The sequence below is a fragment of the Janthinobacterium sp. NKUCC06_STL genome, from assembly GCF_019345455.1.
Taxonomy (GTDB): domain Bacteria; phylum Pseudomonadota; class Gammaproteobacteria; order Burkholderiales; family Burkholderiaceae_D; genus Janthinobacterium; species Janthinobacterium rivuli.
The window spans coordinates 283,763-341,433 of the sequence record NZ_JAHKQY010000005.1 but is presented as its reverse complement, the minus strand read 5'-3'; the positions used below and the strand labels follow the sequence as shown (position 1 = coordinate 341,433).

The following is a 57,671-nucleotide window of genomic DNA, read 5'->3' as shown; positions in this document are numbered from 1 at the left end:
CATGACCATCGTCCACTCGCGGAACGAAAAGCGTCCCAGGTCCTTGCCCAGCTTGGCCTCCTGCCACGTCTGGCCGCCGTCCACCGATACGCTCACCTCGCTGATGCCCTGGCCGCCGTCAAAAGCGATGCCGCGCAGCGCCAGGTCGCGCCCCGCTTTCACCTGCGCGCCATCTTGCACGCTGGTAATGAACGAGCGCACGTTGAGGCGGCTGATCGGCGTCGTCTTGCCCACGGGCGTGCCCGGTTCGATGAAGCCGGAGCCATTGTCGGGGATGCGGTAGCCCGTGCTCATCCAGAAGCCGTCGAACGGCTTGTCGAGCACGGTGATATCGCTCAGGTGCTTGACCCAGTAAGTGCCGTAATAGCCGGGTACGATCAGGCGCAGCGGATAGCCGTTCAGGAAAGGAATGTCTTCGCCATTCATGGCCCAGGCCAGCATGACGTCGCCGGCCATGATGTGCTCGACGGACAAGGCCTTCTGGAAATCGGGGCCATCACCCACGGGCGGCGTTTCCAGACCATTGAAGGCGACTTGCACGGCGCTGGCCGCGATGCCGGCCTTTTCCAGCACGGTTTTCAGGGGGATGCCCGTCCAGCGGGCATTGCCCATGGCGCCATTGCCCAGCTGTCCGCCGTTCGCGCGCGGGGCAAAAAAGCCGCGGCTATTGCCCGAACATTGCGTCACGGCCACCACCTCGACGGGCGCGGCCAGCTGTTTCAGTTCCGCCAGCGACAATTCCAAAGGCGTTTTCACCAGGCCGGCTATGCGCAGCCGGTAGCTGCTGCCATCAATGCTGGTGGGCAAGCCGCTCCAGTGGTAGCGCACGAAAAACGCGTCATTGGGCGTGATCGCGCCTTCATTGAACACGCTGAACGGCGTTTCCAGCTGGGGTGGACGGCTGGTCAGCAGGATCAGCGGACGCTTTTGCGGGAAGGCCACCAGCTCGCGCTCGCCGTTTTCAAACGGCAAGGTCACTGAGGCGGACTGCGCCAAGGCTGGGCCGGCCACGGCGGCGGCACCCAGGGCGGCCGTCGTGCGCAGGAAGCGACGCCGGCCTGTGGGCAACAAGGTCGTGTCAGACATGTTTGAGCTCCACCTTGGCTTCGTTGTCGCCGTTGCGGTCGTCGTTGACCAGTTTCTTGATGTAGTACATGACGCTCAGGATGACTACGCTCAACAGGCCGAACCAGAACGACACACGCTGCTCCGTATCGGACGACACGCTCATGGCGCCGAGGATCACCAGCATGGCGATGATGGTGAAATACGTCAGGTAAGGGAACAGCCACATGCGCACCTTGATGCGTTCCGGGCATTCGCGTTCCAGCCGGCGACGGAGGCGCAATTGAGATATCGCAATGAGCAGGTAGACGAATAGGATCAGGATACCGTAGGAGTTGACGATGAAGGGGAACACCAGGTCGGCTGACACATACGAGACGGCGATGGCGAAATAGGCGAACAAGGTGCTGAACAGGATGGCGCGAATCGGCACGCCGTTCTTGCTCAGCTTGACCAGGCCCGTGGGGGCGTCGCCGCGGCGCGTCAGCGCAAAGATCATGCGCGACGAAGCGTACAGGCTGGAATTGAGGGCCGACAGCACGGCCGTCAGAATGATGGCGTTCATGATGTGGGCTGCGTACGGGATATTCATGACGGTCAGGGCGCTGACGAAGGGCGTGGCGATGGCCGGCGAATCCCAGGGCACGATACAGACGACAACAAACATGGATCCCACATAAAACATCAGCACGCGCGTGATGACGGAATTGGTGGCGCGGGCGATGGCCTTGGCAGGATCCGACGTTTCGGCGGCGGCGATGGTGACGATCTCGGCGCCCGAATAAAAGGCCGTGGCGGCGACCGCGCCACTGAGCACGGGTCCCCAGCCGTGCGGCATGAAGCCGCCGTTGCTGGTCAAAAAGCCCAGGGTCGGGATGCTGTTGGGCAAGCTGCCCGTGATGAACAGGGCGCCGACGAACAGGAAGACGATGATGGCGACGACCTTGATCGAGGCGAACCAGAATTCGAATTCGCCGAACGCTTTCACGGAGAACAGGTTAAGGATGGTCATCGAGACAAGCAGCACCAGGCTGATCGACCACGATGGCACGTCCGGCAGCCAGAAGTTGACCAGCTTGGCGCCGGCGATGGCTTCCAGCGCCACGACGACAACCCAGAAATACCAGTACATCCAGCCGCTCATGAAGCCGAGGAATTTCGACACCTTCGGCTTGTCGTCGAAAGCCAGGCGCGCATATTCGTAGAAGGAGCCGACCACGGGCAGGGACGAGGCCAGTTCGCCCAGCATGCGCATGATCAGGACGACCAGGCCGCCCGTGAGCAGGAAGGATAGGATGGCGGCCGGGCCGGCGGCCTTGGCGATGACGCCGCTGCCGACAAAGAGGCCGGCGCCGATCACGCCGCCGATGGCGATCATGCTCATGTGGCGTTGCTTGAGCGAGTGCTGCAAGCCCGTGTTGTTGTGGTTGTCGCTAATCATGTTTGTCTCCTAGTAATATCTGAAGCTCGGTGCGCCCTGGCCTGCTGCGGCTTGTTCCTGCCGCGCGGCTTTGTTTTATTTGGGCAACACCGTCAAGCAGCATCGATACATCGTGTGAATCAGTCTGGTTGGCCGCATTCCATAAGTCAATCTGGAAATGCAGCGGCCCGGCGCGGCAGCCAAGGGGCAAGCGCGCTGGAGGTTACGTACAAGTGAGGGTTGCTAAAAAATGGGAGCGGCGGCAACACTTGTGGCGTGCGCGCCACTCCCGGGAACGTCTTACACCTTGCCCTTCCATGGCACGAGGGTACGTTCGAGGTAACGCATCATCAAATCAAACAGGAAAGCGAAGAAGCCGATCACGATGATGCCCATGATCACCACATCGCTGGCCAGGAACTCGGAAGCGCTCAGCACCATGTAGCCGAGGCCGCGCGTGGCCGCCACCATTTCGCCCGCCACCAGGGTAGTCCAGCCCACGCCGATGCCGATGCGCATGCCGGTGAGGATTTCCGGAATCGCGGCACGCAAAATCACGTGCACGATGACCTGGAAACGGGTAGCGCCCATCGAGTACGCCGCGTGGATTTGCTCCAGCGACACGGAGCTGACGCCGGCGCGGGCCGCGATCGCCATCGGCGCGAAGATGGCCAGAAAGATCAGGTAGACCTTCGAAAACTCGCCGATGCCGAACCAGATGATGACCAGTGGCAAGTAAGCGAGCGGCGGCAGCGGACGGTAGAACTCGATCAAGGGATCGAAGATGCCGCGCGCCACGCGGTTGACGCCCATCATCACGCCGATGGGAATGGCGAACAAACAAGCCAGGCCAAAGGCGCCGAACACGCGCACCAGACTGGCGACCGTGTGTTCCCACAGGGTGGCGCCGCCGAAACCTGTGGTGGCCGCCATGATGAACTTTTCATACACGGCTTGCGGCGAAGGTAAAAACAGCGGTTTGACCATGCCGCTGGCCGTCACGCCAAACCACAACAGCAGTACGGCGATGACGGTAACGGTAGCGATGCGGCTGGAATTGCCCTGCCCCGGCGCGCCGAACGCTTCGCCTGGCATGGCGCAGCGGGGAGCGAACAGGCGGCCAAAGAAACCGGCGCGCTTGGCGGTGGTGGGAGGAAATCCCACGGCGGATGGGCTATGCATGGGACACCTCCAGCTCTTTATTGACGGCGCGCTCGTCGCCATAAATGATGTTGAGCACCGTTTCGCGCATCTTGATGAAGTCCGGGCTCGATTTCACGGCGCGCGCATCGCGGCATTCGAGGAAACGCTTGTTGAAATCGAGTTCATACGTATGCGTGATGCGGCCAGGACGGGGCGACATGACGATCAGCCGGTTCGCCAGGAACAGCGCCTCGTCGACGCTGTGGGTAATGAAGAAGAACATGGTGCTGGACTTGGCCCAGATATCGAGCAGCAATTCCTGGATGGTTTCGCGGGTCAGCGCGTCGAGCGCCGCCATCGGTTCATCCATCAGCAGCATGGCGGGATTGCTGGTCAGGGCGCGGGCGATGCCCACCCTTTGCTGCATGCCGCCCGACAATTGATAAATCATATTGTCGTGAAAGTCCTTCAAGCCCACCAGCGCCAGGTTCTTGGCCGCCTGTTCGCGCCGCACGGCTTTGGCCACGCCTTGTAGCTTGAGGCCGAATTCCACGTTTTCCATCACGTTCAGCCATGGCAGCAAGGCATGTTTCTGGAATACGACGCCACGGTCAGCGCCCGGCCCTTCCACCTTGTTGCTGCCCAACATGATCTCGCCCTTGGAGGGGGCGATAAAGCCCGCCATCAGGCTCAGCAAGGTTGTCTTGCCGCAGCCCGAGGCGCCGAGCGCGACGACGAAGTCGCCGCTATTGATGGTGAGATTGATATTATTTAAGGCATGTACGCGTTCACCGGCCGTCTTGCCCGGATAAATCACGCTGACATCCTTGACGTAGAGATTTTCCATCATGTGCCCCGCATAGGTGTAGTCACTTCAGTTCAACGCACTCTGTTCAGTCAGCGTGCCCGCAGGCACGCCATCGCACAACGTTTACTTCAGCAGGCCGGCGGCCTGTGCATACCGGGGTGTCACATACTTGGCGTAATCGGTAGCCAGGGTGTCGATCTTGCCTTCGCCCTTCAAAAATTGCGCCGTGGCCAGCAAGGCTTGCGCCACGCCGCCCTTCGCGCCGCCACCGAGCCAGGCCGGCGACGCTTGCTCCTGCAACGATGGATAGGCGTACAGGGCCACGGAAGCGGCCACATCCTTGGCAGCCGCGCCCGAATGCTTGACGTTGGCTTTGACTTGCGGGGAATCGATGGTCCACGCTTTCGGATTGGCACGGTAGTCGGCGTCGGCAGCGGCCATCACCTTGACGAACTTGGCCATGAAGTCGGCGTTCGCTTCGCCCCAGGCGCGCTCGACGGCCATGCCGTCAAACGTGGCTTTGCCCTTCTTGCTCAATTCGCCGGAGGTGACGAGCACCTTGCCGTTTTGCTTGAGCTTGCTCAAGGCCGGATCCCACACGAAGGCCGCGTCGATGTCGCCGCGCTCCCAGGCCGCGGCGATCTGGTTCGGCTGCATGTTGAGCAATTTCACTTCCATGGGCTTGATGCCCCACGTTTCCAGCGCGAACATGGTGTGGAAGTGCGTGGTGGAAACGAAAGGCACGGCGATTTTCTTGCCGCGCAGGTCGGTCGGCTTGGTGATGCCGGCGCCATTGCGGGCCACCATCGCTTCGGCTTCATTGATATCGTCGATGATCCAGAACAGCTGCAGGTCGACGCCGCGGCTGACGGCCGCCGTCAGGGGGCTGGAACCGATGACGCCGATCTGCACGTCGCCGGACGCCATGCCGGTGGCTACCTTGGCGCCCGAATCGAACTTGCGCCAGTTAATTTTATAGCCGGTGGTTTTTTCCACTTCGCCGCTGGCGATCGCCACCAGGAAGGGACCGTTGATTTCCTGGTAGGCAATCGTCACTTCCTTGCTTTGCGCAAAGGCGGTACCGCTGGAGGCCGCCACTACGCCCAGCACCAGGGTGCCGAGAATGGCGCGGCGCATCGTTGAAAAAACCGTTTTGCTCGGGGTTTTGCTCGTAATCGTGTTCATGTCTCACTCCAAGTTTATTGTTATGTGTGAACGTTCGGGCAATATCTGCTCCTTACGGAACAGGCGCCGCTGGTTGCTCTTTGTCAACCATACGGCGGCTTGGTACGGCTACTGCTATTTAAAACACTTCATCCTTCAAGTGATACCAGCGGTACAGGAAGCGCTGGCCCAGGCGGCGGAACGGGGCGAAGGCTTGCGACTCGACCAGTTCCATCATGTTCGGATACGGCAGTTTGGAATTGAAGATCGGCAAGCCCGTGTCGCTGGCCTTGCCCGCGATGCGCTCGGCCATGCGCCGGCCCGCCTGCGCCGAGTACATGACGCCGTTGCCGCCGTAACCGAGCGAATAGAAGATCGATTGCTTCGGATCCGGTTGCACGATGCGCGGCATCATGTCGTGGCTGACGTCGACCCAGCCCCACCACGAATAATCGATGGCGATACCGGTCAACGCGGGGAACTTGCGGTGCAGATCGTTGATCAAAAACTGTTTGTATTTCTCGTCCGGCGCGTCGGCGCCCGTGATGGCGCTGCGGCTGCCGATCTGTACGCGGTTGTCCGGCATCAAGCGGTAGTAGTGGCGCAGGATGCGCGTATCCGTGATCACCTGGTGGGTACGGAAATTGCACGCCGCGATTTCCGCCGGGGTCAACGGACGCGTGACGAGCGAGTTCGACAGAATCGGCAGCAAGCGGTTTTTCACTTGCGGATGCAGGTGCGGCGAGGTGTAACCGCCTGTGGCCACGGCCACGGAACGGGCACGCACCACGCCGCCCGGCGTTTGCAGATAATGCACGCCGTTGCGCGTTTCCCAGCCCATCACGGGGCTCGATGGATGCACCTTGGCACCCAGCGCGCGCGCCTTGCGCAGGTAACCGAACGCCAGCTTGCCCGCGTGGATGCCGATGCCTTCCGGCTCATGCAGCGCGCCGGCCGCTTCCTTGTCATCGACGAATTCGCGCTTGACGGTATCGGCGTCGAGGATGCGCGCGTCATACTTGAAAATCTCGCGCATGATCTTGGCTTCTTTTTCCAGCGCGGGCATGGCTTTCGCCTTGTGGGCGATGTACAGGTGGCCGCCCGGCTGCGGGTCGCAATCGATGTCGGCCGTGATCTTCTTGAACGTTTCCATCGCGTCGCACACTTCCGTGTGCAGTTTCAGGGCCGTGTCCAGCCCATAGCGGTCTATCCACTGCGAGCGCTTCAGGCGGCCCGTCGTGCATTGCGCCTGGCCGCCATTGCGCGTGCTGCAGCCCCAGCTGACACGGTTCGCTTCCAGCACGGTGGCCTTGATGCCGTGTTCCTGGGCCAGGAAGATGGCGCAGGACAGGCCGGTAAAACCCGAGCCGATGATGGCCACATCGACGTCGATGTCATGCGTGATGGGGCCGTCGTCGGCGGGCGGATCGCCGGCCGTGCCGATCCAGTAGGTGGGCGCGTAGGCATTGCCGTGGCCGGGGCGCTGGGCCACCAGGGGATCGAAGGCGGGATCGTAGGGCGTGCGGGCGGCGGTGCTGTTGCCCAGTACGTCAGATGGGGTGTCGACAGGTTTGTTCATGGTCATTCCTGGTGAACGTACTGGCTCAGGCTTTGGCAGCCGTGACGACCGGTGGGCGATCCTTGCGGAAAGCGTTCTTCACGGCGATCTTGCCATCGCGGAAAGTGAAGACGTCGACCATGCGCGCTTCGATGCGCGTGCCGTCCGCCTTGGTGCCGGCAAACGTCGACTCCGTCACGCCGCGCTCGCCGCTGACGAAGTGCTCGGGGTTAAGCCATGCCGCGTCGGGGAAAGTTTGCCAGGCCAGCTCGAAGCCGGCGCGCACGGCGTCGCGGCCGATAAAACTCTTGCCCAGCAAGTCAGGGCCGGCCACGGCGTGAAATTCGCAATCGTCGGCCATGGCGGCCATCAGGGTCTCGATATCGTGGCGGTTCCAGGCATCGCCGAACGCTTGCAGGAAGTCAGTAGTGACAGCGGTGGTGACGGCGTCGGTAGGTACTCGTGTGTTCATTTTTGTCTCCGTGAGTCGAATTTGGTACTATTCGTTCCGTTTTTTAGTATTTTATTGAATTTAAGCTTAATGCCTGGGCTTGTCAAATCAAATAATCCAAATACCGGGACGCTTTGTATTCTTTATTGAAATAACGATGAAGAAGTGACAATGTGTGAGAATTTCGACACAGCGCTGTGTCGGATTACGCCGGGCTTGCGCCCGGCTAATCCGACCTACGCACATGCAGTGGTGTAGGTTGGATTAGCCTGAAAGGCGTAATCCAACAACACCATCACATCAAACGTAGTCTTTATACTTGTCCAGGTGACGCACAGGTTTGCTCAGCGCATCGCGGCGGAACGGGTCGCCCAATTCACGCGTGCACATGATTTCAATGATGGTGGTCTTGCCTTCATTCATCTGCATGTCGATCGCCTTCTTCAAGGCCGGGCCCACGTCTTCCAGCTTGTCGACCGTGATGCCTTCGGCGCCCATGGCGCGCGCAATCTCGGCGAAACTCTGGTTGTCGAGTTCGCCGGCCACGAAACGGCGGTTGTAGAAATCGACCTGGTTTTTCTTTTCCGCGCCCCACTGGCGGTTGTGGAACACCACGGCCGTCACGGGAATGTTGTGGCGCACGCAGGTCATCGTTTCCATCAAGCTCATGCCCCAGGCGCCGTCGCCCGCATACGACACGGCCGGACGGTGCGGTGCCGCCACTTTCGCGCCGATGATGGTCGGAAACGCATAGCCGCAGTTGCCAAAGCTCATCGCCGCAAAGAAGCTGCGCGGCTTTTCAAAGCGCAGGTAACTATTTGCCACCGAGTTGATGTTGCCGATGTCGGTCGACACCATCACGTCTTCCGGCATGGCTTTTTCCAGCTCGCGCAAGACCTGGCGCGGGTGCAGATAGCTGCCCGGCTCTTTCTTTTGTTCTTCGATCATGTCCAGGCTGTACGCATCTTTTTCATGCGTCCAGTTCGTCAGTTCCTCTTCCCACGCCGCTTTTTCCGCTTGCACGGTGGCGTAGCGCTCGTCGCGCGTCGCGTCGCAGTCGAGCGTCTTGCCGTCCAGGCGAGACAGGATGGCCTTGGCGGCCGCCTTGGCGTCGCCGCAGATGCCGACCGAAATCTTTTTCACCAGGCCCAGCATCTTGTTGTCGGCGTCGATCTGGATGATCTTCGCGTTCTTTGGCCAGTAATCCATGCCGTGCTGCGGCAAGGTGCCGAACGGGCCCAGGCGCGAACCGAGCGCGACGACGACGTCGGCCTGGGCGATCAGTTTCATGGCCGCCTTGGAACCCTGGTAGCCCAGCGGACCGCACCACAGCGGATGGCTGGCGGGGAAGGAATCGTTATGCAGGTAGCTGTTGACGACGGGCGCACCCAGGCGCTCGGCCAGGGCCTTGCACTCCTCGATCGCTTCGCCCATGACCACGCCGCCGCCCGAGATGATGACGGGGAACTTGGCTGTCGCCAGCAGTTCGGCCGCATCGTTGAGGCTTTGTTCGCCACCGGCGCCACGGTCCAGGCGGTTCGGTTTCGGGATCTCGGCCTTGATTTCGCCATAGAAATAGTCGCGCGGGATGTTCAGCTGCGTCGGACCCATTTCCGACATGGCGCGGTCGAAGCAGCGGCCCGTGTATTCGGCCATGCGAGCCGGATGGGTGACGTGGCCTTGATACTTGGTGAATTCCTCGAACATCGGCAGCTGGTTCGCTTCCTGGAAGCCCCCCAGGCCCATGCTCATGGTGCCCGTTTCCGGCGTGATGATGACGACCGGGGTGTGCGCCCAGTAGGCGGCGGCGATGGCGGTGACGCAATTGCTGATGCCGGGGCCGTTCTGGCCGATGACGACGCCATGGCGGCCCGAGACGCGGGCATAGCCGTCAGCCATGTGGCCGGCGCCCTGCTCGTGCACGACGGGAATCAAACGGATGCCGGCCGGGGCAAAGATATCCATCGGGTCCATGAAGGCCGAGCCCATGATGCCGAACATGTCGGTCACGCCATTGGCGGCCAGGGTTTCCACGAACGCTTCGGAAGGCGTCATCTTTTGCGGGCCAACGGGGGTGGCGGCGGTGGCCGCTGCGGCGGCGGCTTTTTGCTCGGTCATGTCATTCATGGGTGTCTCCTGGTCTGTTGTAATGAACTGCAGTGTAGTGATCAACTTATTTATCAAAAATCGGTATATTTTGTTCCGAAATTTGATATACAATTCAATTTAAGCGTTCGACAATCAAAAGTCAAACAGAATTTCAAGGAAACGGTACAATTTGAGTTCGAAAATGAAATAACACTCAGACAGACAACCGAGGCCACCATGGACATGATTTCATCCCCAAAACTTGAGCCGGAAAAACTGGAAGGCGACACGCCCACGATGCGTTTGTTTGCCTTGCTGGAAGTGATTGCCGAAAAAGACCAGTTGCTGTCGCTGCAAGCGCTGGTGGAAGAGACGGGTCTGCCAAAACCCACCCTGCACCGCATGCTGCAACAGCTGGAAAGCGTGGGCGTGCTGCAGCGCGAAAGCGATGGCCGCCACTACAGCACGGGCGTGCGCCTGCGCCGCCTGGCGTCGAACCTCTTGATTAACAACACGTTCCATGGCGCCCGCCGCATGGTCTTGCGCCAGCTGGTCGAGGAAGTGGGCGAAAGCTGCAACCTGACGGCCTTCAGCGGCAGCGAAGTGGTGTACCTGGACCGGGTGGAAACGGCGGCGCCGCTGCGCTTTTACCTGCATCCCGGTTCGCGCGTGCCGGCCCACTGCTCGTCCAGCGGCAAGCTGTTCCTGGCGCAAATGACGCCCGTGCAACGGCGCCGCCTGCTGGGCCACATGGAATTGACGCGCTTTACGGACAAGACGGAAACGGACCCCGTCAAGCTCGAGCGCGAACTGGAACTGGTGCGCCGCAACGGCTATGCGCTGGACGACGAGGAATTCCTGCCCGGCCTGCTGTGCGTGGCCGTGCTGGTGCCGAACCCGAACGGCCGCTCGAACCTGGCCGTGGCCATCCAGGCGCCCATCATCCGTTTGACGCACGACAAGGCTTTACATTTCTTGCCTGCATTGCAGCGCGCCGCGCAAGCCCTGGCCGCCATCGAATCGGAAACCATGCCGACGACGGGCGGGGACGACGACGCATTGCAAACCGGTAATTCCGCAACTCACACATAACCGCCGTAGCGCCCATGCTGCGGTTTCACAGGAGAACAAGGTGCCAGATTCACGCCAACATCCCCCCGCCGCAGCGGCGCAAACCTTGCAGTCCGTGCGCAGCCTGTTCGATATCGACAGCGACCTGCTCGTGCCCGTCTTCACGGAACGCGATCCGCACGTGCCCGACATCGATCCCGCCTACCGCTTCAACAAGGATGTGACCCTGGCGATACTGGCCGGTTTCACCCACAACCGCAGGGTGATGGTGCAGGGCTTGCACGGCACGGGCAAGTCCACGCACATCGAGCAAGTGGCGGCGCGCCTGAACTGGCCTTGCGTGCGGGTCAACCTCGACGGCCACATCAGCCGCCTGGACCTGGTCGGCAAGGACGCCATCGTGCTGCGCGAGCAGCAGCAAGTCACCGAATTCCAGGAAGGCATCGTGCCCTGGTCCTTGCAACGGCCCGTGGCCCTGATCTTCGACGAGTACGATGCGGGCCGCCCCGACGTGATGTTCGTCATCCAGCGCATCCTCGAACGCGATGGCAAGTTTACTTTGCTCGACCAGAACCGGGTCATCACGCCGCATCCCCACTTCCGTTTGTTCGCCACCTCGAACACGGTGGGCCTCGGTAACCTGAACGGGATGTACCACGGCACCCAAGTGCTCAATCACGCGCAGATCGACCGCTGGAACATCGTTGCCACCTTGAACTACTTGCCGCAGGAGGAAGAAACGCAGATCGTCCTGGCCCGAGTCCCCGCCATGAACGACGAGGCGGGCCGCCAGTTGGCCAGCAGCATGGTGGCCGTGGCCAGCCTCACGCGCCACGGCTATGCGGCGGGCGACCTGGCCTGTCTGATGTCGCCGCGCACGGTGATTACCTGGGCGGAAAACTGCCAGATCTTCCGCGACCCGGCCCTGGCCTTCCGCCTGTCCTTCCTCAACAAATGCGACGAGGCCGAGCGGCCCATGGTGGCAGAGTATTACCAGCGCTGTTTCAATGAGGAATTGCTGGCGAGCCAGGCATGAACGCCGAAGCCATCATTCCTGCCGCCTACACGCGCGAGCAGCAGGAAACGGATGAGTTGTGCGCGGGCGCCATCCGCGCCCTCAGCGGTTCTCCCTCGATACGCTACCGGGGCCGCCGCCTGCACGACGGTCACCGCCCCCTGCCCATCCATGCGGCCCATCTGCAGCCCGATGCGGCGCTGCAGGATTTGCCCTCCTTGCGCGGCGCGGCCGACAGCGTGGCCCTGCGGCTGCTGCACACGGATGCCGCCCTGCACAAGTCCCTGTGTCCGCTTGCCCCCGTGGCACGCCTCGTCTTCGAATTGCTGGAGCAGTTACGAGTGGAAACGCTTGCGCCCGATCAACATGCCGGCGTGATCCACAACCTGCGCCACCGGTTTACGGCCTGGTCGCACGCATTTTACGATTCCGGCCTGGCGGAAGGCGCATCGGGCTTGCTCTTGTATACAGTGTTCCAGATGTGCTGGTCGCGCCTGACGGCCAGGCCCGTGCTGGAAAAGACGGAAGATTTTATCGAGGCCACGCGCTGGTCCGTGTCCTCAGCACTGAGCGGCGACCTGGCTGGCTTGCGCCGCCACCGTGCCGACCAGGCGGCCTTTGCGCGGCACGCGCTGGCCATCGCCCACGCCGTCGATGCCATGCTGAAAGACGCGCAAACGGCGCAGGATGGTCAGCAGGACGATGCCGGCGACGCCAAGGCGCAGGCGGCCTTCAAGCTGCTGCTCGATTTCGACAGCGATAATGACCATGTTCCCGATGCGGCTCCCTTGGGCGAAAGCCGCGCCTTCAGCGATGGCGATGGCACCTACCGCGCCTACTCCACGGCATACGACCGCGAAGACAAGGCGGGCGAGCTCGTGCGCCGCGCCCTCCTGCTCGACTACCGCGAACGCATGGATGCGCGCATCGCCAACCTGGGCATCAACACGGCCCGCCTGGCGCGGCGCTTTACGCAATTGCTGGCCGTGCCCCAGCGCGATGGCTGGTCGTTTGGCGAGGAAGAGGGATACATCGATGGCCGGCGTCTGGCGCAGCTGATCAGTTCACCGTCCGAGCGCAGGCTGTTTCGCAAGGAACAATTCCTGCCGCAATCCGATTGCCTGGTGTCCTTTCTCGTCGATTGCTCCGGTTCCATGAAGACGCACGCGGAATCCGTGGCCGTGCTGCTCGACATTCTGCTGCGCGCGCTGGACCAGGCCGGCGTTGCCACCGAGTTGCTGGGCTTTACGACGGGCGCGTGGAACGGAGGACGAGTCAAGCGCGACTGGATGCGCGCCCGCTCGCCCGCCAATCCTGGCCGCTTGAATGAACTCGTGCACATGGTGTTCAAGGATGGCAACACGAGCTGGCGCCGCGCGCGGCCCGACATCGCCGCCCTGCTGAAGGCGGATTTGTACCGCGAAGGCGTCGATGGCGAAGCCGTGGATTGGGCGTGCAGCCGCATGCTGGCGCGTCCGGAACGGCGGCGCATCCTGCTCGTCGTCTCCGACGGTTGCCCGATGGATACGGCCACGAATCTGGCCAACGACGAGTTTTACCTGGCGCAACATCTGAAACAGGTGGTGGCGCGCCGCGAAGCGCAGGGCGCCATCGAGATTTGCGGCCTGGGACTGGGCCTGGACCTGGGCGCCTACTACAGCCGCAGCCTGGCCACCACCCTGCCCGCCTCGCTGAACAATGAGCTGTTCAGCGAGATCGCGCAGTTGCTCGGTGGACGCAAGCGCTAGCGGTTCAACTCACCTCGTAGCGCACCGCATGCGCTTCCATCGGCAGCGGGATTTCCCAGTTCCACAGCATCGCTTGCAGCTTCTTGTTGCTCAGCGATGTGTCGCGCTGGCCGTTGCGCCGCAGTAACTCCTTGCGCGGCTGCTCCAGGTACACAAGCTCCACCTGCGCATGGTATTTGTACAGCAGGTTGAGCGTCTTTTCGCGCATCAGCTTGGACAGATGCGTGGCGTTCCACACGAACGGTTCGCCACGGCGCAACAATTCGCGCGCCCGCTCTTCCGCATAGTCGCCCACCTGCCCTTCGTTCTTTCCGTGCTTCAAGCCCAAGGCCGTCCGCGCATCGTCAAACGACACGACGGGCAGGCGCGGATGGTGCTTGTCCACCCACGTATTCTTGCCCGACGCGGGCAAGCCCGACATGACGATCACGTGTGAACCCGCTTCCTGGAACAGGGGATAGTCGGGATGCGCCTCGGCGCCGCGAAAATATTTGACGCGCGTATGGTCGTCGACAAAGGCGCGCCGCTGTCCATAACAGCCTTCTTCGCGCGCCAGTTCGCGGAACAGCTCGATGGCGTCGAGTATGCGCTGCGGATCGGGACAGATGCGCCCGCGAATATCGGCCTCGGCCAGCATGGCCAGCAGCCGGATATCCACCTGCCACGACAGTTCGCGCACGGTAAATTCCGGCGTGACGCCGCGCCGCGACGTTTCCAGCGCAAAGAACGGCACCTGGTGCACATTGATCAGGCGGCAGATTTCCTCGCGCGCGGCAAACGGCACGTCACAATCCCACAGGGCGATGCGCGCATCGAGGGCGCCCTTGCGCGAGTGGCCCGGCTGGCCGATGGCGCCCGTCACCGGATCGATCACCGTGGTGCTGCACTTGGCCACGTCGTGCAGCAAGGCGGCGAGAAACACGATTTCCTGTTCCGCCCGCGTGGCTTGCTGATATTCAAGCATGCCCAGCAGGGATTCGACCACCATCATCGTATGCGTCCACACATCGCCTTCCGCGTGATACACGGGGTTTTGCGGCGTCGTCTTCGCCAGTTCCAACTGTGGGAAGGCGGCCAGGCAGGCGTTGAAATCGGGCGACTGGCCCGCTGGCGGCACCAGTTGCTGCAGGGTTTTCCAATTCATCATTTTGTACTCCTTGAGAAAGCTGCCAGTTCGTCGAGCGAACGGCAGGTATGCAAGCCCAGGCTTTCCCACGTGACGAGCGGCTGCGGCGCGTACAGGTCGACGCCCTCGGCCAGCTGGTTCGGGATCAAGGGCCGTGTGCTGTGGTGCGAGCCGCTGTCGAGGATGGTTTGCGTAAAGTCATGGCGCACCAGCTTGTAGCGGGCCAGCACTTGCTCGTCGTCTTCCACTTTCAGGTACAGGCCTTCCGCGTGGTCGGACTTGTCCGTCTGCTTCCAGCACAGGTCCAGCGGCAGGCGTTCGCGCGCCACCGCGTGTTCAAACGCGTCGCGCCACAGCCGGGACTTGGCCAGCGAATGGCGCAGCAGCTGCCACAGCTGCTTCGGCGTGGCCGGCATCAATCCGGCATACAGCACGGGAACGGACAGCACGGGCGAGCCGGCCAGCATGGCGTGGCGGCGCGCCGTCGACAAGAACATCTGGCTGCGGCGGCAGTACACGTCGAACTCATTGAAGTAATGGGGTAGCCGGTCGTAAAACACGGAATGCTTGCTGTACGACCATTCGCCAAACAGCACATACTGGTCTTCCAGCAAGCCCAGCAAGGCGTGCTCATGCGCATGCGCCCACGGTTTCAACAGGTTGAACTGGCGTTCGCTGCCGCCGCCCGCCAGGTAATGGCCGCGCGACTGCAGCAGCACTTCGCCCGCGTCGCTGAACGACACGGCGGAGTTGGCGCCATCGATTTTTTCCTCGATGACGACGTACTGGCCGGCCAGCTTTTTCAGGGGCATCTGGTCGGAGCCGTCGTCGCCGTCCTGCAGGCGCGAGCCTTCCAGGTGCGGCGTGCGCGGATATTTGAATAAGGGCAAAGATTGTAAAAACATAGCGTCCCACGCCGCGTTCACCGGGGCGTGTCCATACAGGGTCAGGGGTGCTGACGACGTGTTCGGGCGTGGACGATCAAGAGCAGAGTCTTGGATACGTGTGCGGATAGAGCAGTGCCGCAGCAATCGAGGGGCGTCAACACGCCGAACGATGCTGCAAAGAGCATTTCGTCAGCGTTAGCAGGTGATGGCGAAGTAGCTAGGCACTTTTGGCTCCAATAAGGAAGAGGTTCGAGAAAGAACCGGGAATATAACGGCTGTTTGCATATTTTGCAAGCGCCGCACGCTTGGAGACTAGCCCAGCAATTGCGGCACGGCCGCCGCCATCAGCGAAATGCCGATCAAGGTCAGCACGGCAAACGCGATGCGGCGCATGCCGCGCTGGGCGATCGGCGGCGGGTAGCGCTTGCCGGCCATCGTGGCCAGCACGCCCACGGGCAAGGCCAGCGAACACAGCAACAGCACTTTTGCGTCCAGCTGGCCCTGGCTACCCGCCATCAGGGAGCGCCCGCCCGCGCTGATGGCAAACAAAAAGATCAGGCTGTAGCGGATGGTTTTCAGACTCATTTCCTGGCGGTAGAACTGGTACACGAGCGGTGGCCCGGCCAGCGAAAACAGGCCCGAGAACAGGCCGCCGCACACGCCACTGATGAAGAAGCTGCGTTTATCCGCCGCGCCCGGTCCCGGCGGCGCTTGCAGCAGGATGCTGATGCCGCCATACACGATGGCCGCGCCCAGCAAGAGATGCAGCAGGGGCGCATACGCCTGGTCCAGGTAGCCGAGCAGCAACACGCCAGCCGCCATGGCGGGCAGCAAACCGATGCTGGCGGCGCGGATGGCGCGCCAGTCCAGGTGGTGCAAGGCACCCGGCAAGGCCACGAGGCAATTGGCCAGCGACAATAAACTGACGAGGGCCGCCAGCGCGGGCACGGGCGCCAGGCCCAGGCCGCTTGCCACGCCCATGACGATCATGCCCAGGCCAAAGCCCGTGACGGTCTGGAAATACGTGCCCGCCGCCACCACGCCCAGCAGCGCCAGCACGGGCCAGCTGAACAACTCAGCGCCCACCCTGGGCCTGCACGGACGTGACCGCGATCACGTTGTACACATCGTCGGCGCTGCAGCCGCGCGACAGATCGTTGGCGGGTTTCTTCAAGCCTTGCAACAAGGGGCCGATGGCCACGGCGCCGCCCATGCGCTCGGCCAGTTTATAGCCGATATTGCCCGCGTCCAGGTTCGGGAACACCAGCACATTCGCGCGGCCGTTGACGACGGAATCCTTGACTTTTCTCTGTGAAATCTCGGCCACGATGGCCGCATCGAGCTGCACGTCGCCATCGATGGCCAGCAGCGGACGCTGGGCCTTGACCCGGTCTGTTGCCGCATGCACCTTGTCGACGGCCGCGTGGTGGGCGCTGCCGCTGGTGGAAAACGACAGCATGGCCACCCTCGGTTCTTCCATCAGCAAGGCTTGCGCGCTGTCGGCGGCGGCCATGGCGATGTCGGCCAATTCCTCGGCTTTCGGGTCGACCACGAGGGCGCAGTCGGAAAAGATGAAGCCGCCCTTGAGGCTGTGGAATGGTTCGCACAGCATCATGAGGAAAAAGCTGGACACCAGCTTGAAGGCCGGATCGACGCCGATGATCTGGATGGCGCTGCGCACCACGTCGGCCGTCGTGTGCACGGCTCCCGCCACGCAACCGTCCGCATCGCCCAGGCGCACCATCAGGTTGGCATAGCACAAGGGATCCTGCACAGCGGTTCTCGCCTGCTCCACCGTCATGCCCTTGGCCTGGCGCAGCACGAACAATTGCTGGGCGTAGTGTTCCGACTCGTCAGACGTTGCCGGATCGACCAGGCGCACGGCGTCCAGGTCCAGCGCGTGTTCGCGCGCCAGGGCCAGGATGGCGGCCGGCTTGCCGACAATAGTGATGTGCGCCAGGCCTTCGGCAGCGGCACGCGCGGCCGCCTGCAGCACGCGCACGTCGTCACCCTCGCACAAGACGATGTTTTTCGGCACGGCGCGGGCTTGCGCGATGATGCGGTGCAGGGCTTTCATGGCGACTCCAATTCGGTAAAAAAATGCCGGAACCATGGAAGCACAAAGATGGCTCCGGCACATAAAACCCGGCGCGATTGCCGGGGTCATACAAGGATCGGTCAGGGTGGTGTGGGATTACGCGCATGCAGATGCAGGTACCCGTAGGTTGGATTAGCCCAGAGGGCGTAATCCAACAACACCATCACATCAAACGTAGTCTTTATACTTGTCCAGGTGACGCACAGGTTTACTCAGCGCATCCCGGCGGAACGGGTCGCCCAGTTCGCGCGTGCACATGATTTCAATGATGGTCGTCTTGCCTTCATTCATCTGCATGTCGATCGCCTTTTTCAAGGCCGGACCCACGTCTTCCAGCTTGTCGACCGTGATGCCTTCGGCGCCCATGGCGCGCGCGATTTCCGCAAAGCTCTGGTTGTCGAGTTCACCGGCCACGAAGCGGCGGTTGTAGAAATCCACCTGGTTTTTCTTTTCCGCGCCCCACTGGCGGTTGTGGAACACCACGGCCGTGACGGGAATGTTGTGGCGCACGCAGGTCATCGTTTCCATCAGGCTCATGCCCCAGGCGCCGTCACCCGCATACGACACGGCCGGACGGTGCGGCGCGGCCACTTTCGCGCCGATGATGGTCGGAAACGCATAGCCGCAGTTGCCAAAGCTCATCGCCGCAAAGAAGCTGCGCGGCTTTTCGAAGCGCAGGTAACTATTTGCCACCGAGTTGATGTTGCCGATGTCGGTCGACACCATCACGTCTTCCGGCATGGCTTTTTCCAGCTCGCGCAAGACCTGGCGCGGATGCAGATAGCTGCCCGGCTCTTTCTTTTGCTCTTCGATCATGTCCAGGCTGTACGCATCTTTTTCGTGCGTCCAGTTGGTCAATTCCTCTTCCCACGCCGATTTTTCCGCTTGCACGGTGGCGTAGCGCTCGTCGCGCGTCGCGTCGCAGTCGAGCGTCTTGCCATCGAGGCGCGCCAGGATGGCTTTCGCGGCCGCCTTGGCGTCGCCGCAGATGCCCACCGAAATCTTTTTCACCAGCCCCAGCATCTTGTTGTCCGCGTCGATCTGGATGATCTTGGCGTTTTTCGGCCAGTAATCCATGCCGTGCTGCGGCAAGGTACCGAACGGGCCCAGGCGCGAACCGAGGGCGACGACGACGTCGGCCTGGGCGATCAGTTTCATGGCTGCCTTGGAACCCTGGTAGCCAAGCGGACCGCACCACAGCGGGTGGCTGGCGGGGAACGAGTCGTTATGCAGGTAGCTGTTGACGACGGGCGCGCCGAGGCGCTCGGCCAGCGCCTTGCATTCCTCGATCGCTTCACCCATGACGACGCCGCCGCCCGAGATGATGACGGGGAACTTGGCTTTCGCCAGCAGCTCGGCCGCATCGTTGAGGCTTTGCTCGCCGCCGGCGCCGCGGTCCAGGCGGTTCGGCTTTGGAATCTCGGCCTTGATTTCGCCATAGAAATAGTCGCGCGGGATGTTCAGTTGCGTCGGGCCCATTTCCGACATGGCGCGATCAAAACAACGGCCCGTGAATTCCGCCATGCGGGCGGGATTGGTGACGTGACCTTGATATTTCGTAAATTCCTCGAACATCGGCAGCTGGTTCGCTTCCTGGAAACCGCCCAGGCCCATGCTCATGGTGCCCGTTTCCGGCGTGATGATCACGACGGGCGTGTGCGCCCAGTAGGCGGCGGCGATGGCGGTGACGCAATTGCTGATGCCGGGGCCGTTCTGGCCGATGACGACGCCATGGCGGCCCGAGACGCGGGCGTAACCGTCGGCCATGTGGCCAGCGCCCTGCTCGTGCACGACGGGGATCAGGCGGATGCCGGCAGGCGCAAAAATGTCCATCGGATCCATGAAGGCCGAGCCCATGATGCCGAACATGTCGGTCACGCCATTGGCGGCCAGGGTTTCCACGAACGCTTCGGAAGGCGTCATCTTTTGCGGGCCCACCGGGGTTGCTGCGGTAGCGGCAGCGGCGGCGGCTTTTTGGTCGGACAAATCGGTCATGGCTCAGTCTCCTTACGGTTTTATGAAAAATCGGTATATTTTGTTCCGATATTTGAAATACGTGTTCAATTTAACGGTTGCGAAATGCGCTGTCAATGAAAATTCATGAAAAATCGGACTGTTTCATTCCTGAATCCGGAATCCATGCATGTGCACCGCTGCTGAAACAACAATGGCGGCTTATCCGCAACAGACAAGCCGCCATCGTTCCTGCTTCGCCGTGCTTAGAACTTCAAACGCATGCCGGCCGTGAAGGCGCTCGAGTTATGGCCCGGCAAGGGCACGCTGCCGCCGCTCGATGCATCGCCCACAAAATTGCTGCCCGCGCCATCGTTGTTGATGCGGCCGTACGAGGTGTACAGATTCGTGCGCTTGGACAAGGCATAGGTGTAGCCGATGGCCAGCTGGCGCCCGCCGCGGCGCGCATTCGTGCGGTCATCCTTCTTGATGTAGGACGCCATCACGCTGCCCGCCGCGCCCACGGGGGCTGAGGCGCCCAGCATGTAGCTGCGGAAATCCATGCCCGCATCGTCCTTGTCCGTTTCATACGCGGCGTGCAGCTTGGCGGGACCGAAGTCGTAGGTGCCGCCCAGCAAAGTGACCTTGGCCGTGTTCAGCGGCGTATCCTTGCGGTTGTCGTGCGCCAGGGTCAGCACCAGCGGGCCGTTGGCGTAATCGATGGAAAAGTCGATGGTGCGGCCCAGGGTGTTGCTGTCCGGCTTTTCGCCGAGGCCGACCATCACGGCGGCCGACAAGCCGTTCACCTTCGGCGTCTCGTACATGATGGAGTTTTTCGTGCGCAGGCTGGCCACGCTCATCAGGTTGATCGAGGCGCCCGTCATGCCCGTCTCGAAGGGGTCGATATTGTCCAGCGCGGTGAACAGCGGATTGTGCTGCAAGCCCAGGTTCACGGCGCCAAAGCCGCCCGACAGGCCCACGTAAGCCTTGCGTCCGAACAAGGCGCCCTGACGGTTGGCGCCCGTATCCACGTCGAGGCCATTTTCCAGCAAGAAATTGGCTTTCAAATTGTTGCCCAGGTCTTCCGTGCCCTTGAAGCCGATGCGGCTGCCCGACTGCACGCCGGTGGCCAGCTTGGTGACGGAACCGTCCGCGCCGCCGTGTTCGGACGTCAAGCCCGCGTCGAGCAAGCCGTACACGGTGACGGACGATTGGGCGCTGGCGTTGCCGGCGAAGAAGGAGGCCAGGACGGCTGCCGCTACGAGTGTGTGTTTCATGTCATCTCCAGGTATTGTGGTTTTTATAAACGCTTGAAACGATAATCAACTGCCTTGCTACAAATCTGGCTCAGGCGATCAGCCCGGCCATCGGCGACGAGGGCGTAGCGCTCATGACGCCTGCTCTCCGGGGCATGCGTCCGGCCAGATAGGCCTCGCGTCCGCCCTGCACTGCCAGTTTCATGGCGCGCGCCATGCGGATGGGTTCGCGCGCCGCCGCGATGGCGGTATTCATCAGGATGCCGTCGCAACCGAGCTCCATGGCGATGGCTGCGTCCGACGCCGTGCCGACACCGGCGTCGACCAGCACGGGGACCCTGGCTTGCTCGATGATCAGCGACAGATTCCACGGATTCAGAATGCCCATGCCCGAGCCGATCAATGACGCCAGCGGCATGACGGCGATGCAGCCGAGGTCTTCCAGCATGCGCGCCTGGATGGGGTCGTCGCTGCAATACACCATCACCTGGAAGCCGTCGCGTACCAGCTCCCCGGCCGCCTTTAACGTTTCCGGCATGTTCGGGAACAAAGTCTTTTCGTCGCCGAGCACTTCCAGCTTGCACAGCGGGTGCCCGCCCAGCAGCTCGCGCGCCAGTTGCAGGGTGTAGACGGCGTCGCGCGCGTTGTAGCAGCCGCCCGTGTTGGGCAGGATCGTGTATTTCGATGGGGGTATGAAATCGAGCAAGTTCGGCTCGCCCTTTTCCTGGCCGATATTCACGCGCCGTATCGTGACGGTGACGATCTCGGCGCCGCTCTCTTCGATGGCCAGGCGCGTTTCCTCGAAATCCTTGTATTTACCGGTGCCCACCAGCAGGCGCGACTGGTAAGTGGTGCCGGCCAGGGTCAGGCCGGTCGGTGGCTGGCTGGGGGTGGCGTCGTCTCTCATCGTGGTGCTCTCCTAAGTTAAAGCTGGGGTCAGTCCCGTCGGGATTGAAATGTGCCCCATTGGGGTACATTTCCCCGGCGGGTCTGACCCCGGAATTCCTCTACCGCAGACTGCGGCGCCAAGCGTTCGCCGCAAAACGCAAAATCGACATCCGGCCGCCTTCCCGACACGAGGTCGGCCAGCGCCCTGCCCGCGCCGCAGCCCATGGTCCAGCCCAGGGTGCCGTGGCCCGTGTTGAGGAACAGCTGGCGGTAGCGCGTGGCGCCGATGTAGGGCACGTTAGACGGTGTCAGGGGGCGCAGGCCGGCCCAGTAGACGGGGTCGCTGTAATCACAGGCATGGGGAAACAGCGCTTGCACTCTGCGCGTGATGGCGGCGCAGCGCACGGGGTTCAGTTCGCGCGTGTAGCCGTTCAGTTCGCACGTGCCGGCCACGCGCAGGCGCTCGCCCAGGCGTGAAAACACCAGTTTGTGGCCGTCGTCCGTCAGCGAGACGGTCGGCGCGCTGGCAGGGTCAAGTATCGGATAGGTGGCCGAATAACCCTTGCCCGGATACAACATCAACCGGATGCCCAGCGGCTGCAGCAGCGGTGCGGAAAAGCTGCCCATGGCGACCACCACGGCGTCCGCGTATTCCAGGCGATGGCGGCCATGCGCATCGATGCATTCCACGCCCGTGATGCGTGTGCCATCGGCCAGCAGCCGCGTCACCGTCGTGCCGTACTGAAAATCCACGCCGGCCTTGGCGGCGCGGGCGGCCAGCGCCGTGGTAAACAAATGCACGTCGCCCGACTCGTCGCTGGCGGTGAAGTCGCCGCCGACGATGTGCTGGCGCGCATGGGCCAGGGCCGGCTCGATGCGGATCACTTCATCGGCGCTGACCGTATTGCGCGGACAGCCCAGTTCGCGCAAGAGCGCGGCACCCGCTTGCGATTTATCAAACTCCTGCTGGTCCGTATAGAAATGCAGGATGCCCCGTTCCAGGTGGTCGTAGGCGATGCCCGTCTCGCGCCGCAGTGCCTGCAAACTCTGCCGGCTGTACTCGGCCAGGGCGACGATCTGGCGCATATTGCGCGCCACCCTGGCCGGCAGGCATTCGCGCAGGTAATGCAAGGCCCACTGCCATTGCAGCGTATCAAGGCGGGGACGGAACAGCAGCGGCGCATCGTCCTTGCCCAGCCATCCAATCACCTTGCGCAGGGTGGCGGGATTGGCCCACGGCTCCGCATGCGAGACGGAAATCTGGCCGCCATTGCCGAAACTGGTTTCCTGCGCGGCGCCCGCCTGGCGCTCGAGCACGCGCACGTCGTGGCCCGCCTGGCGCAAGTACCAGGCCGATGCCGTGCCGACCACGCCGGCGCCGAGGACAAGGATCTTCATGGCGGGCCCGGCTCGCTTAGCGCGTCAGCAGGACGGCGATGGCGACAAAGGCGGCGATCCACACGGTTTCCATCACCAGCATGATCACGGGACGCCAGCCCAGCGAGGCCAGCGACTGGAACGACGTTTTCACGCCCAGGGCCGCGATGGCGATGACGAGGCAGGCGCGCGAAGCATTGTTGATCCAGCCATTCACTTCCTGCGGAATCAGGCCCAGGCTGTTCGTGATGACGAGCCAGACAAAGCCGATCAGGAAGAACGGCACCAGCGGCGGCGCGTCGACTTCGCTCTTGCCATCCTTGCGCTTGAACATGATCGACAGGCCCAGCACGACAGGCACGAGGCAAGCGACGCGCGTCAGTTTCACGAAAGTGGCGACGTCGCCCGTGTGGTTGCTGACCAGGTAGCCGGCCCCCACCACTTGCGCCACGTCATGGATGGTGCCGCCGATGAACACGCCCGCTTCCGTCGGGTCAAAGCCCAGCAGCTTGACCAGCAGCGGATAGACGATCATGGCCAGGGTCGACAGCGACGTCACGCCCACCACCGTCAGCAGGGTGAATTTTTCGTTTTCCTTGGTTTGCGGCAGCACGGCCGAGATGGCCAGCGCGGCCGAGGCGCCACAGATGGCCACCGAGCCGCCCGACAAAATGCCTTCCGTGATGGGGCGTTTCAGCCACCTGGCCAGCAGGTAGCCGAAGCCCAGAGTCGCCACCAGGCCGCCCACGACGATCAATAACGGCGTCACACCTACCGAGGCGATCTGGTTGAAGGTGATGCGCGCGCCCAGCAGGGCCACGCCCGTGCGCAGCAGCACCTTGCTGCAAAACTCGATGCCGGGCTTGCAGGTGGGGTCGGACGCGAGGAAGTGGAAAGCCAGGCCGAAGAACAGCGCGTACAGCAGTTGCGGGCCGCCGTAATTGCTGGAAATAAAGGTGGCCGACAGGGCGATCACCAGCGCGATGGCCACGCCGGGCCAGCTGCGCAGCACGGCGCGGGGGCGCCAGATGGCAACGGCGGAAGACAGGTAGGGAATGTTCTTGTCGACAACGCGTGTTATCGCTGAGGAGTTGGTTTTCATGCGGGTCCGCTCATAATGTTTAAAAAATTGGGACATTTCATCTCGTTTTTTAATAATACACGATGAGCTAGCGAAGTCCATGCTTTTCCATGAAAATCGAAACCGGATGTTCCGGAAACTGACGTTTTTTACCTTTCACTCCCGTAAACGACGAGCGGCGCAGCCCTTCGCAGGGACGCGCCGCTCGCTACTGACGAGTTAAACTTTACTTTTTGTTCAAGCGGGTAATCAGGCTGGACGTATCAAAACGGTTGCCGCCCGCCTGCTGCACTTCGCCATAGAACTGGTCCGTCAAGGTCGTCACGGGCAAGTCGCTGCCGTTGCGCTTGGCTTCGGCCAGGCAAATGCCGAGGTCCTTGCGCATCAGGTCGACGGCGAAACCGAAGTCGAACTTGCGCTCGATCATGGTCTTGCCCCGGTTTTCCAGCTGCCACGACTGCGCCGCGCCCTTCGAGATCACGTCGACCACCAGGGCCGCGTCGAGGCCCGCGTTTTCCGCAAAGGCGATGCCTTCGCTCAAGGCTTGCACCAGGCCCGCGATGCAGATCTGGTTGACCATTTTTGTGAGCTGGCCGGAACCGGACGCGCCCATGTAGGTGACGGCGCGCGAGAACAGGGCGATGACGGGCTCGGCGCGCGCATACGCTTCCGCGTCGCCGCCCACCATCACCGTCAGCTTGCCGTTTTCCGCGCCCGCCTGGCCGCCGGACACGGGCGCGTCGAGGAAGAACACACCCTTCTCTTTCGCCGCAGCATGGATGGTGCGCGCCGCTTCGGCGGAAGCCGTCGTATGGTCGATCAGGATGCTGCCCGGCGCCATGGCGGACAGCAAGCCGCCCTCCTCCAGGATGACTTGATACAGATCATTGTCGTTGCCGATGCAGGTGAAGACGAACTCGGCGCCGGCAGCGGCGACGGCCGGCGTGGCGGCGCTGCTGCCCTTGTGCTGCTCCAGCCAGGCGGCCGCGCGGGCCGGGTTGCGGTTGTACACGGTGACGTCGTGTCCGCCCGCCGCCAGGTGACCTGCCATGGGGAAACCCATGACGCCCAAACCGATGAATGCCACTTTTGCCATATTGTCCGTCCTGTCGATGAATGAATCCGATTATTGTTGCACAAACAGTCGCCGCCGGCAGCATCAAGGTTCGGGGGCGCGACGATAATACAGGTCGAACTCTTCCTCGCCATCGGGCACGAAGCCGTGACGCACATAGAAACGGTTCGCCTCGCTGCCGCGCAAGGCGCCCACGCGCACGCTCTTGCGGGCCGCATCGGCCTCGGCAAACACGCGCGCCAGCACGGCCGCGCCCAGGCCTTGCCGCTGGCATTCTGGATCCAGGTAGAGGTGGTCGAGCAGTAAATGCTCCGCTTGCGGGCGCAACACATAAAAGCCTGCCAGCGCGCCGCCGTGGCGCAACTGCCAGGTGCAATCGGGGTCGAACGTGGCCAGGAAGCGCTGGCGCGCACGCTGCGGATCATAGCGGCCGATGCGCTCCAGGCTTTCGCGCATGGCGGCCACGCGCAGGCTGGCCAGTGCCTCGCCATCGGCCAGGCTGGCAGGAACGAAGGTCAGCATGGCGTCACAGCACTTCGCGCAACGCCGCCATCAGGGCTGCACATTCGTCCACATTGCCGATGCTGATGCGCAAATACTGGCTGATGCGGGGCGCATTGAAATGGCGGACGATCACGGAGCGGGCGCGCAAGCCGGCCGCCAGTTGCGCCGCGTCATGCTGCGGGTGGCAGGCAAAGACAAAGTTGGCCACCGACGGCAGCACCTCGAAGCCCAGCGCCGCCAGGTCCGCCGTCAACTGTTCGCGGCTGGCGATGACGGCCTGGCGCGTTTGCTGGAAATACGCTTCGTCGTGCAGCGAGGCCACGGCGCCAGCCAGCGCCAGCCGGTCCAGCGGATACGAATTGAAACTGTTCTTCACTCTTTCCAACGCCTCGACCAAGTCCGGATGTCCGAAGGCGCAACCGACGCGCAAACCGGCCAGCGAGCGCGATTTCGAGAACGTCTGCACCACCAGCAAGTTTGGATAACGGTCGACCAGGGCCACGGCGCTTTCTCCGCCGAAATCCACATACGCTTCATCGACCACCACCACGGCGTCGGGATGGGCGCGCAGCAGGGTTTCCACGCCGGCCAGCGGCAAGTCGACGCCTGTCGGCGCATTGGGATTGGGGAAGATGATGGCGCCGCACGGGCCCTGGTAGTCTTGCGGGCGGATGCGCATGGATTCGTCGAGCGCTACCGTGCGGTAATCGATGCCGTACAGCTTGCAATACACGGGATAGAAGCTGTAGCTGATGTCCGGAAACAGCAGCGGCGCATCGTGCTTGAGCAAGGCCATGAAAGCCAGCGCCAGCACTTCGTCGGAACCGTTGCCGACGAACACTTGCGCGCTGTTCAGGCCGTGGTAGTCGGCCAAAGTTTGCTTCAGTTCGCTGGCCGTGGGGTCCGGGTAGAGGCGCAGGCTGTCATTGGCGGCTTCGCGCAGCGCGGCCAGCACTTGGGGCGATGGGCCGTAGGGGTTTTCGTTGGTGTTGAGTTTGACCAGGTTGGGCAGTTTCGGTTGCTCGCCCGGGATATAGGGGGTCAGCTCGCTGACGATGTTGCTCCAGAATCGGCTCATTGCTTGGGGGTGTTTGAAGTGGGATTGTAACGAGTAGGGTAACACACCATATTACTCAGACCGGCACCGGCAGCATCAGGACCATCGGGCCGTGGCGACACTTATAGCTGGGTTGTGCAACCGCAGCATCAAAGGTCATGTTGAAAACGCGTTAGTTCCGCTCCGTGAGGGCCATCATCAGACAATTCGATGCCAATCAAGAAGCTCGCACCTTCAGGTTTTACTCCAAGGTGCATGGTACAAACTGCATGCTGAAATAAGGGGCATTTGCTCAATCTTGCTTTTCAGAAGGGAAACCATTCATGTCTTCGATTATTATTCTGCAAGGCACAACTGAACTCGCGTCGGAAGCTGAAACTCTATTTCACGTTTTTGGCGAGCATCAAACCTTAGTTTGTGACACGGACCGTCGCGGACAAGAAAGTCCCGGCAGCACGTCTCCCCTCGATCTGGCGGTTGATGCGTCCGAGGGCTTCATTCCCCTATGGGCGAAGGGCACGGTACTGCGCTGGCGTATTCAAAAAAGGGGCTTGAGCGATTTCGTCGATCCCGTCAGCGTGGTTCACGCCGTACGAACGCTCCTTGGCGAAGCCATCGTCGCCTGGGGCGATGCGGTGCCGATCAAATTTACAGAAAACGACGATGTATGGGATTTTGAAATCGTTGTTAGGAATTCCAACAACTGCCACATTAATGGCTGCGTCCTGGCCAGCGCATTTTTTCCTGACGCTGGACGGCACGAGTTCGTCGTGTATCCCAAAATGTTTGAACAAAGCAGGAAAGAACAGGTCGACACATTCATCCATGAGACAGGACACATCTTTGGCTTGCGCCATTTTTTCGCTAATATTTCAGAGAAAAAATGGCCAGCTGAAATTTTTGGCAAACATCATCCATTCAGCATCATGAATTATGGTGCCGAAAGTGAATTGACCGAGGCAGATAAAGACGATTTGAAACAACTTTATGAATCGGCATGGAGCGGCAAACTGACGGACATTAACGGCACGCCCATACGGCTGGTACAGCCCTATCATCTTTCCGGCTTGCCTATGTAGGATTGGATAGGCGCCAGCAAACTGAATGAGCAATAAAAAAAGCTCCCTTGCGGGAGCTTCTTCTATGTATTCTGGCGGAGAGGGTGGGATTCGAACCCACGGTACGATTTAACGTACGCTTGATTTCGAGTCAAGTACATTCGACCACTCTGCCACCTCTCCGTTTACTGCGGTCTATTCATTCAAACTGGCGTGCCGGTTTGAATGAGGCGCTATTTTAGCATGGGTGTTGTTGGGTTGGGTAGGGGTTTGTTGCTGATCTTGCTTTGGAAAAGCAAAAACCATTTGGGCGATTCGGAGAGGCTCGCGCGCGTGGATTCCCGTCTTTGAATTTGCTGCCTTGGCGCACGCGTAAACCATATGGACGATTCGGAGAGCCTCGCGCGCGTACGCGCTCGTCTTCGAATCCCACGCGTACGCCCCGCAGGGGGCGTACTCCTTTCCGCCGCCACAAATAAAAAAAGCTCCCTTGCGGGAGCTTTCTCTATTTGTTCTGGCGGAGAGGGTGGGATTCGAACCCACGGTACGATTTAACGTACGCTTGATTTCGAGTCAAGTACATTCGACCACTCTGCCACCTCTCCATTTACTGCGGTCTTTTCCCGCATTGCTGCGGGAAGGCAAGATTATAGCAGCCCGCAGCGAAAAGAAAAGGACTATTTTAAGCCGTCAGATGCGTCAGGCCGCCCATGTACGGGCGCAGCACTGGCGGGATCTCGACGCTGCCGTCCGCTTGCTGGTAGTTTTCCAGCACGGCCACCAGGGTGCGGCCCACTGCCAGGCCGGAGCCGTTCAGGGTGTGCGCCAGTTCCGGCTTGCCGGCGGCGTTGCGGAAACGCGCTTGCATGCGGCGGGACTGGAAGGCTTCGCAGTTCGACAGGGACGAAATCTCGCGGTAGGTGTTTTGCGCCGGCAGCCACACTTCCAGGTCGAAGGTCTTGGTGGCGCCGAAACCCATGTCGCCCGTGCACAGCGACATCACGCGGTATGGCAGGCCCAGGCGTTGCAAGATGGCTTCCGCATGCCCGACCATCTCGTCCAGCACCTGGTACGAGGTGTCCGGATGCACCACTTGCACCATTTCGACTTTATCGAACTGGTGCTGGCGGATCATGCCGCGCGTGTCGCGGCCATAGCTGCCCGCTTCCGAACGGAAGCATGGTGTGTGGGCCGTCATTTTCAGGGGCAATTGATCGAGCGCCAGGATTTCATCGCGCGCGATGTTGGTCAGCGACACTTCCGAGGTAGGGATCAGGTAGAAGGTCTCGCCCTCGCCTTCCGCGCCGCCTTTTTTCACCGAGAACAGATCAGCTTCGAATTTCGGCAGCTGGCCCGTGCCGCGCAGCGAATCGGCGTTGACCATGTACGGCGTATAGCATTCCGTGTAGCCGTGCTCGTCCACGTGGGTGTTGAGCATGAATTGCGCCAGCGCGCGGTGCAGACGGGCAATGCCGCCCTTCATGACGGAGAAGCGCGAACCGGTCAGCTTGGTGGCCACTTCGAAATCGAGGCCCAGCGGGGCGCCCACGTCGACGTGATCCTTGACTTCAAAGTCGAACGTGCGTGGCGTGCCGACCTTGCGCACTTCCACATTGCCCGACTCGTCCGTGCCCAGCGGCGACGATTCATGCGGCAGGTTCGGCACGGCCATGATGAAATCGCTCAGCTTGGCTTGCACCACGCTCAGGGCCGCTTCATCGGCTTTCAGCTCATCGCCCAGGCCGGCCACTTGCGCCATCACGGCCGAGGTGTCTTCCCCCTTGCCTTTCAACATGCCGATTTGCTTGGACAGCGCATTGCGCTTGCCCTGCAGCTCTTCGGTGCGCGTCTGGATCGCCTTGCGTTCGGCTTCGAGGGCGGTAAAACCTGCCACGTCGAGCTGGAATTTGCGCGTCGCCAGGCGTTCTGCGACGGTGGCGATGTCTTTACGGAGAAGTTGGATATCTATCATGGGTGGATGGCGGTGCCGATGTATCGAAAGCACTCATTGTACCAAGACCCGTTCAGTTCTTTATGAGTTTTGCACATGGCTGGCCATCGTCATGGCGGCACGGCTGGGCACTCGCGCCCGCTTTACATCCAGCGCTTAGATAAAGGCGGCTTTTTCGGCAGCGGTCAGGCGGCGGGCGCTGACGGTAACGACGGGCATCGTGCTGTCGGCAGCCTGGGCGATCACGGTGCTGCTGGCGCTCACTTCCACGGTATTCGCGCCGGCGGTGGCGAAGCTGGCGCCGATGGCGATGATGGCGGCGGCGACAAAGGTGATTTCCATGTTTTTCAGTGCGTTCATGATGTGACTCCTGGTTAGTTTGTGTCGTTGACTGCTGCTGGTATGGTGGTACTTTAGCCAACGGCCACAAACAACGCCACCGGCTTGCGACCAGCAGCGAAAAACAGGGAGCGAACGGTGAAAAACGGGGACTGAAGCGCAAAGAATAGTTACAAGGCGTCCTTGACGAGGCGACCGAGGCGGCCGATCGCCTGCTCGATGCGCGGCGTCCACGCATTGCCGCAATTGAGACGCAGATAATTGCCGAACTTGCCCGAGGCCGAGAACAGCTGGCCCGGCATGTACGCCACGCCTTCCGCGATGGCCGCACCATGCAGGGCCAGCGCATCGACTTGCGGCGGCATCTGCACCCACAGCACGAAACCACCCTGCGGCTCGGACAGCATGCAGTCCGCCGGAAAGCTGGCCGCCACGGCGTCGGACATGCGGGCGATGCGCTGCACCAGGGTGCGCCGCATTTTGCGCAGCTGCTGGTCGTAGCTGCTGCCTTCCAGAAAGTCGGCCAGCACGGCCTGGAAGAAATGGCTGGTGGCGCCGCTCGACACGGTTTTCAGCAAGGCCACTTCCTGCACGAAACGCCCGGCCAGCACGTAGCCGACGCGCGAGGCGGGCGTGATCGCCTTGGAAAACGAGGAGCACAGCAACACATTGCCGCTCGTGTCGTAGGCCTTCACGGGCCAGGGCCGCTGCGGGGCAAAGCACAGGTCGCCATAGACATCGTCTTCCACCAATGGAATATTGAATTCAGACAGCAGCCCCGCCAGCCGCTTCTTGTTTTCCTCCGGCATGACGCAACCGAGCGGGTTATTGGCGTTCGGCACGAACAGGCAGGCTTGCACGAGGCCGGCGCGCAAGGCCAGCTCCAGCGCATCGAGCGACGGCCCCGTCTTCGGGTCGGTGGGAATTTCCAGCGCCTTCATGCCCAGGCTTTCGATCATCTGCAGCAGCACGAAATACGTGGCCGACTCGATGGCGATGGTGTCGCCCGGCTTGGCGACGGCGCGCAGGCATAGGCTGATCGCTTCCGTGCAGGAATTCGTCACGACGATCTCGTGCGGATCGAGCTTGCCCCAGTCCAGCGCGCGGCGCGTCACCTGGCGCAAGAAATTGCCTTCACTGACGTCGTAGCAGCTGACCTTGCTCAATAACGCAGGCTCACGCCGCGCGACAAAGCTGATGGTGCGCTGCATGCGCTTGATCGGCAGGATCTCGTCGGGCGGCCAAGCCGTGCCCAGCTGCACGATATTCGCCGTCTCGTTGTCCTTCAGCACGCGCATCAACAGATTGTTGATGCCGACAAAGGCCGGCTCCTTCAAGTGCTGCGCGTCCGCGCTGCACGGGCGGCGCGGCGCGCGATGGCGCACGAAATAGCCGGACTGGGGCCGCGCATCGACTTGCCCCCGGTCTTCCATCAGGCGCAAGGCTTGCATCACGGTACTAATCGAGATACGCTTTTGCTGCGCCAGGTGGCGGATCGATGGCAGGCGGTCGCCGGGCGCAAACACGCGCGAGTCGATCAGGGCGCCCAGCTCGTTGGCCAGGTGCTCGTACAGATTCAAATGCGCGCTCATGTTCATCCCTTCAGTATGCGGCTGCCGCGCGGCGCCGGCACAGATACAGTTGCCGAGTTTTTTGATAAGCACAGTCTACGACGAAATGTACTGTATTCATCACAATTTCGTTTTCCTGCATCTGTCATGGTTCACCGCAAGCGCCTAAGCTGTTCCAGTCAGCACAACAGGAGCGATGCCATGCATACCGACCATGAATTACGCAGCGAACGGCCCTTGCGTCTGGAAAAAGCGCATGCCAGGGTCATCGAATGCCTGTCCGGCACGGCGTGGATCACGGCCTACGCCCAGTTCGAGGATTGCGTGCTGCGCAGCGGCGAACGCTATACGATACCGAATGACGGCCTGGTGCTGGTCGAAGCCGTGGGCAGCGGACACATCCGCGTGCATGGCACAACCACACCCCGGCCCACCCTGCTGCGCTGGCTGCACCTGGCACTACCTTACACACTGAATACAAGGAATACATGATTCAAGAACCACTGCGCGTCCTCGTCACGGGCGCCGCCGGCATCATCGGCACCGCTTTCTGGAAGCGCCGGCACGGGGAATTCTCCCTGCGCCTGGCCGACCTGCACACAGGCAAGCTGGCCGAAGCGCCCTGCCCGGCCATCGAGCTCGACGTCAGCGACTATGCGGCCTGCCTGGCCGCCTGTGCCGATATCGATGTGGTGCTGCACCTGGCCGGCGTGCCGCACGCCAGCGCCGATTTCGATGCGCAATTGCTCCAGCCAAATATCGTCGGCACGCACAACATCTTCCGCGCGGCGCAGGCGCAGGGCGTGCAAAGAGTGGTTTTTGCCAGCAGCGCGCAAGCCATCGAAGGCTATCCGCTGGACGTGCAAGTGCAGGAAAACATGCCGGCCCGTCCGGCGAACATGTATGGCGCCAGCAAGGCCTTCGGTGAAGGCGTCGCTTCCGCGTTCGCGCACCAGCATGGCATGACGGCGATCGCCGTGCGCATCGCCAACGTGGCCCACTTTGCGCCAGGCCAACAGCACAGCGCGCGCGACATCGCCGCCTTCATCAGCGAGCGCGACGTGGTGCAGTTGCTGGCCCGATGCGTGACTGCTGACGTGCCGGCTGGCTACCACGTCGTGCATGGCGTGTCGGACAACCGCTATAAGCGCCTGTCGATTGCGGCGACGCGCCAGCTGGTCGGCTACTCTCCGCAGGACAACGGTTTTAGCTTGCTGGGACTGTAGCCTCAGCCCTTCCCTGCTTTCCTGTCCAGCTCGCGCAGCCACGCCAATTTATCGGCTATTTTACTTTCCAGGCCGCGCGGCACGGGCTGGTACCAGCCCGGTTCGGCCATGCCGTCCGGAAAGTAGGTTTCGCCAGCCGCATACGCATCGGGTTCGTCGTGCGCGTAGCGGTAGGCGTGACCGTAGCCCAGTTCCTTCATCAGCTTCGTCGGCGCATTGCGCAAATGCACGGGCACTTCCTTGGATTTATCCTTCTTGACAAATGCCATGGCCGTATTGAAGGCGTTATAACCGGCATTGCTTTTCGCGGCAATCGCCAGGTAGATGACGGCCTGGCCCAGCGCCAGTTCGCCTTCGGGCGAACCGAGCCGCTCATACGTTTCCGCAGCGTCATTGACCATCGTCAAGGCGCGGGGGTCGGCCAGTCCGATGTCTTCCCAGGCCATGCGCACGATGCGCCGCGACAAATAACGGGGGTCCGCGCCGCCGTCGATCATGCGGCAAAACCAGTACAGGGCCGCATCGGGATTCGAGCCGCGCACGGATTTATGCAACGCGGAAATCTGGTCATAGAAATTGTCGCCGCCCTTGTCGAAGCGGCGCGAATTGAGGGTCAGCGCATTGTCGACGAAGGCCGCGTCGATCTTTGTCGTTCCCGTCGAGCTGGCGGCCGTCTCGGCCTGTTCCAGCAAATTGAGGAAGCGGCGCGCATCGCCATCCGCGTAGCCGATCAGGGTGTCGGCGGCGGCCTCATCAAACGTCAGGTGCGTCAGGGCCGTAGATTGCGCCTTGGCCAGCAACTGTTTCATCTCGTCTTCGTTGAGCGATTTCAACACATACACTTGCGCGCGCGACAGCAGCGCCGAATTGACTTCAAAGCTGGGGTTTTCCGTCGTCGCGCCGATGAACGTCACCAGACCCGATTCAACGAAGGGCAGCAAGGCATCCTGCTGCGATTTATTGAACCTGTGGATCTCGTCGACGAACAGCAAGGTGTGCTTGCCGAACTGGTCCAGGCTGTGGCGTGCCTGGTCCATGGCCGCACGGATATCTTTTACGCCCGCAAACACGGCGGACAAGGCGATGAATTCGCTGTCGAACGCGTTCGCCATCAGGCGCGCCAGGGTCGTCTTGCCCACGCCGGGCGGCCCCCACAAGATCATCGAATGGGCCTTGCCCGCTTCGAACGCGAGGCGCAGCGGCTTGCCCACACCCAGCAGATGCGTCTGGCCGATGACTTCGTTCAGGGTGGCTGGCCGCAAGGCTTCGGCCAGCGGCTGGCGTGGTGCGGTGGAAAAGAGATCCGCCATAATGAGTTACCTAATAAGAATGCAAAAGCCCCGCATTGCTGCGAGGCCAGCTCATACGCAAGGCGCGACAGTCTTAATTATTAATGACGTCGGCACCCTTGGGCATGACAAATTTAAAGTGATTAGCCGAAAGCGCCGGATTTTTCTGGAAATTCTTGAACGCCAGCACCGACGTCTGACCGAACGAATCGCGCAATTCCATCGCTTCCGGCACGCCATTGCGCAGGCCGATGGTGATTTCATCAAACGTCGTATCCTTGGCTTTCGGCGTCGCCTTCAGCCATTCCAGGCCATCGCGCGTGCCCGCTTCGGCCAACGTAAAATTCTTTTCCAGGTCGTTGCTGCCGAACAGGATGGCCGCTGGCGAGGAACCGAGCGCGTCGCCCAGTTTCTTGACCGTTACCTGGCTCAAGTCCTTGTCATAGATATACAGCTTGTCGCCATCGGCTTGCAGCAGCTGCTCGTACGGCTTCAAGTACGTCCAGATGAACTTGCCCGGACGGGCAAACTCGAACGTGCCGCTGGCCGGTGTCGACACTTTCGCCTTGCCGCTGGCGTCCGCCTTCTTGACTTGCCGCTGCACGAACTCGCCCTTGGCCGACTTGGTGCCGGCCGCAAAGCTCTTGAACTGTTCCAACGCGCTGGCCGAGGCGCTGGCCGCGAACAGCAGGCTGCAGGCAACGCTGGCCGCGCCGATCATCATTTTTGCTGCGAAAGTATTGCTTTTCATTCCGTTACCCTTGTTCGGCACTTGCCGCCGGCACCAGGATTTCCCGGTTGCCATTGGATTGCATGGTTGATACCACCCCGCTCTGCTCCATCTGCTCGAGCAGACGGGCGGCGCGGTTGTAGCCGATGCGCAAATGACGCTGCACCAGCGAAATCGAGGCGCGGCGGTTTTTCAGCACCACCGCCACCGCCTGGTCGTACAGGGCATCGGCCTCGCCGCCGCCCTCGCCCGGCGCGCCACCTTCGGCGCCGTCGCCTTCCAGGGTGCCGCCTTCGAGGATGCCCTCGATGTAATTCGGTTCACCCTGCAGCTTCAAATGGCTGACAACCCTGTGCACTTCTTCATCGGACACAAACGCGCCGTGCACGCGCATCGGCAAACCGGTGCCGGGCGGCATGTACAGCATGTCGCCCATGCCCAGCAGGGTTTCCGCGCCCATCTGATCGAGAATGGTGCGCGAGTCGATCTTCGACGACACCTGGAACGCGATACGCGTGGGGATATTCGCCTTGATCAAGCCCGTGATCACGTCTACAGATGGGCGCTGCGTGGCCAGAATCAAGTGCAAACCGGCGGCGCGCGCCTTTTGCGCGATACGCGCGATCAATTCCTCGACTTTTTTGCCCACTACCATCATCAAATCGGCCAGCTCGTCGATGATGATGACGATGGTCGGCAGTTTTTCCAGCGGTTCCGGCGAATCCGGCGTCAGACTGAACGGATTCGGGATGTGTTCTTCGCGCTTTTTCGCGTCGGCAATCTTCGCGTTGTAGCCGGCCAGGTTACGCACGCCCATCTTGCTCATCAGCTTGTAGCGGCGCTCCATCTCGTTCACGGCCCAGTTCAACGCGTGGCCCGCCTGGCGCATGTCGGTCACGACGGGCGCCAGCAAGTGCGGAATGCCTTCGTAGACGGACATTTCCAGCATCTTCGGATCGATCAAAATCAGCCGCACATCGAGCGGGTCGGATTTGTACAGCAGCGACAGAATCGTCGCATTGATGCCGACCGATTTACCGGAACCGGTGGTACCGGCCACCAGCAAGTGGGGCATTTTCGCCAGGTCGGCCACGACGGGCTTGCCGGCGATATCCTTGCCCAGCGCAATCGTCAGGCTCGATACGCCATCGTTGTAGACCTTGGAGCCGAGGATTTCCGTCAGGCGCACGATCTGGCGCTTGCTGTTCGGCAGCTCCAAGGCCATGTAATTCTTGCCGGGAATGGTTTCCACCACACGGATGGAAGTCAGCGACAGCGAACGGGCCAGGTCGCGCGCCAGGCCGACGATCTGGCTGCCTTTGACGCCCGTGGCCGGCTCGATTTCATAGCGCGTCACCACCGGGCCGGGGTAAGCGGCCACTACCTTGGCATCCACGCCAAAGTCCGACAATTTCTTTTCGATCAGACGGCTCGTAAACTCCAGGGTTTCCACGGAAACCGTCTCCACCACAGGTGGCGCTTCATCGAGCAGGGACAGCGGCGGCAGCTTGCCGTCGCCGGGGGTTTCAAACAGATGCGCCTGGCGCTCCTTTTCCACGCGCTCGGATTTCACCACGGTCACCACTTGCGGCTCGATCTTGACGGGCGGCGCGGCCACATGTTTCTCCACGTGCTTGGCCCGTTCGATGACCACCACTTCGTCGCGGCGCACGGCAGCCACTTCGCCCTGGCGGCGGTCTTCGCGGTCCTGGTAGCGCAGCACGAACCAGTTGAAGGCATCTTCGATGGCGCCGCCGATGCGCTCGGCCACTTGCAGCCAGGACACATGGAAGAACAGGGAAAAGCCCAGGCCGAACAGCAGCAACAGCAGCAAGGTCGCGCCAGTGAAACCGAAGGCCACGTGGGCCGAGTGCCCCACCAACTGGCCCAGCACGCCACCGGGATCGCGCGGCAGCTGCACGTGCAGGCTTTTCGCCATGCGCAGGTATTCCAGGCCCATGCTGCCGATCAGCATGATGGAGAAGCCGACGATGCGGATCAGCATCTCGACATGGTGCTCGCGCTCCACCTCTTCCTCTTCCAGCAGGAAGCGCTTGCTCAGGCGGCGATAGCCATGCCACACCGTGCGCAGCAGCCACACACACCACCACCAGGCGGAAAAACCGAAGATATACAGCAACAGATCGGAAAAGGTCGCACCGAGCTTGCCGCCCAGGTTGGCGACCTTGTCGACGTTGGTGGCGTGCGACCAGCCGGGGTCGAGCTTGTTGAAGCTGGCCAGTATCAGCACGAAATACAGGGCAAACGCGGCCAGCGCGAACCAGCGCGCCTCGGACAGCAGCCGCACCAGCCGGTTGGGCAGGGGCCGGCGTTCGACCGGTTTTCGGGTGTAGCTATTTTGATTGGCCTGGGCTGGTTTAGTCATTCTGGGAAGCGCTGCAAGGTGAAAAATGTTTCTGAAAGGGAATTTCCCATAATAAGGAAGTATTCTAAGCCATATATGCCCCGGACGGCCCCACGATTCGTCGCTACAGGCGGCTTGGTCTATAATCGTGGATTGCTTGCGCAAGCGCAATACGCCCTTGTTCTTCGCGCGTATGCCCCCAATTCGGATAGACCCCACTCATAGAGAAGCTTCCCATGACCACTACCAAACACGCCCGCGTTTTGATCCTCGGCTCCGGCCCAGCCGGCTACAGCGCCGCCGTCTACGCCGCCCGCGCCAACCTGAACCCGATGCTGGTCACCGGCGTGGAACAGGGCGGTCAATTAATGACCACCACGGACGTGGAAAACTGGCCGGGCGACCCGATGGGCGTGCAAGGCCCGGACCTGATGCAGCGCTTGCTGCAGCACGCCGAGCGCTTCAATACGGAAATCGTGTTTGACCATATCCACACCACCTTCCTCAATGAAAAACCGATCCGCCTGAAGGGCGACAGCCACGAATACACGTGCGACACCTTGATCATCGCCACGGGCGCGTCCGCGCAATACCTGGGCCTGCCATCGGAAGCGGAATTCATGGGCAAGGGCGTATCCGCCTGCGCCACCTGCGATGGCTTCTTCTACCGCAACCAGGAAGTGGCCGTTGTCGGCGGCGGCAACACGGCCGTCGAAGAAGCGCTGTACCTCTCGAACATCGCCAATAAAGTCACCCTGATCCACCGCCGCGACAAGTTCCGCGCGGAAGCGATTTTGATCGACCGCCTGAACGCCAAGGTTGCCGAGGGCAAGATTGTGTTGAAATATAACCACACTCTGGATGAAGTGACGGGCAACGAAGGCGGCGTGACGGGCCTGAACATCAAGTCGACCATCGATGGCAAGGTCGAAGCGCTCTCCGTGCACGGCGTCTTCATCGCCATCGGCCACAAGCCGAACACGGGCATCTTCGAAGGTCAGCTGGACATGCACAACGGCTACATCAAGACCAAGACGGGTCTGGAAGGCATGGCCACGGCCACCAGCGCACCGGGCGTGTTCGCCGCCGGCGACGTGCAAGACCATATCTACCGCCAGGCCATCACCAGCGCCGGCACGGGTTGCATGGCAGCACTGGACGCCCAGCGCTACCTGGAAGGCCAGGAGTAAGCGTCGCATGGCGTCGATGAAAGACTTTGCCGACCTGAAAGCGGTCAGCAAGCAGCTCAAGGAGCAGGCCGATGCGCGCGCGCAAGCCGCGGCTGAGCGCGCCCAGCAGGTCAAGGTGCAGGCCGTGGAGAGCAATCTGTTCAAGGCCAGCATCGGCGGCGTCAAGCGCCTGCCCGAGTCGGACCGCTACGTGCCCAGCCTGCCCAAGGCGGGCGCCATGGCGGCCCAGCAACCGGCGCGCAAATTGTCTCCGGAAGAGGACGACGCGGCCGTGCTGCGCGAATCGCTGTCGGACTTGTTCGAAGTCGACCATTACCTGGAAAACGATCCGGCCCTGAACTACGCCCGCCCCGGCGTGGGACCGGACGTGGTCAAGAAGATGCGCAAGGGCCATTGGCCCATCCAGGATGAGCTGGACTTGCACGGCTTGCGCCGCGACGAGGCGCGCGACGGCATCGGCGCCTTTCTGAACCAGGCGACGCGGCGCAAGCTGCGTTGCGTGCGCGTCATCCACGGCAAGGGTTTCGGCTCGAAAGGCCAGGAACCGGTCTTGAAATCGATGGTGCACAGCTGGCTGGTGCAAAAGGATGAAGTCATCGCCTTTTGCCAGGCGCGCCGCTCCGAAGGGGGCGATGGGGCGCTGGTCGTATTGCTTTCTTCCGCCCTGCAGCCCATCCGCTGAGCACAGCAGCAAGAAATTACAATTCAGTAACAAGTTAGCTCACGCGCACGGCCCCGTTTGTCACCATTCGGGGCCGTGTCATGTTAACCTGTGACAATTATTTCCTGCTTAGCGTCTCGTGCACGCGCTCCACCCATGATGCCACCCCAATTGCCGCCTGGCTCGCTGATCAAGATCATTGAGGTCATCGCCATCCTGGTGGGCGCGTTTTCCGGCTTCATCGAAGCGCGCCGCAAGCGCATGGACCTGGTCGGCGTGTTCGTCGTGGCCTTCATCACGGCATTTGGCGGGGGGACTTTGCGCGACATCCTGCTCGACAAGCGGCCCCTGTTCTGGGTCTCGCACCAGGAATACGCGATCCTCATCTTCGTGCTGGCCCTGACGGCCGCGCCCCTGATCCAGCATTTGCGCCAGATCGTCTCGGAACGCCTGATCATCGTGGCCGACGCCATCGGCCTGGGCATGTTCGCCATCGCGGGCGTAGCCGAAGCGACGCGCGCCGGCATGCCGCTCTTCATCGCGTCGATGATGGGAGTGATTACGGGGATTTTTGGCGGCGTGATGCGCGACATCGTCTGCAACGAAGTGCCGATGGTGTTTCGCGACGGCAAACCGTACGCCATCTGCGCGTTTTTCGGCTGCTGGGCTTATTTATTGCAAATGCACTTCGGCGCCGAGCACGACTTCGCGCTGTGGACCAGCGCCAGCGGCATCACGATTCTGCGCCTGATATGCTGGAAATTCGACATGCGGCTGGGGCGCTGAAGCGCCAAGCGGCAACATTGTTGGCGGAGCATGTTGGCTTACGCGCTGGCGCGCTAAGCCGACCTACGGCCAGATAAGCGATACATCGCGTAGGTCGGATCAGGCTCAAAGAGCCGTAATCCGACAACATTATTGACCCAGACTTACACCGCGTCCGGGCCCGTCTCACCGGTACGGATGCGGATGACTTGCTCCACATCGCGCACGAAGATCTTGCCGTCGCCGATCTTGCCCGTGCGGGCCGCCTTGATGATGGCGTCGACCACCAGTTCCGACACGCTGTCGTCCACCACCACTTCGACTTTGACCTTCGGCAAGAAGTCGACCACGTACTCGGCGCCACGGTACAGCTCGGTATGGCCCTTCTGGCGGCCAAAGCCCTTCACTTCCGTCACGGTCAAGCCCGTCACGTTCACATCGGCCAGGGCCTCGCGTACTTCGTCGAGCTTGAATGGTTTGATGATGGCGGTAATCTGTTTCATGGCTACTCCTTAAAATTGTTGGATTGTGGACAGATGGCTGCTTATTCGTAGAACTTCGACGTAATCGGGTAGCGCCAGTCGCGGCCGAAGCCACGGTGCGTGACACGGATGCCCACCGGCGACTGGCGCCGCTTGTATTCATTGATCTTGATCAGGCGCGTGATTTTCGCCACGTCGGCCGGCGGGTAGCCTGCCTCGATAATGTCGGCGATCGGCCGGTTTTCTTCCATATACATCTGCATGATGCCATCGAGTATTTCATACGCTGGCAAAGAATCCTGGTCCAGCTGGTCGGCGCGCAATTCGGCCGACGGTCCGCGCGTCAGGATGCGCTCGGGGATCACGCTTGAGATGCTGTTGCGGTACGCACACAAACGGTACACGAGCGTCTTGGCAATATCCTTGATCACGGCAAAGCCGCCCGCCATGTCGCCGTACAGGGTGCAATAACCGACCGCCATCTCGCTCTTGTTGCCCGTCGTTAAGACGATGCTGCCATGCTTGTTCGACAGGGCCATCAGCAAGGTGCCGCGGATGCGCGCCTGGATGTTCTCTTCCGTCGCGTCTTCCGCCAGTCCGGCGAACTCGTCAGCCAGGGTGGCGCGGAAAGCGTCGAAGGTTTGCTTGATCGGAATTTCATCGTAGCGCACATTGAGGCGTTTTACCATGTCGCGTGAATCGATCCACGAGATATCGGCCGTAAATTGCGACGGCATCATCACGGCGCGCACCTTGTCAGCGCCCAGCGCATCGACGGCAATCGCCAGGGTCAGGGCGGAATCGACGCCGCCCGACATGCCGATCAGCACGCCAGGGAAACCATTCTTGACTATATAGTCGCGCACGCCCAGCACCAGCGCCTGGTACACCTGCGCTTCGGTGGTCAACGGCGCGGCCAGCGGCTGCGGCACGGGCGTGGCGCCGTCGAAGTCGACCAGTTGCAAGTCTTCCTCGAAGTGGCGCAACTGAGCGCAGATGGTGCCGGCCGCATCCATGACGAACGAGTCGCCATCGAAAATCAGTTCATCCTGGCCGCCGACCAAGTTGGCGTAGACCAGGGCCATGCCTTGCGCGCTGACATGCTTGCGCATGGTTTCATAGCGCAGATGCTGCTTGTTCATGTGGTACGGCGAGCCGTTCGGCACCAGCAGCACTTGCGCGCCGGCCGCGCGGGCGCGCGCAGGCGCGTGCTCGAACCACGTGTCTTCGCAGATATTGATGCCGAAGCGCACGCCTTTTACGCCGAAGACGAAAGCCTGGTCCGACGACGTGAAATAACGCTTTTCATCGAATACAGTCGTATTCGGCAAGTCGTGCTTGCGGTAGGTACCCAGCACTTCACCGTTCAGCAGCACGGAGGCGGCGTTGTGGCGCACGCCCTTCTCGTCCTGCAGGGGCAAGCCCACCACCACGTGTAGATCCTTGAACTGGGCCAGGTCGGCAGCCAGTCCCGCAAACGCTTCCTGCGTTTTTGCGTAGAATGCATTGCGCAGCAATAAGTCCTCGGGTGGATAGCCGACCAGCGACAGTTCCGGCGTGAGCACGATATCGGCGCCCGCTTCAAATGCACGGCGGGAAAGGTCGAGGATCTTGGCACGGTTGCCGGCCAGATCGCCGACCGTACTATTCATTTGAGCAATTGCGACTTTGACTGTCATGATGATGATGGATATTTTCGTTCTATTAAACAAGACAGGGGCGCGCAGGCCGGTGGCGGCGCCCCGAGAGTGATGAATGCACACTACAACAATGAATTATCGCACGGCTATCGTCACTACCCTGGCTGAAATTGGCGAAGCGGCCTGGTCCGAACTGCTGGCAAGCCAGGCGGACGCCACTCCCTTCCTTTCCTACGCCTTTTTGCACGCGCTGCACGAGTCCGGCTGCGCCAGCGCGGACACGGGCTGGCAGCCGAATTACCTGGTGCTGTGGCAAGGCGAGACCCTGGCCGCCGCCCTGCCCCTGTACCTCAAAATGCACTCGTATGGCGAATACGTGTTCGACTGGGCCTGGGCCGACGCGTATCGGCAGCATGGCCTGGAATATTGCCCGAAACTGCTGTCCGCCATTCCCTTTACGCCCGTGAGCGGCACGCGCCTGCTGGCCCGCGATGGCGAGGCGCGCGCGGCCCTGCTGGCCTTCCTGCAGGCGCAGCAGCAAGCGGCCGACGTGTCGTCCTGCCACATCCTGTTCCCGCCGGAAAGCGAAGCGCGCCAGCTGGAGCAAGCTGGCTACCTGATGCGTAGTGGCGTGCAGTTTCACTGGCTCAATCCCGGCTACTCGGATTTCGAGCAATTCCTCGCCACCCTGGAACACAAGAAGCGCAAGAATATCCGCGCCGAGCGGCGCAAGGTGATTGACGCGGGCGTCACCCTGCGCCAGGTGCGCGGGACGGAGGCGACGGACGCGGACTGGCAACTGTTCCACCGCTGCTACAGCAATACCTACGCGGAACACCGCTCGTCGCCGTACTTAAGCCTGGAGTTCTTCCAGCGCATCGGTGCCAGCATGCCGCAAAACATCTTGCTCGTGATCGCCGAGCGCGAAGGGCGGGCCATTGCCGCCTCGCTGGTGATCCACACAGCAGACACCCTGTATGGCCGCTACTGGGGCGCGCTCGAGCACGTGCCCTGTCTGCATTTCGAGACGGCGTATTACCAGCCGCTGGAGTTTTGCATCGCCAACGGCATCGCCACCTTCGAAGGGGGCGCCCAAGGCGAGCACAAAATGGCGCGCGGCTTCCTGCCGCAAAAGACCTGGTCCGCCCACTGGCTGGCGCACCCCGCCTTTGCGGACGCCGTGCAGCGCTTCCTCGAACGCGAACGGGGCGGCATCGACGCCTACCTCGATGAATTGAACGAGCACAGCCCGTTTCGCGCATAAAAAAACGCTCCCGGCCATGACTGGCGGGGAGCGTTTTTTATTTTACTGCGTGTTCTTAGGCTTTGGCGGCATCGGCCTTGAACGCGGCGACGCCGTTCAGGATTTCTTCCTTGGCGATTTCGGGACCATACCAGCCGTCGATCTTGACCCATTTGCCTTTTTCCAGATCTTTGTAGTGCTCAAAGAAATGCTGGATCTGGCGCAAGCGCAGTTCGTTCAAGTCTTCCGGCTTTTGCCAGTGGCTGTAGATCGACAGGACCTTGTCGACTGGCACGGCCAGCACTTTCGCGTCTTCGCCCGATTCGTCGGTCATTTTCAGCACGCCGATAGGACGGCAGCGCACGACCACGCCCGGGATCAGCGGGAACGGGGTGATGACCAGCACGTCAACCGGGTCGCCGTCCGGCGACAGGGTGTTCGGCACGTAGCCGTAGTTGCACGGGTAGTGCATGGCGGTACCCATGAAGCGATCGACGAAAATCGCGCCGCTTTCCTTGTCGACTTCGTACTTGATCGGATCGGCATTCATCGGGATTTCGATGACGACGTTGAAATCGTTCGGCAGGTCGCGGCCGGAAGAGACGTTATTCAAACTCATGGGATTCCTCATTAGCGGGTGGTGTTTTAACCGCGTAATTATAGCGAAGTACAGGCCGCTTGTGCGATGCAGCAGCGGCCCGCCGGCGTTTTGCGCGTCAACGCCGCAACAGTGACGCGGCGACACGGGCCGCCAGCTTGCACGCCGTTTGGAGGAATGCTTCAAGAAAAGCGTCTTTCGCTTGCACACCTGGCGGCCCCTGCCGGACAATCGCGCCATGAATCTGCCCCAAGACCAGTGGTACCCCGTCCTCGACAGCACCGAACTCAAACGTACCCCCCTGGGCGCCGAGCGCCTGGGCCGGCGCCTGGTGTTCTGGCGCACGGCCGATGGCGCGCCGCACGCGCACGTGGACCGCTGCCCGCACCTGGGCACGGCCCTGAGCGCGGGCAGCATCGCCGGCGACAGGCTGGTGTGCCCCTTCCACGGCTTCGCCTTCGACGCCGCCGGCCAGTGCGCGCACATTCCCGCCAACGGCTGCGCGCGCAAGGTGCCCAAGGCGATGGCCGTGGACGGCTTTCCCCTGGCTGAAGCGCACGGTTTCATCTGGCTGTGGCTGGGACAGCCCCTGGAAAGCTACCCGCCTCTGCCCTTCTTCGCGCAATTGCAGCAAGGCTGGAAGTCCCGCACCGAGATCGTCGACTGGCCCGTGCACTACACGCGCGCCATCGAAAACCAGCTCGACGTCGCCCACCTGGCGTTCGTGCATCGCAGCACCATCGGCCGGGGCGGACGCAGCTTTGTCGACGGCCCGTATGTGGAAGCGGGAGCGCAAGGCATCCGCGTCTGGACCAGCAATGCGCTGGATCAGAAGCAGGAGCATCGCAGCCAAGCCGAACTGGCTCAGGCGGCGCAAGGCCGCGAACCCAGCCTGCAACTGCTGTTTCCCGGCACCTGGCTGCTCAACATCACGCCCGGCATGAAGAACTTCATCGCCTTCGTGCCGATTAACGAGCACAGCGTGCGCTACTACCTGCGCTTCTACCACCGCGTGCGCGTGCCTGGTCTGTCGTGGCTGTTTGGCAGGCTGATGGGTTGGAGCAACCGTTTCGTGCTGAACCAGGACCGCCGCGTGGTCGTCACGCAAACGCCGGCCAACAGCCTCGACGCCACCGGCGACCGTTTTATCGAAGCCGACCGCGCCATCATCGCGTATCGAAAACACCTCTCGCGTTTGCTGCAAACAAAATAAGCACGGCATACCATGCGACGCCCTCTCAATAGAGGAAACATAATATCCGCCAGGCCGATAATAATAAGTACAAATACGTAGACGGCACCCGGCGCATTCCAGCCCATCCCGATTCATATTCTCTTTTAATATCACCATGCCATAAACATGGTTATTATTTTTGCTATTGCATTTTTTATAGCCATTAGTGGCAACATTATCTGTTTACACTCTTCCAATACACGCACGCACCTGCGAATCATCCATCCACACCGCCCCATACGCCGCATGCCAACATAATATTTGCGCTTATTTGAACAAATTATTTTTTGAAAATGGCAATGCCGTGAAAAATGGCGCTACCAGAAGACAATAGTAAATTCTGATAAAATATTACATTCTGGTGTTTCCAAAACTTCGCATACTCTGCAAACAAAGCCTTCGCTAGATTCAATATGGCGCATCCACGCGCCACCGATAAATCCTTGCAAAAAGGAATATGATGATTCCCTCTTTCCGGCCCGGTCCTTTATTAAAGGTCACCGGCGTTATTTTCATTCTGTTTGGCCTCGCCCTGCTTGGCGGCGGCATCTGGCTGGCCAGTCTCGGCGGCTCCTGGTACTACCTGCTGGCCGGCATCGGCATGCTGGTCGCAGGCGTGCTCGTCTTCAAAGGCAAGCGCAGCGCGCAACCGTTCATGGCCTTCCTGCTGCTCGCCACCCTCATCTGGTCCGTCATTGAAGTGAAATTTGACTGGTGGCAATTGCTGCCGCGCCTCGACATCTGGTTTGCCGCCGCCGTCTGGCTGCTGCTGCCCTTCGTCAGCCGCCGCCTGGCCCCGCCCGCCGCTGGCGCAGCGAAACAGCCGCAAGCGGGCAAGACGGCCCTCTCCGCCGCCGTCGCGCTGACCGTCATTGCCGGCGTCATCGCCCTGTTCCAGGACTACCATGACTTGCATGGCGACGTGCCGGCCGAAAACATGGCAGCCACCGCCACCGGCGATTTCGCGCCTGGCGTCGAACACAACGACTGGTCCGCGTATGGCCGCTCCGGCTATGGCGACCGCTATGCGCCGGCCGCGCAGATCACGCCGGCCAATATTTCCGGTCTGAAGGAAGCCTGGACCTACCACACGGGTGACTTCAAGGGTCCGAACGACCCGGGCGAGATCGCCAACGAAGTCACGCCGCTGAAGGTCAATGACATGCTGTATTTGTGCACGCCACACAATATCGTCATCGCCCTGAACCCGGACACGGGCAAGGAAATCTGGCGCCACGATCCGAAGATCAACCGCGATGCGGCCAGCTACCAGCACATGATCTGCCGTGGCGTGGCGTACTGGGACGTGAACGCGGGCCGCGCCAAAAATAATCCTGCCCCTGAAGCTGCCAGCATGGAATGCCCGCGCCGCATCCTGGCGCCAACCATGGACGGCACCATGATCGCCGTCAATGCCGATACAGGCGAGTCGTGCAAGAGTTTTGGCAACAATGGCGTCGTCAACCTGTACAAGAACATGGCCATGATCAAGCGCGGTTTCCTGATGCCGACCTCGCCGCCAGCCGTGTCGCAGAAAATGGCCGTGATCGCCGCCAGCGTGACGGACAACCATTCGACGGAAGAGCCGTCTGGCGTGATCCGCGGCTACGACCCCGTCACCGGCAAGCTGATGTGGAACTGGGACCCGGCCACGCCGGAAGATACGCAGCCTTTCCCTGAAGGCAAGAACTACACCAACAACTCGCCCAATTCCTGGGGCGTGGCCAGCATCGATGAAAAGCTGGGCATGGTCTACATTCCGATGGGTAATGAAACCCCCGATACCTGGGGCGGCAACCGCAACAAGAACGGCGAGAAATTCAACAGCGCCATCGTCGCGCTGGACCTGGCGACGGGTAAAGTGCGCTGGGTCTACCAGACCGTGCACCACGATATCTGGGACATGGATATCGGCGGCCAGCCATCGCTGGTCGACATCGACACGCCGAAAGGCAAAGTGCCATCCGTGGTGGCCACGACGAAACGCGGTGACATTTACGTGATCGACCGCCGCGACGGCAGCCTGGTCGTGCCGGCGCCGGAAAAACCCGTGCCAACGAGCAATCCTGCCGCTGGCGACACCCTGTCGCCCACGCAGCCGTTCTCGGCCCTGACCTTCTTGCCTGAACGCAATATCAGCGAAGCGGACATGTGGGGCACGACGCCATTCGACCAACTCGCTTGCCGCATCATCTTCAAGGAACGCCGCTATGAAGGCCCGTTCACGCCGCAAACGGCCGGCAAGGGCGCCGTCATCTCTCCTGGCCCGCTGGGCATCTTCGAATGGGGTGGCGCGGCCATCGATCCCGTGCGCCAGTTGTTGATCGTCAACCCTGACTACATGGGCTTCCTGGAAAAACTCGTGCCGCGCGCAGAAACGACGGCCAAGGGCGGCACGGGCGGCGAAATGGGCTTGCAGCCGCAGACGGGCGTCCCGTTCGCCGTAGAAATCAAGGCATTCCTCTCGCCGCTGGGCTTCCCATGCCAGGCACCGCCGTGGGGCTATGTGGCCGCCGTCGACCTGCGCACCATGAAAAAAGTGTGGATGCACAAGAACGGCACCACGCGCGACAGCGGTCCCGTGCCGATTCCATTGCCACTGGGCGTGCCCAGCCTGGGCGGCATGGTGACCACCGGCGGTGGCGTGACTTTCCTCAGCAGCACGCTCGACTACTACATCCGCGGCTACGACGTCAGCAACGGTAAAGTCATCTGGAAAGCCCGCTTGCCAGCCGGCGGCCAGGCTACGCCGATGAGCTATGTGTCGAACAAGTCGGGACGCCAGTTCGTCGTCGTCATGGCCGGCGGCCACGGTTCGCTGGGCACGAAGATGAGCGACACTCTGGTCGCGTATGCCTTGCCGGAAGGCACTGCAGCAGTACCGAAGAAGTAAAGCGCGAAGAAGTAAAGTAGCAAAGTAGCAGCGCAAAAAAAAGCCGTTCAGTCTGCACTGAACGGCTTTTTTACGTCTGAAGAAACAAGTGGCTTACAGAATGGTCGCCAGTGCGCACTGCCGGTAATGGGCGGCAGCCTGTTCCGTCTGCTGCAAGGCGTCGTGCATCTGTGCCAGCTTCAGGTGGGCGTCGCGCACCATCTGCGGCTCGTTCGCGTCGGACAAAGCCTGCTCCAGGTGGCGCTGGGCCTTGCCCCACAATTTTTGCTTGAGGCACAAGGTACCCAGGGTCAGCGCCAGTTCCGCGTCCAGCGGACGCTGTTTCATCCATTGCTCGCAATGCTCGATCTGCAGCAGCAGGGCCGGCGTGCCGCTTGGCGCCGCCGCTTCGCGGTAGGCGCGCACGACGCGCTCGTCCCAGTCGGCGGCCAAGGACTCTTCGCACACGAGGCGCGCTTCATCGTGCAGGCCGCGCGCATTCAAGGCCGTGGCGGCGCGGCAGGCGATGTACGGCTTGACCCGGTCCGCGCTTGGCACGGTCGACCACACGCGCATCAGGGATTCCGCGTCATGCGACGGGTCGGACAGCAAATGGTCGTAAGCCAGTTCGCGCAGGCGCGACGACAGGGCCGGATGCAGGGCGCGGTGCTTGTCGAGCGAACGCACGAGGCGCAGCACTTCGGGCCAGTTCTTCGCCTGCTGCTCGGCTTTCAGCGACCATTGCAGCGCGTGGATATGGCGCGTGCCGCTGGCATTGAGTTCGCGCACGGCGGCCAGGGCCGCTTCCGGCTGGTGGTCATCGACGAGCAATTCCGTCACCGTCATCAAACGCGCCGTCTTCAGGCTGGCATCGCCTTCGACGCGCGACAACCAGCTGTCGCGGCGTTCGGACTGGCGCATGCGGTGCGCGGCGCGCGCGCCGATCAGCGCGGCCAGGCCGGCGTTTTCTTCCAGCTCGGCGGCGCGCAAGGCGGCCTTCTCGGCATGGCCGAAACGGCCTTCGAACAGGGCTTTCAAGGCTTCGCGCAAGCCCTTGTTGCCATCGCGCTCACGCTTGCGCTGGCGGTAGGCCGCCACTTGCGCCGGCATGCGCACGGTGGCGCGCACGGCGCGCACCAGCAGGTACAGCAACACGAACAGCACGACCTGCAGCAGCAGGAAGAAGTTCAGCGACAAGTCGATGCGGTAAGGCGGATAGAACAGCACCACGTTGCCGGGATTGAAACGGGCCGTCACGGCGATACCGATCGCCGCGGCCATCAGGGCGAGTAACCAGAGAAATAGACGCATGGGCTCAGGACTTCGCTTTGTAGTTGCGCACAGCCGTCAGGCTGTCGGACAAGGTTGGCATCTCGATGGCCAGGTTGCTGCCCTGCACCTGGCGCAGCAGGGCTTGCGCCGTCTGCGTGCTCTTGGCGCGGGTGTCGAAATACTTGGCCAGCGCATCCTGCGCCGCGATCAAGTCGTTGCGGAAAGCCGTTTCATTGCGCGACAACAAGGCCATGCGGGCATTGAGCAGGCGCAGCTTGACGTTTTCACGCAAGAAATACGATTGCGTCGGCGACAGCATCAGCGCTTCCGGCGTATCGACACGGCGGATGCGGATCAACTGGCGCACGTCGGCCCACATGTCGCCGCTCCAGGTATTGAAACCGTCGCGCACTTTTTGCAGCAGCGGTTCCGGCGCCGGCGGCCCTACCAGCTTGCCGGCGGCATCGCGCACGGGCTTGGCCTTGCCGTTTTTTTCCGGCGCGGCCGGCAAGGCCGGCGTTTCGTCGGACAGCATCGGCAGGGAGTCGACCTGGGCGATCACGGCGTCGAGGCGCAGGGCCACGCCCGTCGAATCGACGCTGGGCAGGGCCTTGAGTTTTTCCATGTCGCGCCCGATGGCGCGGCGGATGGTGATGAATTGCGGCTTGTCGGAACGCGACAGGCTGCGGTCCGCATTTTGCAGGGCGATCAGCGCGCCAGGCACGTTGCCGGCCAGTTGCAGCTGCTGGCTGGCCGTCGACAGCACTTGCTCGATTTCCGTCAGCGCCCACTCGTCGCGGTTCTTCGACAAGTCGTTATACAGTTGTTCCAGGGCCAGCTGCTGGCTTTGCGTTTCGCTCTGGCGGTTTTCCAGCGCGCCCACCTTGATTTCCAGCTCTTTCGTGCCTTCTTGCACGTTGCGCGCCAGCACGCCCGTTTCGGCGTTGCTGACGTCGCCCTTTTGCAGGCGCTTGGCCACTTCTTCGCGCAGGTTGCGGATCTGCTTGCTGGTCGACCAGCTTTGCGCAGCCAGCAGCACGGCCAGCACGATGACGGCGATGCTCATGGGCTTTTGCAGCTGTTCCAGCAGGGTCGGCGCGCGGCCGGCAGGTTGGTCGGCCGCCTGCGGCGCCGTCTTCACGGCGCTGCCAGGCGTTGCATTCGGTTCGGAGAGTGTAGGCATTTCGTTCATGGTCGTGATTGTAACGCGGCGAGCACTCCTGCGTCGCCTGATCCTGTCAGGGTGACACGGGCGAAACCCAGGGCCGCCGCCGTTTGTGCAATGCGGGCGTGCGGCACGATCAGATGCTGCTGTTGCATTTTCACAACAGCCGTCTTTTCAGCATCCATTTGGCCCAGCAGCGCCAGCAAACCGCGCAGCGCTTCCGAGCTGGTGATGATCCAGTCATTATTATGCTGCAACAGATTTTCCAGGGTCGCCCGCAAGGCCGGCGTCAGCGTCGGCACCTTGCGCCGGTACGCCGTGATGAACTCGACGTCGGCGCCGGCCGCGCGCAAGCCGTCGGCCAGGTAATCGCGTCCGCCATCGCCGCGCACGATCAGCACGCGCTTGCCGCGCAGGGCCGGCAAGTCCAGCGCCAGCAATAAATGTTCGGAATCGCTGCGCGCCGTGTCCAGCGGACTGGTAATGCTGGCGTTCGCATCCGTGACGCCATGCGCGGCCAGGGCCATCTTGCTGCCCTCGCCCACCACCGCCAGCGGCAAGCCTGCCGGCCAGGCGGGCAGGTGCGCAAAGACGCAGTCGATGGCGTTCGGCGAGACGAAGGCCACCAAGTCATATTCCGCCAGGCGCGCCAGCACGGCTTGCAGCTGCGCGCATTCGTCCGCGCCGTCAAGCGCGTGGATTTCCAGCAGCGGCAGCAGCTGCACGGGCAAGCCCAGCGCCGCGATCCTGGCGGCCAGCGGCCCCGCTTGTTGCGCAGGCCGCGTGATCACCACGGTGTCAGGCATGCGGCGCCAGGCCTTCATGGTTGTCGGGTGTGACGGCACACGAGGCGAGGATGCCGGCGGCGTCTTGCCCGCGCAGCAGTTCGGCCACCTGCTCGCCCAGCTGTTCCGGTGCGCTGGCCTGGCCACTGACGTCTGCGCTGGCCATGCGCGCGCCGTCCGGCGTGGCGACCATGGCGCGCAAACGCATCTGTTCGCCTTCGACGGTGGCGAAGGCGGCCAGCGGAATCTGGCAGCTACCGCCGAAAATCTTCGATACCTTGCGCTCGGCCGTGACGGCTTGCGCCGTGGCCGCGTGGTTCAGCGGCGCCAGCAGGCGCACCAGGTCGGCGCCGTCAGCACGGCCGCTGCGGATTTCGATCGCCATGGCGCCCTGGCCAGCGGCCGGCAGACTGTCTTCCGGCGCCAGCACGGCGCGGATGCGCGACGCCAGGCCCAGGCGTTTCAGGCCGGCGGCGGCCAGGATGATGGCAGCGTAATCGCCACGGTCCAGCTTGCCCAAACGCGTATCGAGATTGCCGCGCAGGGGCAAAATCGTCAGATGCGGATAGCGCGCGGCGATCAGCGACTGGCGGCGCAGGCTGCTGGTGCCGACCACGGCGCCATGCGGCAGCTCGGCCAGGCTGGCGTAATCGTTCGACACGAACGCGTCGCGCGGATCTTCGCGCTCGAGGATGGCAGCCAGGGCAAAGCCTTGCGGCAACTCCATCGGCACGTCTTTGAGCGAATGCACGGCCAGGTCGGCGCGGCCTTCTTCCATCGCCACTTCCAGCTCCTTGACGAACAGGCCCTTGCCGCCTACCTTGGACAGGGCGCGGTCCAGAATCTGGTCGCCGCGTGTGGTCATGCCGAGAATTTCAACGCTACACTGCGGATACAGGGCGGCCAGACGCGCACGCACGTGTTCAGCTTGCCACATGGCAAGACGGCTCTCGCGCGTGGCGATCACCAGGCGGGCGGGAATAGTCAATTCGTTCGGGGTCAATTCGGATGCTTTCAAAACAAGTTCTTTCGCTGTGGCTGTCGTTGTCATTATCGTTGCCAATTCGCCCGCCCGATATCAATTTGTATCGGAATGGCGCCCGGCGTCGCTATAATCGTTATCCCTTGGCCTAAACGGCCAAGTCAGGCTAGCGTCCATGTTGAAGACCACAAATTTTATCATGCGCCCCCTCCCCTCTGCGGCCAAACGCCCGGTGCGATCCACATTCCCTTGCTTTTACACTTACTTTGGTTCTTTATTATGCTCAATGACGCAGTAGCACCAGAAATAGTTCCAGCGGCCGGCTCCGACAAGGACGCGCCGCTGAAAGAAGACATCCGCCTGCTGGGCCGCCTGCTGGGCGACGTGCTGCGGGAGCAGGAAGGCGACGCCGTCTTCAATGTGGTGGAAACCATACGCCAGACGTCCGTGCGCTTCCGCCGCGAAGCGGACGCGGACGCCGCGCTGGAACTCGACGCCATGCTCAAGGAACTGAGCCGCGAACAGACGATTTCCGTCGTGCGCGCCTTTTCCTACTTTTCGCACCTGGCCAACATCGCGGAAGACCAGCACCACATCCGCCGCCGCCGCGCCCACCTGCTGGCAGGATCCAGCGCGCAAAAGGGCAGCGTCAGCTTCGCCCTGAAAAAACTGCGCATGGCCGGCGTGCCGCGCAAGACCGTCGACACCTTTTTCCAGGACGCCCTGATCGCCCCCGTGCTGACGGCCCACCCGACGGAAGTGCAGCGCAAGAGCATCCTCGACGCCGAGCACGACATCGCCCGCCTGCTGGCCGAGCGCGACCTGCCGCAGACGCCGAAAGAACGCCACGCCAACATGCAGCTGCTGCGCTCGCGCGTCGCCACCCTGTGGCAGACGCGCATGCTGCGCTACTCGAAGCTGACGGTGGCCGACGAGATCGAAAACGCCCTGTCCTACTACCGCATCACCTTTTTGCGCGAACTGCCGGGCCTGTACGACGACATCGAGGACGACATCGCCGCCGAGTACCCGAACGGCGATGGCACGATAGACCCGATCAACGCCGCCTACGTGCAGATGGGCAGCTGGATCGGCGGCGACCGCGACGGCAATCCAAACGTCAACGCAGGCACCATGCAGCACGCGCTGGCGCGCCACGCCACCACCATCCTCGACTTTTACCTCGACGAAGCGCATGCGCTGGGTGCGGAATTGTCCGTCTCGACCCTGATGGTGGGCGTGAGCGCCGAACTGCAGGCGCTGGCCGACCAGTCGCCGGACGCTTCGCCGCACCGCAGCGACGAGCCATACCGCCGCGCCCTGATCGGCATCTATGCGCGCCTAGCCGCCACGGCCCGCGCGCTGGGCGCCACCAACATCCTGCGCAAGGAAGTGGGCGCGGCCGCCGCCTATCCGGACGCGGCCGCCTTTGTGGCCGACCTGCGCACCATCGTCGCTTCGCTCGAATCGCACCACGGCGCCGCCCTCGTGCGCCCGCGCCTGGCCACCCTGGCGCGCGCGGCCGACATCTTCGGTTTTCATCTTGCCTCGCTCGACATGCGCCAGACTTCCGACGTGCACGAAAGAGTGCTGGCCGACCTGTTCGCGCAAAGCGGCGTGGCCGACGACTACTCGGCCCTGTCCGAGGAAGACAAGCAGGCGCTGCTGCTGAATGAACTGGCCCAGCCGCGCCTGCTGTACTCGCCCTACATCAGCTATGCCGCGGAAACGGATTCCGAGCTGGCGATTTTGCGCGCGGCGCGCGACATCCGCCAGCGCTACGGCGCGCGGGCGATTCGCAACTACATCATTTCGCACACGGAAACCGTGTCCGACTTGCTGGAAGTATTGCTGCTGCAAAAGGAAACGGGCTTGCTGCGCACCGACTGGCAAACTGGCGACAGCAGCTGCGAGCTGATGGTCATCCCCCTGTTCGAAACGATACCCGACCTGCAGCGTGCGGCCGGCATCATGAGCCAGGTCATGGCCCTGCCCTTGGTCAAGCAATTGATCGCCAAGCAGGGGCAATTGCAGGAAGTCATGCTCGGCTATTCCGATTCGAACAAGGACGGCGGTTTCCTCACGTCGAACTGGGAACTGTACAAGGCGGAACTGGCGCTCGTCTCCGACTTTCAAAAGGCCGGCGTCAAGCTGCGCCTGTTCCATGGCCGCGGCGGCACGGTAGGCCGTGGCGGCGGACCCAGCTACGAAGCCATCCTGGCCCAGCCGCCGGGCACCGTCAACGGCCAGATCCGTTTGACGGAGCAAGGCGAGATCATCGCCTCGAAGTTTTCCAATGCGGAAATCGGCCGGCGCAACCTGGAATTGCTGGTCGCCGCCACCCTGGAAGCGAGCCTGGCGCCGCAGGAAGCCAATCCGGCCCGTAACGGCCAGCTGGCGCAGTTCGAAGCCGTGATGGCGGAACTATCGGACCTCGCCTATCACGCCTACCGCCACCTCGTGTATGAAACGCCGGGGTTTACGGAGTATTTCTTCTCGGCCACACCGATTGCGGAAATCGCCGAACTGAACCTCGGCTCGCGCCCCGCCTCGCGCAAGGCCAACCAGCGCATCGAAGACTTGCGCGCCATTCCCTGGGGCTTTTCCTGGGGCCAGTGCCGCTTGCTGCTGCCGGGCTGGTTCGGCTTCGGCAGCGCCATCGAGGCCTGGATCAAGCAGGCCGACGGCGCCGCGCAGGATGACAAGATCGCCACCCTGCGCGCCATGTACGCCGAATGGCCATTCTTTGCCACCCTGCTGTCGAACATGGACATGGTGCTGGCCAAGACAGACCTGGCGATCGCCTCGCGCTATGCGGAACTGGTGGCGGACCAGGACTTGCGCGAACGCATCTACAAGCGCATCACGGACGAGCATGGCAACACCTTGCGCTGCCTGGAGCTGATCACCGGCAATACCGAGCGCCTGGCGGGCAATCCGCTGCTGGCCCGCTCGATCCAGAACCGCTTCGCCTACCTCGACCCGCTGAACCACTTGCAGGTGGAATTGATCAAGCGCAACCGCGCGTTGTCCAGCGCCAGCAAAGTCGACGAACGGGTGCACCGCGGCATCCAACTGTCGATCAATGGCGTGGCGGCCGGCTTGCGCAACACGGGCTGATAAGGTCGCATTGCCATCGGCAAACAGGGCCGGCACCGCAAGGGCCGGCCCTTTTGCTTGCTCGATGGCAAAATATTCTCAAGAAAGCAACAATTGGTATTACACTAGCGGTTGACACTTTACCCTCTCCGGCGCCAAGCGCACGGCAGGGGCCAACCATGACGCCAGGGACGCGGATGAGCAAATGGTCGATTGAAACGCTGGGTGCGGCATGCGCCGCCCTCATCCTGATCATGCTGGGCTGGCTGGCCGGTGCGGCCTGGCAGCAACTCGACTTCTGGGAACGTGTCTGGCTGTCGCTGCTGCTGGCCGCCGCCGCCAGCACGGCCGTGTGGCTGATGCGCACGCTGCGCGCCCACCTCGCCTGCACGCGCCAGCAGCTCGACGCCAGCGCCATGCGCTACCGCCACCTGAGCGAAACGGCACAGGACGGCATGTGGCAAACAGACGCGCACGGCCGCATCCTGCACGTCAACCAGCGCCTGTGCGACATGCTGGGCCTCCCCGCCGAGCTGCTGCTGAACCATTCCATGGATGAATTCCACGACGAGGCGACCTTGCTGCGCCTGTGTCCGCTGCGCCAGACAGCCACGGATAGCTGCATGGGAGAACTGCATTACCGGCACAGCGACGGCTCGGAACGCTGGGCCATGATCAGCGGCCGCTGCCTGTACGACGCGCAAGGCAGCCTGACGGGCGCCCTCGTGCTGGCCAGCGACATCACGGAACACAAGCGGGCCGAACACGCCTTGACCGTCGCCCATGCGGAGCTGGAAAGCCGCGTGGCCCTGCGCACGGCCCAGCTGCTCGATGTCAATCTGCAGCTCTCCGCGGAAATCGCCATGCGCGCGCAAACGGAAGCGGCCCTGGCGCGCAGCGAAGAGCGGCTGCAGGACATCATTTCCATGATGCCCCTGTCGCTGTTCCTGAAAGATGCCGATTCGCGCATCGTGCTGATGAACCAGGCCTGCGAGCAGCAATGGGGCGTGTGCCAGCAAGACATCGCCGAAGGACGCGACTTGCAACATTTCCCCAAGGAACAGAACATGGGATTCCACGCGGCGGACCAGGAAGCCTTTGCCAGCCGCAAGGTGGTGATCCGCGAAGAACTGGTGTGGAATGCGCAGATGCAGGAAAACCGCCTGGTGCAGACGCACAAGAAACCCGTATTTGACGACGATGGCCAGCCGCAGATGATCATCGCCATGGCCATCGACATCACGGAAAGCAAGCGCAACGAGGAGAACCTGCAGCGCACCCTGGCCCAGCTGCGCGAACTGAGCGACCACCAGCAAACCATCAAGGAAGAAGAAAGGCGCCGCATCGCGCTCGACATCCATGACGACCTGGGCCAGAACCTGATGGTGCTGCGCATCGACGTGTCGCTGCTGCACGCGCGCACGGCCAGGACCCACCCGCGCCTGCACCGCCACACCCAGCGCGTGCTCGACACCATCGACGCCACCATCCGCTCGGTGCGCACCATCATCAATGACTTGCATCCCAGCACCCTGGAGCTGGGACTGGGTCCGGCGGCGGAATGGCTGATACGCCAGATGGAAAGCCGCGGCGCCATCCGCTACCGGCTCTCGCTCGACAGCGAAGCGCCCGACCTGGGCCTGGACCAGCGCCAGACGTCGGCCATCTTCCGCGTGCTGCAGGAATCGCTGTCGAACATCGTGCGCCACGCCCAGGCCAGCGAAGTGGAAGTGGCGCTGGCGCAGGATACGGACGCCATCGTGCTGCGCATCAGCGACAACGGCATCGGCATGCTGCCGGGCGACCACGGCAAGAAGGCTGCCTTCGGCCTGAAAAGCATCCGCGAACGTGTCCACGCCCTGGGCGGCGAGCTGCGCATCGACAGCCAGGCGGGCCAGGGCACGGCGCTGGCCATCCGCTTGCCGCGGGCCAGGAAAAGCGCGCCGGCCGGGCATGACGAAATACAAAAATTAGCAAAAACAGTAGTGAATTAAGTATGCATTTTTAGCATTAAAAAGTATAGTTAGTTTTTTTCTTGAGGAAACTATCATGCTGCCACGGTACTCCTGCTTCCCCGCCCCACTGCTCGGCCTGTGCCTGCTGGCCGCCGTCTCCACCGCCAGCGCCACCGTCTATGCCGAACGGGGCTTTGGTGAAAAGGATGGCAATGGCAGCATCGCGTCCGACCTGAACCCGGCAGGGCTGGTGGCCGGTATCATCATGGAAGAGGAAGGACGGCGCCGCGCCGTGACCTATCAGCATGGCCGCCTCCGCGAACTGGGCACCCTGGGTGGCAATGAAGGTTTCACCAAAGCCATCAA

The 57,671-nt window shown here is 62.0% G+C and carries 48 protein-coding genes and 2 tRNA genes (2 of these 50 running past the window's edge); 15 read left to right on the top strand and 35 right to left on the bottom strand.

Translation table 11 applies throughout. The annotated features are described in order from the left end of the window. From KO539_RS18800 to xsc (KO539_RS18765), 8 genes are all read right to left on the bottom strand, one after another. On the bottom strand, positions 1 to 1,086 hold the 5' portion of the coding sequence (locus tag KO539_RS18800; RefSeq protein WP_219310887.1) for a molybdopterin-dependent oxidoreductase. 141 nt of this gene lie to the left of the window's left edge; only the first 1,086 of its 1,227 coding nucleotides appear in the window; the start codon lies at positions 1,084 to 1,086; the stop codon falls past the left edge of the window. Beyond that, positions 1,079 to 2,506 (bottom strand): amino acid permease, encoded by a 1,428-nt coding sequence (locus tag KO539_RS18795; RefSeq protein WP_051959515.1) that lies wholly within the window; start codon positions 2,504 to 2,506, stop codon positions 1,079 to 1,081. Before KO539_RS18795 ends, KO539_RS18800 begins: the two co-directional genes overlap by 8 nt. Before the next feature lie 279 nt (positions 2,507 to 2,785). Then, positions 2,786 to 3,580 (bottom strand): ABC transporter permease subunit, encoded by a 795-nt coding sequence (locus KO539_RS18790; RefSeq protein ID WP_051959683.1) that lies wholly within the window; start codon positions 3,578 to 3,580, stop codon positions 2,786 to 2,788. A 79-nt stretch (positions 3,581 to 3,659) separates the two neighbouring features. Next, a complete protein-coding gene (locus tag KO539_RS18785; RefSeq protein ID WP_035828937.1) occupies positions 3,660 to 4,475 on the bottom strand; it encodes a taurine ABC transporter ATP-binding protein in 816 nt (271 codons plus the stop codon). 84 nt (positions 4,476 to 4,559) lie between these two features. Beyond that, complete coding sequence (tauA, locus tag KO539_RS18780) at positions 4,560 to 5,621, bottom strand: taurine ABC transporter substrate-binding protein (protein ID WP_374106450.1); 1,062 nt, start codon at positions 5,619 to 5,621, stop codon at positions 4,560 to 4,562. 118 nt (positions 5,622 to 5,739) lie between these two features. After that, complete coding sequence (locus tag KO539_RS18775) at positions 5,740 to 7,179, bottom strand: FAD-binding oxidoreductase (protein WP_219310885.1); 1,440 nt, start codon at positions 7,177 to 7,179, stop codon at positions 5,740 to 5,742. 25 nt (positions 7,180 to 7,204) lie between these two features. Then, positions 7,205 to 7,630: a nuclear transport factor 2 family protein gene (locus tag KO539_RS18770; RefSeq protein WP_219310884.1), complete on the bottom strand. Its 426-nt coding sequence runs from the start codon at positions 7,628 to 7,630 to the stop codon at positions 7,205 to 7,207. Positions 7,631 to 7,909: 279 nt separating this feature from the next. Further along, entirely contained in the window at positions 7,910 to 9,727 is a 1,818-nt protein-coding gene (xsc, locus tag KO539_RS18765) for a sulfoacetaldehyde acetyltransferase (protein WP_219310911.1), read from the bottom strand. A 213-nt stretch (positions 9,728 to 9,940) separates the two neighbouring features. Here xsc (KO539_RS18765) and KO539_RS18760 point away from each other — a divergent pair, with 213 nt between their 5' ends. Genes KO539_RS18760 through KO539_RS18750 form a run of 3 tightly spaced genes read left to right on the top strand, consistent with a single transcriptional unit; the run spans position 9,941 to position 13,531 of the window. Continuing rightward, the gene (locus KO539_RS18760; protein ID WP_374106449.1) at positions 9,941 to 10,789 is read left to right on the top strand and encodes an IclR family transcriptional regulator; all 849 of its coding nucleotides are present in this window, start codon (positions 9,941 to 9,943) and stop codon (positions 10,787 to 10,789) included. A gap of 40 nt (positions 10,790 to 10,829) precedes the next feature. Beyond that, on the top strand, positions 10,830 to 11,804 hold the full coding sequence (locus tag KO539_RS18755; RefSeq protein ID WP_374106448.1) for an AAA family ATPase: 975 nt from the start codon (positions 10,830 to 10,832) through the stop codon (positions 11,802 to 11,804). Further along, positions 11,801 to 13,531 (top strand): cobalt chelatase, encoded by a 1,731-nt coding sequence (locus KO539_RS18750; protein ID WP_219310883.1) that lies wholly within the window; start codon positions 11,801 to 11,803, stop codon positions 13,529 to 13,531. The genes KO539_RS18755 and KO539_RS18750 overlap by 4 nt, the downstream gene beginning before the upstream one ends. A gap of 4 nt (positions 13,532 to 13,535) precedes the next feature. Here KO539_RS18750 and KO539_RS18745 read toward each other — a convergent pair whose 3' ends face one another. The 12 genes from KO539_RS18745 to hisC all read right to left on the bottom strand — a co-directional run bounded on the left by KO539_RS18745 (position 13,536) and on the right by hisC (position 26,854). Then, a complete protein-coding gene (locus tag KO539_RS18745; RefSeq protein WP_374106447.1) occupies positions 13,536 to 14,678 on the bottom strand; it encodes an AAA family ATPase in 1,143 nt (380 codons plus the stop codon). Then, on the bottom strand, positions 14,675 to 15,562 hold the full coding sequence (locus KO539_RS18740; protein WP_219310882.1) for an RNA ligase family protein: 888 nt from the start codon (positions 15,560 to 15,562) through the stop codon (positions 14,675 to 14,677). The genes KO539_RS18745 and KO539_RS18740 overlap by 4 nt, the downstream gene beginning before the upstream one ends. Before the next feature lie 294 nt (positions 15,563 to 15,856). Then, on the bottom strand, positions 15,857 to 16,618 hold the full coding sequence (locus KO539_RS18735) for a sulfite exporter TauE/SafE family protein (protein ID WP_257626351.1): 762 nt from the start codon (positions 16,616 to 16,618) through the stop codon (positions 15,857 to 15,859). A 1-nt stretch (position 16,619) separates the two neighbouring features. Next, positions 16,620 to 17,621: a phosphate acetyltransferase gene (pta, locus tag KO539_RS18730; RefSeq protein WP_176390853.1), complete on the bottom strand. Its 1,002-nt coding sequence runs from the start codon at positions 17,619 to 17,621 to the stop codon at positions 16,620 to 16,622. 189 nt (positions 17,622 to 17,810) lie between these two features. Continuing rightward, positions 17,811 to 19,637, bottom strand: a complete 1,827-nt coding sequence (gene xsc / locus KO539_RS18725) for a sulfoacetaldehyde acetyltransferase (RefSeq protein WP_257626350.1) — start codon at positions 19,635 to 19,637, stop codon at positions 17,811 to 17,813. A gap of 224 nt (positions 19,638 to 19,861) precedes the next feature. Further along, a complete protein-coding gene (locus KO539_RS18720) occupies positions 19,862 to 20,872 on the bottom strand; it encodes a porin (RefSeq protein ID WP_219310880.1) in 1,011 nt (336 codons plus the stop codon). A 70-nt stretch (positions 20,873 to 20,942) separates the two neighbouring features. Further along, positions 20,943 to 21,758 (bottom strand): thiazole synthase, encoded by an 816-nt coding sequence (locus KO539_RS18715; RefSeq protein WP_071078496.1) that lies wholly within the window; start codon positions 21,756 to 21,758, stop codon positions 20,943 to 20,945. A 29-nt stretch (positions 21,759 to 21,787) separates the two neighbouring features. Next, positions 21,788 to 23,137, bottom strand: coding sequence for a D-amino acid dehydrogenase (locus tag KO539_RS18710; protein WP_219310879.1), 1,350 nt, complete (start codon positions 23,135 to 23,137; stop codon positions 21,788 to 21,790). A 16-nt stretch (positions 23,138 to 23,153) separates the two neighbouring features. Then, positions 23,154 to 24,218 carry a YeiH family protein gene (locus KO539_RS18705; protein WP_081922749.1) on the bottom strand — a complete coding sequence of 355 codons (1,065 nt, stop codon included), beginning with the start codon at positions 24,216 to 24,218 and terminating at the stop codon, positions 23,154 to 23,156. A 205-nt stretch (positions 24,219 to 24,423) separates the two neighbouring features. Next, positions 24,424 to 25,293 (bottom strand): NAD(P)-dependent oxidoreductase, encoded by an 870-nt coding sequence (locus tag KO539_RS18700; protein WP_219310878.1) that lies wholly within the window; start codon positions 25,291 to 25,293, stop codon positions 24,424 to 24,426. Positions 25,294 to 25,356: 63 nt separating this feature from the next. Next, the gene (locus KO539_RS18695) at positions 25,357 to 25,794 is read right to left on the bottom strand and encodes a GNAT family N-acetyltransferase (RefSeq protein WP_219310877.1); all 438 of its coding nucleotides are present in this window, start codon (positions 25,792 to 25,794) and stop codon (positions 25,357 to 25,359) included. A gap of 4 nt (positions 25,795 to 25,798) precedes the next feature. Beyond that, positions 25,799 to 26,854, bottom strand: a complete 1,056-nt coding sequence (gene hisC / locus KO539_RS18690) for a histidinol-phosphate transaminase (RefSeq protein WP_219310876.1) — start codon at positions 26,852 to 26,854, stop codon at positions 25,799 to 25,801. Between the two features lie 302 nt (positions 26,855 to 27,156). On the opposite strand from hisC, the gene KO539_RS18685 reads away from it, so the two are divergent. Beyond that, complete coding sequence (locus KO539_RS18685; protein ID WP_219310875.1) at positions 27,157 to 27,912, top strand: matrixin family metalloprotease; 756 nt, start codon at positions 27,157 to 27,159, stop codon at positions 27,910 to 27,912. Between the two features lie 72 nt (positions 27,913 to 27,984). Here the strand turns inward: KO539_RS18685 and KO539_RS18680 are convergent. The 5 genes from KO539_RS18680 to KO539_RS18660 form a co-directional block, all read right to left on the bottom strand. Next, positions 27,985 to 28,074, bottom strand: a tRNA-Ser gene (locus KO539_RS18680). Between the two features lie 332 nt (positions 28,075 to 28,406). Then, positions 28,407 to 28,496: transfer RNA gene (locus KO539_RS18675), tRNA-Ser, on the bottom strand. Positions 28,497 to 28,573: 77 nt separating this feature from the next. Next, a complete protein-coding gene (gene serS, locus KO539_RS18670; protein ID WP_219310874.1) occupies positions 28,574 to 29,863 on the bottom strand; it encodes a serine--tRNA ligase in 1,290 nt (429 codons plus the stop codon). 135 nt (positions 29,864 to 29,998) lie between these two features. Beyond that, positions 29,999 to 30,202: a hypothetical protein gene (locus KO539_RS18665; protein ID WP_034786145.1), complete on the bottom strand. Its 204-nt coding sequence runs from the start codon at positions 30,200 to 30,202 to the stop codon at positions 29,999 to 30,001. Between the two features lie 149 nt (positions 30,203 to 30,351). Next, on the bottom strand, positions 30,352 to 31,773 hold the full coding sequence (locus KO539_RS18660; protein ID WP_219310873.1) for a PLP-dependent aminotransferase family protein: 1,422 nt from the start codon (positions 31,771 to 31,773) through the stop codon (positions 30,352 to 30,354). A 180-nt stretch (positions 31,774 to 31,953) separates the two neighbouring features. On the opposite strand from KO539_RS18660, the gene KO539_RS18655 reads away from it, so the two are divergent. Together KO539_RS18655 and KO539_RS18650 are read left to right on the top strand one after the other, a co-directional pair. Beyond that, positions 31,954 to 32,244, top strand: a complete 291-nt coding sequence (locus tag KO539_RS18655; protein WP_219310872.1) for a DUF2917 domain-containing protein — start codon at positions 31,954 to 31,956, stop codon at positions 32,242 to 32,244. After that, on the top strand, positions 32,241 to 32,978 hold the full coding sequence (locus tag KO539_RS18650; protein ID WP_219310871.1) for an NAD(P)-dependent oxidoreductase: 738 nt from the start codon (positions 32,241 to 32,243) through the stop codon (positions 32,976 to 32,978). The genes KO539_RS18655 and KO539_RS18650 overlap by 4 nt, the downstream gene beginning before the upstream one ends. Positions 32,979 to 32,980: 2 nt before the next feature. On the opposite strand, the gene KO539_RS18645 is transcribed toward KO539_RS18650, so the two are convergent. The 3 genes from KO539_RS18645 to KO539_RS18635 all read right to left on the bottom strand — a co-directional run bounded on the left by KO539_RS18645 (position 32,981) and on the right by KO539_RS18635 (position 37,383). Further along, positions 32,981 to 34,288, bottom strand: coding sequence for a replication-associated recombination protein A (locus tag KO539_RS18645; RefSeq protein ID WP_070304040.1), 1,308 nt, complete (start codon positions 34,286 to 34,288; stop codon positions 32,981 to 32,983). Positions 34,289 to 34,361: 73 nt separating this feature from the next. Continuing rightward, entirely contained in the window at positions 34,362 to 34,991 is a 630-nt protein-coding gene (gene lolA / locus KO539_RS18640; protein ID WP_092613694.1) for an outer membrane lipoprotein chaperone LolA, read from the bottom strand. A 31-nt stretch (positions 34,992 to 35,022) separates the two neighbouring features. After that, positions 35,023 to 37,383 carry a DNA translocase FtsK gene (locus tag KO539_RS18635; protein WP_099380551.1) on the bottom strand — a complete coding sequence of 787 codons (2,361 nt, stop codon included), beginning with the start codon at positions 37,381 to 37,383 and terminating at the stop codon, positions 35,023 to 35,025. Positions 37,384 to 37,598: 215 nt separating this feature from the next. Between KO539_RS18635 and trxB the strand changes: the two genes are divergently transcribed. From trxB to KO539_RS18620, 3 genes are all read left to right on the top strand, one after another. Then, complete coding sequence (gene trxB, locus KO539_RS18630) at positions 37,599 to 38,552, top strand: thioredoxin-disulfide reductase (protein WP_034758671.1); 954 nt, start codon at positions 37,599 to 37,601, stop codon at positions 38,550 to 38,552. 7 nt (positions 38,553 to 38,559) lie between these two features. Beyond that, a complete protein-coding gene (locus KO539_RS18625; RefSeq protein WP_176389471.1) occupies positions 38,560 to 39,234 on the top strand; it encodes a Smr/MutS family protein in 675 nt (224 codons plus the stop codon). A 135-nt stretch (positions 39,235 to 39,369) separates the two neighbouring features. Continuing rightward, positions 39,370 to 39,999 (top strand): trimeric intracellular cation channel family protein, encoded by a 630-nt coding sequence (locus KO539_RS18620; protein WP_099393029.1) that lies wholly within the window; start codon positions 39,370 to 39,372, stop codon positions 39,997 to 39,999. 143 nt (positions 40,000 to 40,142) lie between these two features. Here KO539_RS18620 and KO539_RS18615 read toward each other — a convergent pair whose 3' ends face one another. Next, positions 40,143 to 40,481, bottom strand: coding sequence for a P-II family nitrogen regulator (locus tag KO539_RS18615; protein WP_034758685.1), 339 nt, complete (start codon positions 40,479 to 40,481; stop codon positions 40,143 to 40,145). A gap of 41 nt (positions 40,482 to 40,522) precedes the next feature. After that, positions 40,523 to 42,139 carry an NAD+ synthase gene (locus KO539_RS18610; RefSeq protein WP_219310870.1) on the bottom strand — a complete coding sequence of 539 codons (1,617 nt, stop codon included), beginning with the start codon at positions 42,137 to 42,139 and terminating at the stop codon, positions 40,523 to 40,525. Positions 42,140 to 42,230: 91 nt separating this feature from the next. Between KO539_RS18610 and KO539_RS18605 the strand changes: the two genes are divergently transcribed. After that, positions 42,231 to 43,364 (top strand): GNAT family N-acetyltransferase, encoded by a 1,134-nt coding sequence (locus KO539_RS18605; RefSeq protein ID WP_219310908.1) that lies wholly within the window; start codon positions 42,231 to 42,233, stop codon positions 43,362 to 43,364. 55 nt (positions 43,365 to 43,419) lie between these two features. Here KO539_RS18605 and ppa read toward each other — a convergent pair whose 3' ends face one another. Beyond that, a complete protein-coding gene (ppa, locus tag KO539_RS18600; protein ID WP_035826464.1) occupies positions 43,420 to 43,962 on the bottom strand; it encodes an inorganic diphosphatase in 543 nt (180 codons plus the stop codon). Between the two features lie 217 nt (positions 43,963 to 44,179). On the opposite strand from ppa, the gene KO539_RS18595 reads away from it, so the two are divergent. Both KO539_RS18595 and KO539_RS18590 read left to right on the top strand, forming a co-directional pair. Beyond that, a complete protein-coding gene (locus tag KO539_RS18595) occupies positions 44,180 to 45,154 on the top strand; it encodes an aromatic ring-hydroxylating dioxygenase subunit alpha (protein ID WP_219310869.1) in 975 nt (324 codons plus the stop codon). Positions 45,155 to 45,632: 478 nt separating this feature from the next. Continuing rightward, positions 45,633 to 48,068 carry a membrane-bound PQQ-dependent dehydrogenase, glucose/quinate/shikimate family gene (locus KO539_RS18590; RefSeq protein WP_233516357.1) on the top strand — a complete coding sequence of 812 codons (2,436 nt, stop codon included), beginning with the start codon at positions 45,633 to 45,635 and terminating at the stop codon, positions 48,066 to 48,068. Positions 48,069 to 48,161: 93 nt separating this feature from the next. Here the strand turns inward: KO539_RS18590 and KO539_RS18585 are convergent, their stop codons facing one another. Genes KO539_RS18585 through hemC form a run of 4 tightly spaced genes read right to left on the bottom strand, consistent with a single transcriptional unit; the run spans position 48,162 to position 52,287 of the window. Further along, positions 48,162 to 49,358, bottom strand: a complete 1,197-nt coding sequence (locus tag KO539_RS18585; protein WP_071653290.1) for a heme biosynthesis protein HemY — start codon at positions 49,356 to 49,358, stop codon at positions 48,162 to 48,164. Between the two features lie 4 nt (positions 49,359 to 49,362). Further along, positions 49,363 to 50,511, bottom strand: a complete 1,149-nt coding sequence (locus KO539_RS18580; protein WP_219310868.1) for a uroporphyrinogen-III C-methyltransferase — start codon at positions 50,509 to 50,511, stop codon at positions 49,363 to 49,365. Then, positions 50,508 to 51,290 carry a uroporphyrinogen-III synthase gene (locus KO539_RS18575; protein WP_219310867.1) on the bottom strand — a complete coding sequence of 261 codons (783 nt, stop codon included), beginning with the start codon at positions 51,288 to 51,290 and terminating at the stop codon, positions 50,508 to 50,510. Before KO539_RS18575 ends, KO539_RS18580 begins: the two co-directional genes overlap by 4 nt. Then, positions 51,283 to 52,287: a hydroxymethylbilane synthase gene (gene hemC / locus KO539_RS18570; RefSeq protein ID WP_152598882.1), complete on the bottom strand. Its 1,005-nt coding sequence runs from the start codon at positions 52,285 to 52,287 to the stop codon at positions 51,283 to 51,285. The genes KO539_RS18575 and hemC overlap by 8 nt, the downstream gene beginning before the upstream one ends. A gap of 243 nt (positions 52,288 to 52,530) precedes the next feature. Between hemC and ppc the strand changes: the two genes are divergently transcribed. The 3 genes from ppc to KO539_RS18555 form a co-directional block, all read left to right on the top strand. Then, complete coding sequence (ppc, locus tag KO539_RS18565) at positions 52,531 to 55,371, top strand: phosphoenolpyruvate carboxylase (RefSeq protein WP_219310866.1); 2,841 nt, start codon at positions 52,531 to 52,533, stop codon at positions 55,369 to 55,371. Positions 55,372 to 55,547: 176 nt separating this feature from the next. Continuing rightward, complete coding sequence (locus KO539_RS18560) at positions 55,548 to 57,344, top strand: PAS domain S-box protein (protein ID WP_219310865.1); 1,797 nt, start codon at positions 55,548 to 55,550, stop codon at positions 57,342 to 57,344. Between the two features lie 55 nt (positions 57,345 to 57,399). Beyond that, positions 57,400 to 57,671: the 5' end (the start) of an HAF repeat-containing protein gene (locus tag KO539_RS18555; RefSeq protein WP_219310864.1), read on the top strand. 856 nt of this gene lie beyond the right edge of the window; only the first 272 of its 1,128 coding nucleotides appear in the window; it begins with the start codon at positions 57,400 to 57,402; the stop codon falls past the right edge of the window.

What these genes read in the sequence shown, in the direction of transcription:
- KO539_RS18610 (WP_219310870.1), bottom strand. Translation starts at nt 42,139, where the DNA reads ATGACAGTCAAAGTCGCAATTGCTCAAATGAATAGTACGGTCGGCGAT.
- KO539_RS18650 (WP_219310871.1), top strand. Translation starts at nt 32,241, where the DNA reads ATGATTCAAGAACCACTGCGCGTCCTCGTCACGGGCGCCGCCGGCATC.
- KO539_RS18710 (WP_219310879.1), bottom strand. Translation starts at nt 23,137, where the DNA reads ATGAAGATCCTTGTCCTCGGCGCCGGCGTGGTCGGCACGGCATCGGCC.
- KO539_RS18695 (WP_219310877.1), bottom strand. Translation starts at nt 25,794, where the DNA reads ATGCTGACCTTCGTTCCTGCCAGCCTGGCCGATGGCGAGGCACTGGCC.
- KO539_RS18790 (WP_051959683.1), bottom strand. Translation starts at nt 3,580, where the DNA reads ATGCCAGGCGAAGCGTTCGGCGCGCCGGGGCAGGGCAATTCCAGCCGC.
- trxB (WP_034758671.1), top strand. Translation starts at nt 37,599, where the DNA reads ATGACCACTACCAAACACGCCCGCGTTTTGATCCTCGGCTCCGGCCCA.
- pta (WP_176390853.1), bottom strand. Translation starts at nt 17,621, where the DNA reads ATGAAAGCCCTGCACCGCATCATCGCGCAAGCCCGCGCCGTGCCGAAA.
- KO539_RS18645 (WP_070304040.1), bottom strand. Translation starts at nt 34,288, where the DNA reads ATGGCGGATCTCTTTTCCACCGCACCACGCCAGCCGCTGGCCGAAGCC.
- tauA (WP_374106450.1), bottom strand. Translation starts at nt 5,621, where the DNA reads ATGAACACGATTACGAGCAAAACCCCGAGCAAAACGGTTTTTTCAACG.
- KO539_RS18580 (WP_219310868.1), bottom strand. Translation starts at nt 50,511, where the DNA reads ATGAACGAAATGCCTACACTCTCCGAACCGAATGCAACGCCTGGCAGC.
- KO539_RS18575 (WP_219310867.1), bottom strand. Translation starts at nt 51,290, where the DNA reads ATGCCTGACACCGTGGTGATCACGCGGCCTGCGCAACAAGCGGGGCCG.
- KO539_RS18750 (WP_219310883.1), top strand. Translation starts at nt 11,801, where the DNA reads ATGAACGCCGAAGCCATCATTCCTGCCGCCTACACGCGCGAGCAGCAG.
- ppa (WP_035826464.1), bottom strand. Translation starts at nt 43,962, where the DNA reads ATGAGTTTGAATAACGTCTCTTCCGGCCGCGACCTGCCGAACGATTTC.
- KO539_RS18770 (WP_219310884.1), bottom strand. Translation starts at nt 7,630, where the DNA reads ATGAACACACGAGTACCTACCGACGCCGTCACCACCGCTGTCACTACT.
- xsc (WP_219310911.1), bottom strand. Translation starts at nt 9,727, where the DNA reads ATGACCGAGCAAAAAGCCGCCGCCGCAGCGGCCACCGCCGCCACCCCC.
- KO539_RS18720 (WP_219310880.1), bottom strand. Translation starts at nt 20,872, where the DNA reads ATGAAACACACACTCGTAGCGGCAGCCGTCCTGGCCTCCTTCTTCGCC.
- xsc (WP_257626350.1), bottom strand. Translation starts at nt 19,637, where the DNA reads ATGACCGATTTGTCCGACCAAAAAGCCGCCGCCGCTGCCGCTACCGCA.
- KO539_RS18775 (WP_219310885.1), bottom strand. Translation starts at nt 7,179, where the DNA reads ATGAACAAACCTGTCGACACCCCATCTGACGTACTGGGCAACAGCACC.
- KO539_RS18795 (WP_051959515.1), bottom strand. Translation starts at nt 2,506, where the DNA reads ATGATTAGCGACAACCACAACAACACGGGCTTGCAGCACTCGCTCAAG.
- KO539_RS18745 (WP_374106447.1), bottom strand. Translation starts at nt 14,678, where the DNA reads ATGATGAATTGGAAAACCCTGCAGCAACTGGTGCCGCCAGCGGGCCAG.
- KO539_RS18700 (WP_219310878.1), bottom strand. Translation starts at nt 25,293, where the DNA reads ATGGCAAAAGTGGCATTCATCGGTTTGGGCGTCATGGGTTTCCCCATG.
- KO539_RS18655 (WP_219310872.1), top strand. Translation starts at nt 31,954, where the DNA reads ATGCATACCGACCATGAATTACGCAGCGAACGGCCCTTGCGTCTGGAA.
- KO539_RS18715 (WP_071078496.1), bottom strand. Translation starts at nt 21,758, where the DNA reads ATGAGAGACGACGCCACCCCCAGCCAGCCACCGACCGGCCTGACCCTG.
- KO539_RS18685 (WP_219310875.1), top strand. Translation starts at nt 27,157, where the DNA reads ATGTCTTCGATTATTATTCTGCAAGGCACAACTGAACTCGCGTCGGAA.
- serS (WP_219310874.1), bottom strand. Translation starts at nt 29,863, where the DNA reads ATGATAGATATCCAACTTCTCCGTAAAGACATCGCCACCGTCGCAGAA.
- KO539_RS18665 (WP_034786145.1), bottom strand. Translation starts at nt 30,202, where the DNA reads ATGAACGCACTGAAAAACATGGAAATCACCTTTGTCGCCGCCGCCATC.
- hisC (WP_219310876.1), bottom strand. Translation starts at nt 26,854, where the DNA reads ATGAGCCGATTCTGGAGCAACATCGTCAGCGAGCTGACCCCCTATATC.
- KO539_RS18635 (WP_099380551.1), bottom strand. Translation starts at nt 37,383, where the DNA reads ATGACTAAACCAGCCCAGGCCAATCAAAATAGCTACACCCGAAAACCG.
- KO539_RS18595 (WP_219310869.1), top strand. Translation starts at nt 44,180, where the DNA reads ATGAATCTGCCCCAAGACCAGTGGTACCCCGTCCTCGACAGCACCGAA.
- KO539_RS18785 (WP_035828937.1), bottom strand. Translation starts at nt 4,475, where the DNA reads ATGGAAAATCTCTACGTCAAGGATGTCAGCGTGATTTATCCGGGCAAG.
- KO539_RS18660 (WP_219310873.1), bottom strand. Translation starts at nt 31,773, where the DNA reads ATGAGCGCGCATTTGAATCTGTACGAGCACCTGGCCAACGAGCTGGGC.
- KO539_RS18705 (WP_081922749.1), bottom strand. Translation starts at nt 24,218, where the DNA reads ATGAAAACCAACTCCTCAGCGATAACACGCGTTGTCGACAAGAACATT.
- KO539_RS18625 (WP_176389471.1), top strand. Translation starts at nt 38,560, where the DNA reads ATGGCGTCGATGAAAGACTTTGCCGACCTGAAAGCGGTCAGCAAGCAG.
- KO539_RS18590 (WP_233516357.1), top strand. Translation starts at nt 45,633, where the DNA reads ATGATGATTCCCTCTTTCCGGCCCGGTCCTTTATTAAAGGTCACCGGC.
- KO539_RS18585 (WP_071653290.1), bottom strand. Translation starts at nt 49,358, where the DNA reads ATGCGTCTATTTCTCTGGTTACTCGCCCTGATGGCCGCGGCGATCGGT.
- KO539_RS18740 (WP_219310882.1), bottom strand. Translation starts at nt 15,562, where the DNA reads ATGTTTTTACAATCTTTGCCCTTATTCAAATATCCGCGCACGCCGCAC.
- KO539_RS18605 (WP_219310908.1), top strand. Translation starts at nt 42,231, where the DNA reads ATGAATTATCGCACGGCTATCGTCACTACCCTGGCTGAAATTGGCGAA.
- ppc (WP_219310866.1), top strand. Translation starts at nt 52,531, where the DNA reads ATGCTCAATGACGCAGTAGCACCAGAAATAGTTCCAGCGGCCGGCTCC.
- KO539_RS18760 (WP_374106449.1), top strand. Translation starts at nt 9,941, where the DNA reads ATGATTTCATCCCCAAAACTTGAGCCGGAAAAACTGGAAGGCGACACG.
- KO539_RS18615 (WP_034758685.1), bottom strand. Translation starts at nt 40,481, where the DNA reads ATGAAACAGATTACCGCCATCATCAAACCATTCAAGCTCGACGAAGTA.
- lolA (WP_092613694.1), bottom strand. Translation starts at nt 34,991, where the DNA reads ATGATGATCGGCGCGGCCAGCGTTGCCTGCAGCCTGCTGTTCGCGGCC.
- KO539_RS18560 (WP_219310865.1), top strand. Translation starts at nt 55,548, where the DNA reads ATGAGCAAATGGTCGATTGAAACGCTGGGTGCGGCATGCGCCGCCCTC.
- KO539_RS18620 (WP_099393029.1), top strand. Translation starts at nt 39,370, where the DNA reads ATGATGCCACCCCAATTGCCGCCTGGCTCGCTGATCAAGATCATTGAG.